The sequence below is a fragment of the Sinomonas soli genome (assembly GCF_054782415.1).
In genome coordinates this window covers 58035-114009 of record NZ_BAAGSN010000003.1, presented here as the reverse complement: position 1 = coordinate 114009, position 55975 = coordinate 58035, and the positions used below count along the sequence as shown (strand labels likewise).

General features: G+C 72.8%; 51 protein-coding genes, 1 tRNA gene, 1 other RNA gene and 1 riboswitch (2 of these 54 only partly in view). Of the genes, 16 read left to right on the top strand and 37 right to left on the bottom strand.

The features are described 5' to 3' along the window. The 5 genes in view from thrC to ACYVKZ_RS01670 are tightly spaced (at most 46 nt apart) and all read right to left on the bottom strand, a layout consistent with a single transcriptional unit that may run on beyond the window. On the bottom strand, nt 1-704 hold the 5' portion of the coding sequence (gene thrC, locus ACYVKZ_RS01690; RefSeq protein ID WP_460990294.1) for a threonine synthase. It extends 409 nt beyond the left edge of the window; the window shows 704 of its 1113 coding nt (coding positions 1-704); its start codon is at nt 702-704; the stop codon falls past the left edge of the window. Beyond that, entirely contained in the window at nt 704-2137 is a 1434-nt protein-coding gene (locus tag ACYVKZ_RS01685; RefSeq protein WP_460990293.1) for a homoserine dehydrogenase, read from the bottom strand. Before ACYVKZ_RS01685 ends, thrC begins: the two co-directional genes overlap by 1 nt. Nucleotides 2138-2183: 46 nt before the next feature. Then, the gene (lysA, locus tag ACYVKZ_RS01680) at nt 2184-3686 is read right to left on the bottom strand and encodes a diaminopimelate decarboxylase (RefSeq protein WP_460990292.1); all 1503 of its coding nucleotides are present in this window, start codon (nt 3684-3686) and stop codon (nt 2184-2186) included. A gap of 4 nt (nt 3687-3690) precedes the next feature. Further along, the gene (gene argS, locus ACYVKZ_RS01675; protein WP_460990291.1) at nt 3691-5349 is read right to left on the bottom strand and encodes an arginine--tRNA ligase; all 1659 of its coding nucleotides are present in this window, start codon (nt 5347-5349) and stop codon (nt 3691-3693) included. A 46-nt stretch (nt 5350-5395) separates the two neighbouring features. Next, the gene (locus ACYVKZ_RS01670) at nt 5396-6715 is read right to left on the bottom strand and encodes an MFS transporter (protein ID WP_460990290.1); all 1320 of its coding nucleotides are present in this window, start codon (nt 6713-6715) and stop codon (nt 5396-5398) included. Nucleotides 6716-6738: 23 nt separating this feature from the next. On the opposite strand from ACYVKZ_RS01670, the gene ACYVKZ_RS01665 reads away from it, so the two are divergent. The 3 genes from ACYVKZ_RS01665 to hrpA all read left to right on the top strand — a co-directional run bounded on the left by ACYVKZ_RS01665 (nt 6739) and on the right by hrpA (nt 11342). Continuing rightward, a complete protein-coding gene (locus tag ACYVKZ_RS01665) occupies nt 6739-6975 on the top strand; it encodes a DUF2630 family protein (RefSeq protein ID WP_307003809.1) in 237 nt (78 codons plus the stop codon). A 77-nt stretch (nt 6976-7052) separates the two neighbouring features. Further along, a tRNA-Arg gene (locus ACYVKZ_RS01660) sits at nt 7053-7125 on the top strand. A gap of 86 nt (nt 7126-7211) precedes the next feature. Further along, entirely contained in the window at nt 7212-11342 is a 4131-nt protein-coding gene (gene hrpA / locus ACYVKZ_RS01655) for an ATP-dependent RNA helicase HrpA (protein ID WP_460990289.1), read from the top strand. 66 nt (nt 11343-11408) lie between these two features. On the opposite strand, the gene ACYVKZ_RS01650 is transcribed toward hrpA, so the two are convergent. The 3 genes from ACYVKZ_RS01650 to ACYVKZ_RS01640 are packed head-to-tail and all read right to left on the bottom strand — an operon-like array spanning nt 11409 to nt 13919. Next, on the bottom strand, nt 11409-11837 hold the full coding sequence (locus tag ACYVKZ_RS01650; RefSeq protein WP_460990288.1) for an HIT family protein: 429 nt from the start codon (nt 11835-11837) through the stop codon (nt 11409-11411). Then, a complete protein-coding gene (locus ACYVKZ_RS01645; RefSeq protein ID WP_460990287.1) occupies nt 11834-13006 on the bottom strand; it encodes an NAD(P)-dependent alcohol dehydrogenase in 1173 nt (390 codons plus the stop codon). Before ACYVKZ_RS01645 ends, ACYVKZ_RS01650 begins: the two co-directional genes overlap by 4 nt. 10 nt (nt 13007-13016) lie before the next feature. Continuing rightward, nucleotides 13017-13919, bottom strand: coding sequence for a sulfurtransferase (locus ACYVKZ_RS01640; protein ID WP_460990286.1), 903 nt, complete (start codon nt 13917-13919; stop codon nt 13017-13019). A gap of 32 nt (nt 13920-13951) precedes the next feature. Here ACYVKZ_RS01640 and ACYVKZ_RS01635 point away from each other — a divergent pair, with 32 nt between their 5' ends. Then, nucleotides 13952-15052 (top strand): PLP-dependent cysteine synthase family protein, encoded by a 1101-nt coding sequence (locus ACYVKZ_RS01635; RefSeq protein ID WP_460990285.1) that lies wholly within the window; start codon nt 13952-13954, stop codon nt 15050-15052. A gap of 7 nt (nt 15053-15059) precedes the next feature. Here ACYVKZ_RS01635 and ACYVKZ_RS01630 read toward each other — a convergent pair whose 3' ends face one another. Next, nucleotides 15060-15734, bottom strand: coding sequence for an MBL fold metallo-hydrolase (locus tag ACYVKZ_RS01630; protein WP_460990284.1), 675 nt, complete (start codon nt 15732-15734; stop codon nt 15060-15062). Nucleotides 15735-15799: 65 nt separating this feature from the next. On the opposite strand from ACYVKZ_RS01630, the gene ACYVKZ_RS01625 reads away from it, so the two are divergent. Further along, nucleotides 15800-16249, top strand: coding sequence for a Fur family transcriptional regulator (locus ACYVKZ_RS01625; RefSeq protein WP_460990283.1), 450 nt, complete (start codon nt 15800-15802; stop codon nt 16247-16249). A 25-nt stretch (nt 16250-16274) separates the two neighbouring features. Here ACYVKZ_RS01625 and ACYVKZ_RS01620 read toward each other — a convergent pair whose 3' ends face one another. From ACYVKZ_RS01620 to ACYVKZ_RS01600, 5 genes are all read right to left on the bottom strand, one after another. Continuing rightward, nucleotides 16275-17189 carry a metal ABC transporter permease gene (locus ACYVKZ_RS01620; RefSeq protein WP_460990282.1) on the bottom strand — a complete coding sequence of 305 codons (915 nt, stop codon included), beginning with the start codon at nt 17187-17189 and terminating at the stop codon, nt 16275-16277. Further along, on the bottom strand, nt 17186-18004 hold the full coding sequence (locus ACYVKZ_RS01615; RefSeq protein WP_460990281.1) for a metal ABC transporter ATP-binding protein: 819 nt from the start codon (nt 18002-18004) through the stop codon (nt 17186-17188). The genes ACYVKZ_RS01620 and ACYVKZ_RS01615 overlap by 4 nt, the downstream gene beginning before the upstream one ends. Next, nucleotides 18001-18942 carry a metal ABC transporter solute-binding protein, Zn/Mn family gene (locus tag ACYVKZ_RS01610; RefSeq protein ID WP_460990280.1) on the bottom strand — a complete coding sequence of 314 codons (942 nt, stop codon included), beginning with the start codon at nt 18940-18942 and terminating at the stop codon, nt 18001-18003. The genes ACYVKZ_RS01615 and ACYVKZ_RS01610 overlap by 4 nt, the downstream gene beginning before the upstream one ends. Before the next feature lie 168 nt (nt 18943-19110). Further along, complete coding sequence (locus ACYVKZ_RS01605; protein WP_460990279.1) at nt 19111-20169, bottom strand: hemolysin family protein; 1059 nt, start codon at nt 20167-20169, stop codon at nt 19111-19113. After that, nucleotides 20169-21527, bottom strand: a complete 1359-nt coding sequence (locus tag ACYVKZ_RS01600; protein WP_460990278.1) for a hemolysin family protein — start codon at nt 21525-21527, stop codon at nt 20169-20171. Before ACYVKZ_RS01600 ends, ACYVKZ_RS01605 begins: the two co-directional genes overlap by 1 nt. A 405-nt stretch (nt 21528-21932) precedes the next feature. Between ACYVKZ_RS01600 and ACYVKZ_RS01595 the strand changes: the two genes are divergently transcribed. From ACYVKZ_RS01595 to ACYVKZ_RS01585, 3 genes are all read left to right on the top strand, one after another. Next, nucleotides 21933-25787, top strand: coding sequence for a multifunctional oxoglutarate decarboxylase/oxoglutarate dehydrogenase thiamine pyrophosphate-binding subunit/dihydrolipoyllysine-residue succinyltransferase subunit (locus ACYVKZ_RS01595; RefSeq protein WP_460990277.1), 3855 nt, complete (start codon nt 21933-21935; stop codon nt 25785-25787). A gap of 232 nt (nt 25788-26019) precedes the next feature. Next, nucleotides 26020-26622: a GDSL-type esterase/lipase family protein gene (locus ACYVKZ_RS01590; protein WP_307003833.1), complete on the top strand. Its 603-nt coding sequence runs from the start codon at nt 26020-26022 to the stop codon at nt 26620-26622. A 167-nt stretch (nt 26623-26789) separates the two neighbouring features. Then, a complete protein-coding gene (locus ACYVKZ_RS01585; RefSeq protein WP_369299106.1) occupies nt 26790-26864 on the top strand; it encodes a 50S ribosomal protein bL37 in 75 nt (24 codons plus the stop codon). A gap of 104 nt (nt 26865-26968) precedes the next feature. Here ACYVKZ_RS01585 and rsrA read toward each other — a convergent pair whose 3' ends face one another. After that, nucleotides 26969-27226 carry a mycothiol system anti-sigma-R factor gene (gene rsrA / locus ACYVKZ_RS01580; protein WP_460990276.1) on the bottom strand — a complete coding sequence of 86 codons (258 nt, stop codon included), beginning with the start codon at nt 27224-27226 and terminating at the stop codon, nt 26969-26971. Further along, nucleotides 27223-27903, bottom strand: coding sequence for a sigma-70 family RNA polymerase sigma factor (locus ACYVKZ_RS01575; RefSeq protein ID WP_460990275.1), 681 nt, complete (start codon nt 27901-27903; stop codon nt 27223-27225). Before ACYVKZ_RS01575 ends, rsrA begins: the two co-directional genes overlap by 4 nt. Before the next feature lie 272 nt (nt 27904-28175). On the opposite strand from ACYVKZ_RS01575, the gene ACYVKZ_RS01570 reads away from it, so the two are divergent. The 8 genes from ACYVKZ_RS01570 to ACYVKZ_RS01535 all read left to right on the top strand — a co-directional run bounded on the left by ACYVKZ_RS01570 (nt 28176) and on the right by ACYVKZ_RS01535 (nt 36703). Next, a complete protein-coding gene (locus tag ACYVKZ_RS01570; protein ID WP_460990274.1) occupies nt 28176-28775 on the top strand; it encodes a DoxX family protein in 600 nt (199 codons plus the stop codon). Next, complete coding sequence (aroA, locus tag ACYVKZ_RS01565; protein WP_460990273.1) at nt 28772-30097, top strand: 3-phosphoshikimate 1-carboxyvinyltransferase; 1326 nt, start codon at nt 28772-28774, stop codon at nt 30095-30097. The genes ACYVKZ_RS01570 and aroA overlap by 4 nt, the downstream gene beginning before the upstream one ends. Nucleotide 30098: 1 nt before the next feature. Continuing rightward, nucleotides 30099-31196, top strand: coding sequence for a ribosome small subunit-dependent GTPase A (rsgA, locus tag ACYVKZ_RS01560; protein ID WP_460990272.1), 1098 nt, complete (start codon nt 30099-30101; stop codon nt 31194-31196). A gap of 63 nt (nt 31197-31259) precedes the next feature. Further along, nucleotides 31260-32081, top strand: coding sequence for a histidinol-phosphatase (gene hisN, locus ACYVKZ_RS01555; RefSeq protein ID WP_460990271.1), 822 nt, complete (start codon nt 31260-31262; stop codon nt 32079-32081). A 107-nt stretch (nt 32082-32188) separates the two neighbouring features. After that, nucleotides 32189-32303, top strand: a riboswitch (SAM riboswitch). A gap of 29 nt (nt 32304-32332) precedes the next feature. After that, nucleotides 32333-33733: an aminotransferase class V-fold PLP-dependent enzyme gene (locus ACYVKZ_RS01550; protein ID WP_460990270.1), complete on the top strand. Its 1401-nt coding sequence runs from the start codon at nt 32333-32335 to the stop codon at nt 33731-33733. A 70-nt stretch (nt 33734-33803) separates the two neighbouring features. Next, a complete protein-coding gene (locus ACYVKZ_RS01545; protein WP_460990269.1) occupies nt 33804-34568 on the top strand; it encodes a class I SAM-dependent methyltransferase in 765 nt (254 codons plus the stop codon). A 133-nt stretch (nt 34569-34701) separates the two neighbouring features. Continuing rightward, nucleotides 34702-35979 carry an Nramp family divalent metal transporter gene (locus tag ACYVKZ_RS01540; protein ID WP_460990268.1) on the top strand — a complete coding sequence of 426 codons (1278 nt, stop codon included), beginning with the start codon at nt 34702-34704 and terminating at the stop codon, nt 35977-35979. Nucleotides 35980-35989: 10 nt separating this feature from the next. After that, the gene (locus tag ACYVKZ_RS01535; protein WP_460990267.1) at nt 35990-36703 is read left to right on the top strand and encodes a metal-dependent transcriptional regulator; all 714 of its coding nucleotides are present in this window, start codon (nt 35990-35992) and stop codon (nt 36701-36703) included. Here ACYVKZ_RS01535 and ACYVKZ_RS01530 read toward each other — a convergent pair. The 21 genes from ACYVKZ_RS01530 to ACYVKZ_RS01430 all read right to left on the bottom strand — a co-directional run. After that, complete coding sequence (locus tag ACYVKZ_RS01530; protein ID WP_460990266.1) at nt 36700-37104, bottom strand: DUF2568 domain-containing protein; 405 nt, start codon at nt 37102-37104, stop codon at nt 36700-36702. The two genes, ACYVKZ_RS01535 and ACYVKZ_RS01530, sit on opposite strands and share 4 nt — an antisense overlap. After that, complete coding sequence (locus ACYVKZ_RS01525) at nt 37094-38506, bottom strand: MFS transporter (RefSeq protein WP_460990265.1); 1413 nt, start codon at nt 38504-38506, stop codon at nt 37094-37096. Before ACYVKZ_RS01525 ends, ACYVKZ_RS01530 begins: the two co-directional genes overlap by 11 nt. A gap of 126 nt (nt 38507-38632) precedes the next feature. Further along, nucleotides 38633-39001: a transfer-messenger RNA gene (ssrA, locus tag ACYVKZ_RS01520) on the bottom strand. A 136-nt stretch (nt 39002-39137) separates the two neighbouring features. After that, complete coding sequence (locus tag ACYVKZ_RS01515; protein WP_460990264.1) at nt 39138-40463, bottom strand: glycoside hydrolase family 3 N-terminal domain-containing protein; 1326 nt, start codon at nt 40461-40463, stop codon at nt 39138-39140. A 23-nt stretch (nt 40464-40486) separates the two neighbouring features. After that, nucleotides 40487-40957, bottom strand: a complete 471-nt coding sequence (gene smpB / locus ACYVKZ_RS01510) for an SsrA-binding protein SmpB (RefSeq protein ID WP_307003855.1) — start codon at nt 40955-40957, stop codon at nt 40487-40489. An 85-nt stretch (nt 40958-41042) separates the two neighbouring features. Next, nucleotides 41043-42497, bottom strand: coding sequence for a peptidoglycan DD-metalloendopeptidase family protein (locus ACYVKZ_RS01505; RefSeq protein ID WP_460990263.1), 1455 nt, complete (start codon nt 42495-42497; stop codon nt 41043-41045). 26 nt (nt 42498-42523) lie between these two features. Beyond that, nucleotides 42524-43438, bottom strand: coding sequence for a permease-like cell division protein FtsX (ftsX, locus tag ACYVKZ_RS01500; RefSeq protein ID WP_460990262.1), 915 nt, complete (start codon nt 43436-43438; stop codon nt 42524-42526). Then, nucleotides 43435-44157, bottom strand: a complete 723-nt coding sequence (gene ftsE / locus ACYVKZ_RS01495; RefSeq protein ID WP_310076935.1) for a cell division ATP-binding protein FtsE — start codon at nt 44155-44157, stop codon at nt 43435-43437. Before ftsE ends, ftsX begins: the two co-directional genes overlap by 4 nt. Before the next feature lie 115 nt (nt 44158-44272). Then, nucleotides 44273-45286, bottom strand: coding sequence for an alpha/beta fold hydrolase (locus ACYVKZ_RS01490; protein ID WP_460990261.1), 1014 nt, complete (start codon nt 45284-45286; stop codon nt 44273-44275). Continuing rightward, the gene (locus ACYVKZ_RS01485) at nt 45279-45935 is read right to left on the bottom strand and encodes a TetR/AcrR family transcriptional regulator (protein WP_460990260.1); all 657 of its coding nucleotides are present in this window, start codon (nt 45933-45935) and stop codon (nt 45279-45281) included. Before ACYVKZ_RS01485 ends, ACYVKZ_RS01490 begins: the two co-directional genes overlap by 8 nt. Beyond that, a complete protein-coding gene (locus ACYVKZ_RS01480) occupies nt 45932-47491 on the bottom strand; it encodes an AMP-binding protein (protein WP_460990259.1) in 1560 nt (519 codons plus the stop codon). Before ACYVKZ_RS01480 ends, ACYVKZ_RS01485 begins: the two co-directional genes overlap by 4 nt. Further along, the gene (locus ACYVKZ_RS01475) at nt 47488-48609 is read right to left on the bottom strand and encodes a branched-chain amino acid ABC transporter permease (protein WP_460990258.1); all 1122 of its coding nucleotides are present in this window, start codon (nt 48607-48609) and stop codon (nt 47488-47490) included. Before ACYVKZ_RS01475 ends, ACYVKZ_RS01480 begins: the two co-directional genes overlap by 4 nt. Next, nucleotides 48606-49478: a branched-chain amino acid ABC transporter permease gene (locus tag ACYVKZ_RS01470; protein ID WP_460990257.1), complete on the bottom strand. Its 873-nt coding sequence runs from the start codon at nt 49476-49478 to the stop codon at nt 48606-48608. The genes ACYVKZ_RS01475 and ACYVKZ_RS01470 overlap by 4 nt, the downstream gene beginning before the upstream one ends. Next, a complete protein-coding gene (locus ACYVKZ_RS01465; protein WP_460990256.1) occupies nt 49475-50200 on the bottom strand; it encodes an ABC transporter ATP-binding protein in 726 nt (241 codons plus the stop codon). The genes ACYVKZ_RS01470 and ACYVKZ_RS01465 overlap by 4 nt, the downstream gene beginning before the upstream one ends. After that, nucleotides 50197-50964 carry an ABC transporter ATP-binding protein gene (locus tag ACYVKZ_RS01460; protein WP_460990255.1) on the bottom strand — a complete coding sequence of 256 codons (768 nt, stop codon included), beginning with the start codon at nt 50962-50964 and terminating at the stop codon, nt 50197-50199. The genes ACYVKZ_RS01465 and ACYVKZ_RS01460 overlap by 4 nt, the downstream gene beginning before the upstream one ends. A 5-nt stretch (nt 50965-50969) precedes the next feature. Then, nucleotides 50970-52166: a substrate-binding domain-containing protein gene (locus ACYVKZ_RS01455; protein WP_460990254.1), complete on the bottom strand. Its 1197-nt coding sequence runs from the start codon at nt 52164-52166 to the stop codon at nt 50970-50972. 210 nt (nt 52167-52376) lie between these two features. Next, the gene (gene prfB, locus ACYVKZ_RS01450; RefSeq protein WP_460990253.1) at nt 52377-53495 is read right to left on the bottom strand and encodes a peptide chain release factor 2; all 1119 of its coding nucleotides are present in this window, start codon (nt 53493-53495) and stop codon (nt 52377-52379) included. 46 nt (nt 53496-53541) lie between these two features. After that, nucleotides 53542-54837 carry a D-alanyl-D-alanine carboxypeptidase family protein gene (locus ACYVKZ_RS01445; protein ID WP_460990252.1) on the bottom strand — a complete coding sequence of 432 codons (1296 nt, stop codon included), beginning with the start codon at nt 54835-54837 and terminating at the stop codon, nt 53542-53544. Between the two features lie 103 nt (nt 54838-54940). Further along, nucleotides 54941-55423 (bottom strand): pilus assembly protein TadG-related protein, encoded by a 483-nt coding sequence (locus ACYVKZ_RS01440; RefSeq protein ID WP_460990251.1) that lies wholly within the window; start codon nt 55421-55423, stop codon nt 54941-54943. Then, the gene (locus tag ACYVKZ_RS01435) at nt 55420-55878 is read right to left on the bottom strand and encodes a hypothetical protein (RefSeq protein WP_460990250.1); all 459 of its coding nucleotides are present in this window, start codon (nt 55876-55878) and stop codon (nt 55420-55422) included. The genes ACYVKZ_RS01440 and ACYVKZ_RS01435 overlap by 4 nt, the downstream gene beginning before the upstream one ends. Continuing rightward, on the bottom strand, nt 55862-55975 hold the end of the coding sequence (locus tag ACYVKZ_RS01430; RefSeq protein WP_460990249.1) for a TadE/TadG family type IV pilus assembly protein. 279 nt of this gene lie beyond the right edge of the window; 114 of the gene's 393 nt are visible here — the last part of the coding sequence; the start codon falls outside the window, past its right edge — the gene reads right to left on this strand; the stop codon is at nt 55862-55864. Before ACYVKZ_RS01430 ends, ACYVKZ_RS01435 begins: the two co-directional genes overlap by 17 nt.

The window sequence follows — 55975 nt, the reverse complement described above, 5'->3', positions numbered from 1 at the left end:
GCGGCCTGGAAGCCCCACATGGCGGGCAGCCTGGTGGAGACGGCCTCGAGCGTGCGCGCGGGCGCGCCGTCGAACGCATACTCCGTGGCCGTGGCGTACTCCTTGTAGCCCTTCCAGTACGCCGAGATGTTGCCCGCGTTGCCCACCGGGAGCACGTGGATGTCCGGGGCGTCGCCGAGCGCGTCGACGATCTCGAACGCCGCGGTCTTCTGGCCCTGGATGCGCGCCGGGTTCACCGAGTTCACGAGGAAGACCGGGTACGCGTCGGCGAGCTTGCGGGCGATCTCGAGGCAGTCGTCGAAGTTGCCGTCGACCTGGAGCAGGGTGGCGCCGTGGGCGATCGCCTGGCTGAGCTTGCCCATCGCGATCTTGCCCTCGGGCACGAGGACCGCGCAGGTGAGCCCCGCGGAGGTGGCGTAGGCCGCGGCGGACGCCGACGTGTTGCCCGTCGACGCGCACACCACGGCCTGGGCCCCGGCCTGGACGGCGGCCGTCATCGCCATGGTCATGCCACGGTCCTTGAACGAGCCGGTCGGGTTCATGCCCTCGACCTTGAGGTAGACCGTCGAGCCGGTCAGCTCCGAGAGCTTCTGGGCGTGCACCAGCGGGGTGCCGCCCTCGCCGAGCGTGATCACGCGCGTAGAGGCGGTGACGGGCAGGCGGTCTGCATACTCGCGGATGACTCCGCGCCACTGGTGGGCCACTAGACTCCTTCGGCTCGCAGGACGCTCGTCACGGATTCGACGACGTCCAGGTTCTTGATGTCGGCGACGGTGGCCGCGAGGGCGGCCTCCGAGGCACGGTGGGTCACGAAGCGCAGTTCGGCGCGGCGGCCCTCGGGCCGGCCGGCGGCGCCCTCCGCGGCGGGCTCTGCCCCGTCGATCCGCTGGCGCATCGTCTCGATGGAGACGCCGTGCTCGGCGAAGACGGCGGCGACGCGGGCCAGGACGCCGGGCTGGTCGGCGACCTCGAGGCCGATGCTGTAGCTGGTCGTCACGGCCTCGGGGCCGACGAGCGGGAGCGTGCGGGTCGCCGTGCCGGTCCGGCCGGGCGAGCCGGCCAGGAGGCGGCGGGCCGTCGTGACGACGTCGCCCATGATTGCGGACGCGGTGGGGGCGCCGCCGGCGCCGGCGCCGTAGAACATGAGCGAGCCGGCGTTCTCGGCCTCGATGAACACCGCGTTGTAGGCCCCGCGGACGGCCGCGAGCGGGTGGGTGCGCGGCAGCAGGGTCGGGTGGACCCGGACGCTCACGCCCTCGCGGGGCGCGGCGGCCGCGCCGTCGCTGGCGCCCTCGGAGCCGCCCGCAGCCTCGAGCGGGACGAGCTCGGCGATCGCGAGGAGCTTGATCGTCAGCCCTGCGTCCTGGGCGGCGGCGATGTCCGCGGCGCTCACGTTCGTGATGCCCTCGCAGCGGACGTCGTCGAGCGAGACGCGCGTGTGGAACGCGAGCGAGGCGAGGATGGCGGCCTTCGCCGCGGCGTCGAGCCCCTCCACGTCGGCGGTGGGGTCCGCCTCGGCGTAGCCGAGCCGCTGGGCCTCGGCCAGGACGTCGGCGAACTGCGCGCCGGTCGTGTCCATCGCGTCGAGGATGAAGTTGGTGGTGCCGTTGACGATCCCGAGCACGCGGGTGATGCGGTCGCCCGAGAGGCTCTCGCGGATCGGCCGGATGATCGGGATGGCCCCGGCCACGGCCGCCTCGAAGTTCAGCTCGGCCGCGTTGGCGTCGGCCTCGTCGAACAGCGTCGCGCCGTCCTGGGCGAGCAGGGCCTTGTTGCCCGTGACCACGGAGGCACCGCGCCGCAGGGCGGCGAGGATGTGGGTGCGCGCCGGCTCCATGCCGCCCATGAGCTCGATCACGAGGTCCGCGGAGTCCACGAGGCCCTCCGCATCGGTCGTGTAGAGCCCGCGCGGGAGCTCGACGTCGCGGGGGGCGTCCACGTTGCGCACGGCGATGCCGACGAGCTGGAGTCTCGCTCCGGCACGGGCGGCGAGCGCCTCGGCGTCGTCCAGGAGGATCCGGGCCACCTGTGAGCCCACGGTGCCGCCGCCCAGCAGCGCCACCTTGATCACGCGTCCCGCCTCGGGCCCGGGCTCAAGGCCGGCCTGGGGCTGGGGGGCCTCGCTGGTCTCCGTCATGGTCGCTCCCATCGTCGTCTGTCCCACGGTCTCTCGCCTCGGGCGGTCATGCGCCCATGTCGCGGGAGAGCAGGTCCTCTTCGGTCTCGCCGCGCACGATCCAGCGGGCCGCGCCGTCGCGGACGGCCAGCACGCCGGGGCGCGCGAGGTAGTTGTAGTTGCTCGACAGCGCCCAGCAGTAGGCCCCGGTCCCAGGCACGGCCAGCAGGTCGCCGGCGCGCACGTCCGCGGGCAGGTAGGCGTCGCGGACCACGATGTCGCCGCTCTCGCAGTGCTTGCCCACCACGCGGACCAGCTGCGGCGCGGCGCCGGAGGTGCGGTTGGCCAGGGCCACGGAGTAGTCGGCGTCGTACAGGACTGGGCGCGCGTTGTCGCTCATGCCGCCGTCCACCGAGATGTACCGGCGCACGGCCGTGCCGCCGCCCTCGGGGAGATCGACGACGACGTCCTTGATGGTCCCCACCTCGTAGAGGGTGAAGGTCGTGGACCCCACGATCGCCCGGCCCGGCTCGATCGAGATCCGCGGGACGGCGATGCCGAGCCGGTCGCACGTGGCGCGCACGACGCCGGCCAGCGCCCGGGCGATCTCGGCCGGCGGACGCGGCGCATCACCGGGGAGGTAGGCGATGCCGTACCCGCCGCCGAGGTCGAGTTCGGGCAGGGCGACGCCGTACGCCGACCGCATCGCGGCGACGAACTCGAGCAGCCGCACGGCCGCGGCCTCGAAGCCGTCGGGCTCGAAGATCTGCGAGCCGATGTGGCAGTGGACGCCGAGGAGCTCGATGCTGTCGTGCCCCGCGGCGGCCGCGACGGCCTCCTCGGCCATGCTCGGGGCCGCGTCGGACCCCGCGCCGGCGAAAGACGCGCTGGCCGTCCCCGGTGCCATGGACAGGCCGAACTTCTGGTCCTCGTGGGCGGTGGCGATGAACTCGTGCGTGTGCGCGTGCACCCCCGGGGTGAGCCGGAGCATGACCTTGGCCCGCGGCGCCTCGCTGCCGGGGGTGTCGGTGCCGCGCGCCGCCGCGATCGCCGCGACGCGCTCGAGCTCGTCGAGGCTGTCCACGATGATGCGCCCCACCCCCAGCTCGAGGGCGCGGGCGATCTCGGCGTCGGACTTGTTGTTGCCGTGCAGCCCGATGAGGCCGCCGGGCGTGCCGGCGCGGGCGGCGACCGCGAGCTCGCCGCCCGAGGCAGTGTCGAGGCGCAGACCCTCCTGGCGCACCCAGGTGGCGACGGCGGTGCAGAGGAAGGACTTGCCCGCGTAGTAGACGTCCACTCCCCCGCAGAGGTCGGCGAACGCCGCATCGAAGGCGGTCTTGAAGGCGCGGGCCCGGGCGCGGAAGTCGGCCTCGCTCAGGACGAAGACCGGGGAGCCGTGGGCGGCCTTGATCTCCGCCACCGGCAGGCCGGCGACGGTGAGCTGGCCGCCCGGGCCGCGCTCGACGTCGTGCGCCCACAGCGCGGGGACGAGCCGGTTGGGCTCCTCGGGGACTCCGAGCCAGGCGGGGGCGAGCGGGGAGGCGGCGCCGGCCGCCGTCATCTCGGCCATGGGCCTACATCCTCTCCGGGGCGGAGACGCCGAGGAGGCCGAGCCCGTTGGCGAGGACCTGGCTCGTCGCGTCGTTGAGCCACAGGCGCGTCCGGTTGAGGTCGGTGACCTTCTCGTCGCCCTGGGGCGCGATCCGGCAGTTGTCGTACCACGAGTGGTAGGCGCTCGCGACGGCCTCGAGGTGGCGTGCCACGCGGTGCGGCTCGCGGAACTCGGCGGCCTTGGCCACGATCGACGGGTACGCCGCGAGGCGCGCCAGGAGGTCGTTCTCGCTCGGGTGCGTCAGCAGGGCCGCGTCGAACACGTCCGCCCCGTCCACGCTGCGGGCCACGCCGGCGGCCTCGGCGTTGCGCGCGGCCCCGCGGGAGCGGGCATGCGCGTACTGGACGTAGAACACGGGGTTCTCGTTCGAGTTCTTCTTCAGCAGCTCGGGGTCGAGCGTGAGGGGCGAGTCCGCGGGGTAGCGGGCGAGGGAGTAGCGCACGGCGTCCTTGCCGAGCCACTCGATGAGGTCCTTGAGCTCGATGATGTTGCCCGCGCGCTTGGAGAGCTTGGCCCCGTTGACGGAGACCAGCTGGCCGATGAGCACCTCGATGGCCGCCTCGGGGTCGTCGCCGGCGCAGGCCGCGATGGCCTTGAGCCTGTTGACGTAGCCGTGGTGGTCGGCGCCGAGGAGGTAGACCTTCTCGTCGAAGCCGCGGTCCTTCTTCGACAGGTAGTAGGCGGCGTCGGCGGCGAAGTAGGTGGGCTCGCCGTTGGCCCGGATGAGCACGCGGTCCTTGTCGTCGCCGAAGTCGGTGGTGCGCAGCCACACGGCGCCGTCGGCGTCGAAGACGTGGCCCTGCTCGCGCAGCCGCTTGACGGCGGTCTCGATCGCGCCGGACTCGTGCAGCCCCTCCCGCTCGGAGAAGTAGACGTCGAACTCGACGTCGAACTCTGCGAGCGTGGCCCTGATGTCCTTCATCTGCGCGGCGTAGGCGGCCTCGCGCACGATCGGCAGCGCGGCCTCGTCGGTCAGCTCGCGCAGGTCGGGGTGGGCGGAGAGCACCTGGTGGCCGAGGTCGACGATGTACTGGCCCGGGTAGCCGCCCTCGGGGACATCGCGGCCGTGCAGCCTGGAGAGCACGGAGTTCGCGAAGACGTTCATCTGGTTGCCCGCGTCGTTGATGTAGTACTCGCGGGTGACGTCCGCGCCCGAGGCCCGCAGCACGCGCGCGATCGAGTCGCCGAGGGCCGCCCAGCGGGTGTGCCCGATGTGCAGGGGCCCGGTCGGGTTGGCGGAGACGAACTCCATGTTGATGACGTGGCCCGAGAGCGCGTCGTTCGTGCCGTAGGCGGTCCCTGCCTCGACGATCGCCTTGGCGAGCGCGCCGGCCGCGGCGGCGTCGAGCGTGACGTTGAGGAAGCCCGGGCCCGCGATGTCCACGGACGCGACGCCTTCCATGGTGGCGAGGCGCCCGGCGATGAGTTCGGCGAGCTGCCGCGGCGCCATGCCTGCCCGCTTGCCGAGCTGGAGGGCGATGTTCGTGGCCCAGTCCCCGTGGTCGCGGTTCTTGGGCCGCTCCACGCGGATCTCCTCCGGCACGTCCACGGAGATCTCGCCGGCGCGCACGGCGTCGGCGAGGCAGGCAGAAATGGCGGAGGAAAGTTCTTCGGGAGTCACCCCCCTAGCCTACCGGCGCGGCGTGTCCGCGCTGAAACCGCGCCCGTCATGGTCCCGGCCGTGCGGCCGGCTCAGCGGGCGCCGTTCCCCGCCGGACGACCACCCCGGGGTGCTCGTCGATGAAGTGCGGGCGGCTGATGACCCAGCCGGAGACGCCGAGGACCGCGAGGGTGAGGCCCAGGAACGCGAACGAGGCCGTCCAGGCCCCGGTCGCGTCGTGGAGGAAGCCCGCGGCAAGCGGCCCCGCGCAGGCCACGACGTAGCCGATTCCCTGGGCGAAGCCCGAGACGGCGCCGGCCGCCTGGTGGGACCTGGTGCGCAGATTCACGAGGACGAGCGCGAGGGGGAAGGTCGCCGGCCCGAGTCCGGCGAGCGTGGACCACAGCCATGTCGCCGTGCCGGGCGCGAGGGCAAGGCCCAGGTAGCCGGCGGCGAACGTCGCCACCCCGAAGGCGACGACCGGGAACGGGTTGCGCAGCTTCGCCGCGAGGACCGGCACCGCGAGGCTGAGCGGCAGGCCCAGACCGGCGAAGAGCGAGAGCTGGAACCCGGCGGCCGCGGCCCCCAGTCCGGCCGCGCCCACGATCGAGGGCAGCCACGCGAACATCGTGTAGGTGTTCAGCGACGTGCAGCCGAACAGCAGGGCGAGCGCCCAGGCGGCGGGCGAATGCCAGCCGCGGACGACGGCGCGGGGCGGCGTCGCGCCGTCGTCCGCGGCCTGCGTCGGGTGCGGCCCTGCGCCGGCCGCGGCGGCGGGGGCCTTCGCGCGGCGCGGGCGGCGGGCGGCCCAGACGGTCAGCCAGGGCACGACCGCGAGGACATTGACGGCCGCCCACCAGCCGAGGGAGGTCCGCCAGCCGGCGGCGTCGGCCACGGGCACGGCGAGCAGCGGCGGCACGGTGGTCCCGACGTTGATGACGGTCACGTAGAGGGCCGTCAGGAGCCCGACGCGGTCGGGGAAGTACTTGCGCACCATGGGCGGCAGGACCACGTTGCCCGCGCCCATGCCGGCGAGCGCGAGGGCGGAGCCCGCGAGGAAGAGTCCGGTCTCCGGCGCCACGGCCCTGACGATCTGGCCGGCGGCAGCGGCCCCCATCGCGGCCACCGCGATGGCCTCGACGCTCCAGGCACGCATGAGGAGGGGCGTGAGCAGGCCGGCGACGCCGAACAGCGCCGTGGGGAGCATGCCGAGGATGCCCATGAGCCAGGACGGCAGGAACATCTCCCCCGCGATCCGGTCGGTGAGCGCCGGAACGCTCGTCACCGCGATGCGGAGGGTGAAGGCCACGGCCAGCAGCCCGACCAGGATGAGGGTGCGGCCGCGCCAGGGCCTGCGCCCGCGGGTCCCCCCATGTTCTTCTGCCACCCCCTGACGCTATCGTGCTGGTCATGGACAACGACATCCAGGACCGTATCCGCCAGCTCATCGACGAGGAGCACTCGCTCCGCGGCACGCCGGGGGCAGGCAGCGCCGAGAAGGGCACGGGGCGCCTCGGCGAGCTGGAGGCGCAGCTCGACCAGTGCTGGGACCTCCTGCGCCAGCGCCGCGCCAAGCGCGAGTTCGGCGAGGACCCCGACGAGGCGAGTGTGCGCCCCGCCGACGTCGTGGAGAACTACAAGGAGTAGCGGCGGCAGGGCCGGTTTGCATGGCGCCGGTCAGCACCTGATAAGCTCGGTGAGTTCCCGCGAGGGAAACACGAGCTGCCCTCGTAGCTCAGTGGATAGAGCGTCTGCCTCCGGAGCAGAAGGCCGTAGGTTCGAATCCTATCGAGGGCACCCCTGCACCCCCGGTCCTATGGACCGGGGGTGCTCTGCTGTCCGCTTCCGGCCCCTATGAGGGGCGGCACTAGACTGGGTCAGCCATGGCCCTGACGATCACGTACCCCGCCGCCCTCCCGGTCTCCGAGCGCCGCGACGAGCTCATGGAGGCCATCGCCGCGAACCAGGTCACGATCATCGCCGGTGAGACGGGCTCGGGGAAGACCACGCAGATCCCCAAGATGTGCCTCGAGCTCGGCCTCGGCGAGAAGGGCCTGATCGGCCACACGCAGCCGCGCCGGCTCGCCGCGCGCACCGTCGCCGAGCGCATCGCCGAGGAGCTGGACGTCGAGCTCGGCGCCGAGGTCGGCTTCCAGGTGCGCTTCACGGGCGAGGTCGGCCCGCAGACCCAGGTCAAGCTCATGACCGACGGCATCCTGCTCGCCGAGATCCAGCGCGACAGGCTCCTGAGGCGCTACTCGGTGATCATCATCGACGAGGCCCACGAGCGCAGCCTCAACATCGACTTCATCCTCGGCTACCTCAAGCGGGTGCTCCCCCAGCGGCCGGACCTGAAGGTCATCATCACCTCGGCGACCATCGACCCCGAGCGCTTCGCCCGGCACTTCGCCCGTGAGGTGGCCGGGGCCGAGCCCGAGCCCGCCCCCATCGTCGAAGTCTCGGGCCGCACCTACCCGGTCGAGATCCGCTACCGCCCCCTCGTCGCCGAACCGGCCGGCTCCGAGGACGAGGACGACTCCGTGGCCGGCAGCGACGACGCCCTCGAGGAGGACCGCGACCCGGTCGACGCCGTGTGCGACGCCGTGGACGAGCTCTCCCGCGAGGCGCCCGGCGACATCCTCATCTTCTTCTCGGGCGAGCGGGAGATCCGCGACGCGGCCGAGGCCCTCGCCGGCTCGATCCAGAAGAACCCCCGCATGGCCGGGGCGGAGATCCTGCCCCTGTTCGCCCGGCTCTCGCTCGCCGAGCAGCACCGCGTCTTCACCCCGGGCGGGAAGCGGAGGATCGTGCTCGCCACGAACGTGGCGGAGACCTCGCTGACCGTCCCCGGCATCAAGTACGTCATCGACACGGGAACGGCGCGCATCTCGCGCTACTCGCACCGCACCAAGGTCCAGCGCCTGCCGATCGAGCGCGTCTCGCAGGCCTCTGCGAACCAGCGCGCGGGCCGCTGCGGGCGCGTCTCGGACGGCATCTGCATCCGGCTGTACTCCGAGGAGGACTTCCTCTCCCGGCCCGAGTTCACCGACCCCGAGATCCTCCGGACCAACCTCGCCGCGGTGATCCTGCAGATGACCGCCATGGGGATCGCCCGCGGGCCCAAGGACGTCGCGGCCTTCCCGTTCGTCGAACCGCCCGAGTCCCGCGCGATCAACGACGGCGTGACCCTCCTGCGCGAACTCGGCGCCCTGGTCGAGCCGGGCCGGGAGCAGCAGCGCGGTGCGGCGCCCGCCGCCGACGCGGAATCCGGCCCCGCGGAATCCGGACCAGCGCACGAGCGCGGCCGCGGCCGCCGGGGGAAGCGCCCCGGCGGGGCCGGCGAGCGGGGCGGGCTGACCGCCGTCGGCCACCAGCTCGCGCAGCTGCCGGTGGACCCCCGGCTGGGCCGCATGATCGTCGAGGCCGCGCGGCGCGACTGCGCCCGCGAGGTCATGGTCCTCGCCGCGGCCCTGACCATCCAGGACCCCCGCGAGCGCCCCTCGCAGGAGACCGGCAAGCGGCAGGCCGCCGACGAGAAGCACGCCCGTTTCAAGGACGAGAACTCGGACTTCACGGGCTACCTGAACCTGTGGAACTACCTCCAGGAGCAGCAGCGCGAGCTGTCCTCCTCCGCGTTCCGGCGCCTGTGCAAGGCCGAGTTCATCAACTACCTGCGGGTGCGGGAGTGGCAGGAGCTGTTCCAGCAGCTGCGCCAGCTCGGCCGCCCGCTCGGGATCTCCCTGGGACAGGGGCGCGACACGGACCCCGTGGGCAAGCACGACGCCGTCCACCAGTCGCTCCTCGCCGGCCTCCTGAGCCACATCGGGTTCCTCGACGAGCGCAGGCGCGAGTACCTCGGTGCGCGCGGCACCCGGTTCGCGATCTTCCCGGGCTCGGCCCTGTTCAAGAAGAGCCCGACGTACGTCATGGCCGCCGAGCTCGTCGAGACGAGCCGGCTGTGGGCCCGGACCGCGGCGAAGATGGACCCGGCTTGGGCCGAGCTCGTCGCCCCGCACCTCGTCAAGCGCACGTACTCCGAGCCGCACTGGTCCAAGCGCTCCGGCTCGGTCATGGCGTACGAGAAGGTCACGCTCTACGGCGTCACCCTCGTCGCGCAGCGCCGCGTCAACTACGCCCGGATCGACCCGGCGCTCGCGCGCGAGCTGTTCATCCGGCATGCGCTCGTCGAGGGCGACTGGCACACGCGCCATCACTTCTTCAAGCGCAACCAGGCACTCCTGGAGGAGGTCGAGGAGCTCGAGACGCGCATGCGCCGCCCCGGCCTGCGCGCGGACGACGAGGCACTGTTCGAGTTCTACGACGCGCGGGTGCCTGCCTCCGTGGTCTCCGAGCGGCACTTCGACGCCTGGTGGAAGACGGCGCGGCTCGAGGACGAGCACCTCCTCGACTTCGACCGCGCCCTGCTGCTGGGCGAGGACGCCGAAGGGTCGGCCCAGGCCGCCGACGCCGACTACCCCACGGTGTGGCGCCAGGGCGGCTTCGACCTGCCGCTCGCCTACGAGTTCCACCCCGTGGCCCCCGGCGGGACCCCGGACCCGACCGACGGCGTGACCGCCGAGGTGCCCGTGCTGTTCCTCAACCAGCTCGACCCCGGGCCCTTCCGGTGGCAGATCCCCGGGCTGCGCACCGAGCTCGTCACCGCGCTCATCAGGTCCCTGCCCAAGCAGGTGCGCAAGGGCTTCGTGCCCGCCCCCGACGTCGCGCGCCAGGCCGTCGCGGCCCTCGGCGCCGACTTCGACCCCGCCACAGACGCGCTCGAGGAGTCGCTCGAGCTCGTCCTGCGCCGGCTCAAGGGGCAGATCATCCCTCCGGGCTCGTGGAACTGGGACGCTGTCCCACCCCACCTGCTCATGTCCTTCAGCGTCGTGGACCCCAAGGGCACGGTGCTCGGCGTCGGGAAGGACCTCGCGGCCCTGCAGGAGCAGCTCGCCCCGGCCACGCGGCGCGCGATCGCCGAGTCCCTCGGCGCCACTCCCGCCACCACCTCGCCGAGATCACCCCGTGGAGGCACGAAGTCGCCCCGTGGGGGTGCGACGTCACCCCGTGGAGGCACGACGCCGGAGGCGGGCCCAGGCGTCTCGCCCGCCTCCGGCTCCGGGCTGGCCGAGCGCACCGGGCTGACGGAGTGGAGTGTCGGGACGATCCCGCGGACGGCGAGCACCGTCGTCGCGGGCCACACCGTGACCGGCTATCCCGCACTCGTCGACGAGGGCCGGACCAAGGCGGCGCCGCGCGGCACGGCCGGGCTGCGCGTGTTCCAGACCGAGGAGGACCAGCTGCGCGCGCACCGCAGCGGCGTCATCCGCCTGCTGGCGCTGCGGATCCCGCCGCCGGACCGGTACGTGCTCGAGCACCTGAACAACCGCGAGAAGCTCACGTTCAGCCAGAACCCGCACGGCTCGGTAGCGGACCTGATCGCGGACTGCTCGATCGCCGCCATCGACAGGCTCGTGCCCGCGGCGCTGCCCTGGGACCGCGCGGCCTTCGACGCGCTCTACGACGAGGTCCGTGCCGAGCTCATCGACACGGTCTTCAAGGTCACGGCCATCGTCGAGCAGGTCCTGGCGTCCTCGCTGAGGATCGGCAAGGCGCTCAGGGGCTCCACGAGCCTCGCACTGGTGGGCGCGCTCAATGACGTCAAGGCGCAGCTCGAGCAGCTCGTCTACCCGGGCTTCGTCGGCAGGACCGGCTACGCGCAGCTCGAGCATCTCCCCCGCTACCTCCGGGCGATCGAGCGCCGTCTCGAGAAGCTCCCGACCAACGTCCAGCGCGATGCGGTCGCCATGGCGACCGTCCAGGGGCTCGAGGACGACTACGACGACGCGGTGGCCGCGCTGGCCCCGACCGGCCGGAACCAGGCCAGGCTGGCCACGGTGCGGTGGATGATCGAGGAGCTGCGGGTGAGCCTCTTCGCCGTCGAACTCGGCACCGCCGGCAAGGTGTCCGAGAAGCGGGTGCGGCAGGCGCTCAACGAGGCCCTCGCGCCCGCATAGCCCACCCTGCGGGTGACCTCACCCGTCCACGGGGTGACCTCGGGGACCCACGGGGTGACCTCGGGGTCAGGCGGCGGGGACGTGCTCGCCGTGGCCGGCCGCGCGGAGTGCCTCGCGGATGCGCTCGGCTGCGGCGTCGAGCACGGCGGGGTCCGGGTTCTGCTGTGCGCGCTTGAAGTCGTACTCGGCCTCGCTGCGGGAGGGCCACACGTGCAGGTGCAGGTGGTCGATCTCGAAGCCGGCGATGATCATGCCGGCGCGCGGTGCGCCGAAGGCCTCCACCTGCGCCTGCCCGATCGTCTGGGCCACGAGCGTGAGCTTGGCCATGAGTTCCGGCGAGGCGTCCGTCCACCGGTCCACCTCCTCGCGGGGCACCACGAGCGTGTGGCCCTCGGCGAGGGGGCCGATGCTCAGGAACGCGACGACCTCGTCGTCCTTCCACACGAAGCGGCCGGGCAGCTCGCCCTCGATGATGCGCGTGAACAGCGTGCTCATTGTTCTCTCCTCGATGGGGCCCCCGTGCCGCGCAGGCTCGCGGTGTCGAGGACGAACCGGTACTTGACGTCGGAGGCGACCATGCGGTCGTAGGCCTCGTTCAGCGACTCTGCCGTGACCACCTCGATCTGCGGGGCCACACCGTGCTCGGCGCAGAAGTCGAGGACCTCCTGGGTCTCGGCCACGCCGCCGATGAGCGAGCCCGTGTAGGCCAGGCGCCGCCGGATGAGCGCCCCGGGCTGCACGGGCGGCAGGTTCCCCGAGGGCAGGCTGAGGGCCACGAGGACGCCGTCGAAGCGCAGCACTGAGAGGTAGACGTTCACATCGTGCGGCGCGGCGACGGTGTCGAGGACGACGTCGAGCGTCCCCTCCGCTGCCTCGAGCTGGGCCGGGTCGGTGGTCACCACAACCTGGTGGGCGCCCAGCTGGGCGGCGTCGGCGGCCTTGGCCGCGGTGCGCGTGAAGACGGTGACCTCCGCCCCCAGCGCGGCGGCGAGCTTGACGGCCAGGTGCCCGAGGCCGCCGAGGCCCACGACGCCCACCCGGCGTCCGGGCCCCACGCCGAAGCGCCGCAGGGGCGAGTAGGTCGTGATGCCGGCGCACAGGATCGGGGCGGCCGCGGCGGGGTCGAGGGCGTCGGGGATCCGCAGCACGTACGCCGCGTCGACCACGATCCGCTCGGAGTAGCCGCCCTGGGTGAGCTCGCCGCCGTGGCGGGGGTCCGGGGCGCCGTAGGTGCCGACCATGCCGCGTTCGCAGTACTGCTCGAGCCCGGCCCGGCAGTGCGCGCACTCCCGGCACGAGTCGACCATGCAGCCGACGCCCACCCGGTCCCCGACGGCGAAACCGTGCACCGCGGAGCCGGTGCGGCGCACCCGCCCCACGATCTCGTGGCCGGGGACGAGCGGCCAGGGCCGCTCACCCCACTCGCCGCGCGTCGCGTGCACGTCCGAGTGGCACAGGCCGCAGAAGTCGATGTCGATCTCGACATCGCGGGCCCCCGGCTCGCGCCGGGCGATGGTCAGGGGCACGAGGCCGCTCGAGGCCGAGGTGGCACCGTAGGCGCGCACGTCGGATCCGTCGGAGCCCGGAGCGCCGCGGCCCAGCGCGTCGGCGAGGTTCTCGCGGATCGTGTCCGCACTGGGCATGACGGGGCGTCCGGGGGTCATGCCACCGACGCTATCGCATGCCGGCCGGGCCCGGCTCGCTGCCCACGGCGACGGGGCGCGCCGGGTCGCGGGACCACTGCGAGAACGATTCCGGGTACAGGGCCGCGTCGATGCCGGCGACGGCGAGCGCGAGGACGTCGTGGGCTGCCGTGACGCCGGACCCGCAGTAGACGGCCACCGGGCGGCGGCCGTCGGCGCCGAGCGCGGCGAAGCGCTCGCGCAGGGCGGCCGCGGGCTGGAAGGTCCCGTCCGGGGCGAGGTTCTCGGCGGTGGGTGCGCTCAGGGCTCCGGGGATGTGGCCGGCGCGCGGGTCCACGGGCTCCACCTCGCCGCGGTACCGCTCGCCCGCCCGGGCATCCAGCAGGACGCCGCCGGCAGGCGCGCCCGGGCGGGGCTGGGTGAACGAGGCGGCCTCGTCCGCGTCGATGCGCGGCAGGCGTCCCTCCCCCAGCGTGACGTTCCCGCGGTCCGGCGTGCGGGCGCCCTGCTCGAGGGGCCCTCCGGCCGCCGTCCAGGCGCCGAGGCCGCCGTCGAGGAGGCGCACCGACTCCAGGCCGGCGTCGCGGAGCATCCACCAGGCCCGGGCGGCGGCCTGGCCCGAGGTCGCGTCGTAGACGACCACCGCGTCGCCGTCGGAGATCCCCCAGGACCGCGCCGCCTGCTCGAATGCTTCTCGGGACGGGAGGGGATGGCGGCCGCCGGCGGCCTCCTCGGCGCTGCCGGGCGCGACGGGGACGGCGAGCTCGCCCTCGAGGTCGGCGAACACGGCGCCGGGCAGGTGCCCCTTCGCGTACTCCTCCCGGCCGTCAGGTCCGCCGAGGGACCAGCGGACGTCGAGCAGGACGGGGTGCTCGCCCCGGGCAAGGCGCTCGGCGAGCTCCGCCGCCGTGATGAGGACCTGATCAGCGTTCATGGCCACACCTTAGCGGCGCGTACTCTGTCCGGATGGACGCACGCACCACTGAGGCCGCGCCCGGGCGCGGCGCCGGGTCCCGGGCCTGGGCAGACGAGGCCATCCGCCGGCTGGAGTCGGACGCCCACCGCAGCGCGGACACCCATCTGCACCGCGTTCCCCTCCCCGAGGAGTGGGGCGTCGACGTGTACCTCAAGGACGAGTCGACGCACCGCACGGGCAGCCTCAAGCACCGGCTCGCGCGGTCGCTGTTCCTCTTCGCCCTGGTCAACGGCTGGATCCGCGAGGGGACCCGCGTTGTCGAGGCCTCGAGCGGGAGCACGGCCGTGTCCGAGGCCTACTTCGCGCGGCTCATCGGGGTCCCGTTCACCGCCGTGATGACCCGCGGGACGAGCCGGGAGAAGATCGCCCTCATCGAGCAGTACGGCGGCGCGTGCCACTTCGTCGACTCGCCCGGGGAGGTGTACGGCGAGGCCGCGCGGCTTGCGGAGTCGTGCGGCGGCCACTACCTGGACCAGTTCACGTTCGCCGAGCGCGCCACGGACTGGCGCGGGAACAACAACATCGCCGAGACGATCTTCGACCAGCTCGAGCTCGAGCCGCACCCGGTGCCCCGGTGGATCGTGGTCGGCGCCGGGACCGGGGGGACGAGCACCACGATCGGCCGCTTCGTGAGGTACCGGCGGCTCGCGACCCAGCTCGCGGTCGTCGACCCCGAGAACTCGGCGTTCTACCCGAGCTGGGCGGGCGGCGCCCCCGCCGAGGGCGGGGCGTCGCGGATCGAGGGCATCGGCCGGCCGCGGCTCGAGCCGAGCTTCAATCCCCGGATCGTGGACCGCATGTTCCGCGTGCCCGACGCCGCCTCGGTCGCCGCGATGCGCGACCTCACCGCGCGCTTCGGCTTCGACGCGGGCCCGTCGACCGGGACCAACCTGTGGGGCGTCTGGCAGCTCGTGGCGGAGATGGCCGCCGCCGGGGAGCGCGGCAGCATCGTCACGCTCATGTGCGACGCCGGCTCGCGCTACCGCGGGTCCTACGGCGACGAGGGGTGGCTCGCCGGGCAGGGTCTGGACCCCGCGCCGCACGCCCGGGTGCTCGAACGGTTCTTCGCGACCGGGAGCTGGGACGGGTAAGACGGCCTCAGAGGTCCACCGCGGCGCCGGGCTCGAGGTGCTCGTAGCGGGTGCCGTAGAGGTCGCCGACGCGCCGGGCGTGCTTCTCCACGATCCCCGTGCCCCACTCGTTCAGGAGGGCGTTGTGGATCGGATAGGCCCGATCGGCTCCGACGGCGATGATGAAGTCGAGGACCTCGCCGACCTTGCTCCACGGCGCGTGGATCGGGACCAGGAGCGTCGGCACCTCCGCTCCGGGCGGGACGGTGAACGAGTCGCCGGGGTGGAACACCTCCCCGTCGACGAGGTAGCCGATGTTGGCGACCATCGGGACGCTGGGGTGGATGAGGGCGTGCTGGCTCCCGAAGGTGCGGATGCGGAACCCCGCGGCGTCGAACTCGGTGCCGGTCTCGGCGGCGTGGATCCGCCCCGCGGCAGACGGCGCGGCCTCCGCGAGCGCGGCGGCCACGGACGAGGGGGCCCAGGCTTCGAGCCCCGGGCTGGCCTCGAGGACCGCGGCGGCGCGGGGGAGGTCGATGTGGTCCGGGTGCTCGTGGGTGACGAGGAACGCCTCGGCGCCGTCCAGGGCCTGCTCGACTTCGGAGAAGTTGCCCGGGTCGATGGTCAGGACGCGCTGCCCCGTCCCGGAGTCGGCGGGCTTCTCGAGGCGGACGCAGGCGTGCGTGAACTTGGTCAGGCGCATGGCGCCAGTCTAGGACCGCCTCTTGCTAGGCTAGAAGACCCGATAGGCAGGTGCAGGAGGAGTCGTTGGCCGAGAAGCCGCGCGAGCAGCGCGTGACGAAGCAGCGGGTCGCTGTCTCGGCAGCCCTGGACAGCCTCGAGGACTTCGTGAGCACCCAGGAGCTGCACCGCCTCCTGCAGGGCGAGGGCGCGTCCGTCTCGCTCGCCACGACGTACCGGATCCTGCAGTCCATGGCCGAGGACGGGCTCGTGGACGTGCTGCGCAGCGACGACGGCGAGGCCGTGTACCGGCGCTGCGAGGCCACCGGCCACCACCACCATCTCGTGTGCCGCCGGTGCGGCAAGGCCGTGGACATCGAGGCGCCCGCGGTGGAGACGTGGGCCAGCCGGGTGGCCAGGGAGCACGGCTACACGGCCGTCGAGCACACCGTCGAGGTCTTCGGGCTGTGCCCCGAGTGCACCGCCCTCGGCGCGGGGACAGCGGAGGCGGACGGCGGGTCCGCCGAGGACGGCTGAGCCCTCCCCCGGCGAGGGCCGCGCCTCAGGCGGCGGCCGACGTCGTGCGCCGGCTGCCCTGCGCGGACGCGGCCGGGAGCACGCGCCCGTTGGCCCCGCGGCGACGCCGGATCCAGCCGATGGTCGCGCACACCGCGTAGATGAGGAACGAGAGCGTGGTGATGTAGGGGCTGATCGGCAGCCGCCCCCCGAGCGCGAGCATGATCCCGCCCACCGTGGCCGCCATGGCGAAGAGCACGCTGAGCAGGAGCACGAGGCGCGGCGCGGAGGTCACCTTCAGCGCGGCGGCCGCCGGCGTGATGAGCAGGGCGAGGACCAGGAGGGCGCCCACCACCTGCAGCGACAGGGCCACGCTGACCCCGAGCACCACCATGAACACGATGGAGAGCGCCCGGACCGGCACGCCCCGGGCGTGCGCCATCTCGGGGTCGACGCTCGCGAACGTGAGGGGCCGCCACACAGCGACCAGGACGGCGATCACCGCCGCCGCGGTGACGCCGAGGACCTGGAGCTGGACCGTGTCGACCGCGACGATCTGCCCGGTGAGCAGGCCGAACTTGTTCGCCGCCCGGCCCTGGTACAGCGCGAGGAACAGGATGCCGAGCCCCAGGCCGAAGGGCATGAGGACACCGATCACCGAGTTCTTCTCTCGCGCGCGCCCGCCCATGAGGCCGATCAGGAGCGCCGCGGCGACCGAGCCGACGAGCGAGCCGGTGACGATGTCCGCGCCGACGAGCAGGGCGAACGCGGCCCCTGCGAAGGACAGCTCCGAGATGCCGTGGACGGCGAAGGCGAGGTCGCGCTTCATGACGAAGGTGCCGACCACGCCGCCGAGCAGGCCCAGCACGGCGCCGGCCCACACGGAGTTCTGGACGAGCGCGAGGATCTCCCCGTAGTCCTGGAACGAGAAGACCGTGCCCCAGAAGTCATCGATGGTCACGGGGTGTCCTCCTCGTGGTGGTGCGCGCCGCGGTGGGCGTGCGTGGTGGCGTCGGGGAGGCCGACGACGACGATCCGGCCATGGACCTGGGAGACCTCCACGGGCGAGCCGTACAGCTCGGAGAGCACGGACGTGGTCATGACCTCCTCGGGGCTGCCGACGCGGAACCGGCCGTCGGCGAGGTAGAGGACCCTGTCGACGTAGTCGAGGATCGGGTTGATCTCGTGCGTGACGAAGACGACGGCGGTCCCCTCCTCGCGCCGCTGCCGGTCGATGAGCCCGCTGACGGCCTGCTGGTGGCCCAGGTCGAGCGAGAGCAGGGGCTCGTCGCACAGGAGGACCTTCGGGTGGCCGGCGATCGCCTGGGCGACACGGAGGCGCTGCTGCTCCCCGCCCGAGAGCTGCCCCACGGGGACCTTGGCATAGTCCGTGGCACCGACGGTCGCCAGGAGGTCGTCGACCCGGGCGTCGACCGCCCGCCGGTGCAGGCGCACGCCCCACCGGTGCCCGTCGACGCCGAGGGAGACGAGGTCCCGCGCGCGCAGGGGCGTCTCCGGGGAGAACGACTTCTGCTGCGGGATGTAGCCGATGCCCTCGCCGGCCCGGCCCGGCGGCCGCCCCGCGACCTCCGCCGTCCCCCCGCTCAAGGGGACGAGGCCGAGCAGGGCCTTGAGGAAGGAGGTCTTGCCGCTTCCGTTGGGGCCGAGCACGGCGAAGAACTCGCCGGGGCGGATGTCGAGGTCGAGCCCGGACCAGAGGGTCCGGGGGCCGAACGCGAGCGCCGCCGAGCGGAGCCGCACAGCGGGCGGGGTCATGCGAGGGCCTCCTTCAGTGCGGCGACGTTCTCCTGCATCCAGCCGAGGTAGTCCTTGCCCTCGGGGACCGTCTCCGTGAAGTCGACGACCGGCACCTTCGCCGCCTCGGCGGCGGCCCGCAGCTGCCGGGTCTGAGGGCTCTCGGTCTGCGGGTTGTAGGCCAGGAGCGCGACCGACCGCGAGGAAAGGAGGCCGAGGGTCGCCCTGAGTGCCGCGGGGGGCACATCCTGCTCCTCCTCGACGGCGGACGAGTAGGCCGTGGGAGTGGCATCCCGGAGCCCGGCGGCCTCGAGGAGGTAGAGCGGCACCGGCTCGGTCATGACGGCCGCCTTCCCCGCCGACGTGGACCTCAGGGCCGCGAGCGTGGACTCGAGCCCGGCCAGGCGGCCGTCGACGTCCCGGGCGCGCCCCGCGTAGCCGTCCTTGCCGGCCGGGTCCAGGGCACCGAGCCGGGCTGCGAGCGCATCGGTGACCTTCTTCATGGCGCTGATGTTGTACCAGACGTGCTCGTTGGACGTCGGGCGGCCGGCGGACGCGAGTCCGGCGGCCTCGACCGCGGTGATGACGCTGTCCGCCCCGAGGCTGGCCTCGCGCACGAGGGGGTCCATGTACGGGTCGTAGCCGCCGCCGTTCTCGATGACGAGGCTGGCCTTGGAGACGGCGAGCCGGTCGTGCGTCGTCGCCTCGTAGGAGTGCGGGTCCTGGCTCGTGGCGGAGACGATCGACGTCACCGTGACGCGGTCCCCGCCCACGGCCCTGGCGAGGTCGCCGTAGACGTTCGTGGAGGCGACGATGCGGACGGCCCCTCCCTGCCCCGGCGACGCGGGGGACCCTTGGCCGCCGGGCGAGCAGGCGGTCAGGGCGACCGCCGCCGCCACGGCGACGGCGCCCCGGACCGCGGTCCGCGCCCACGTGGGGCGGAGGGGGATCGAGCGCAAGGGGGCCTCAGTTCTTCGGGTGGGTCATCACGGGCGTCCAGTGAGAACCGGTCGCAATAGGACCACTGTAGCGCCTCTTGCGAACAATTCCCATCAGGGCCGCGCGCAGGGCGGACTCACCCACCGCGCCCGTGGCCCGCCCTCCCTAGCTGTCCTCAGTCACTGCACCTAGCCCCGCTGGCGGCGGAACGCCTGGCTCTGGGTCGCGTCCCGGATCTCACCCACGAGCTTCTCGATGACGTCCTCGAGGAACACCACCCCGCGCGTGGACCCCTCGGGCCCGATCACGCGGGCCAGGTGGAAACCGGACTTCTGCATCGCGGAGAGGGCGTCCTCGATCTCGTCGTCGAGCCCGAGGTTCGCCAGCGAGCGCACGCGACTCTCGCCGATCGGCTTCCCGCGCCCGTCCGGCCCGATGGCCAGGACGTCCTTGAGGTGGAGGTACCCCACGAGCTCGCCCTCGTCGTCGACCATGGGGAAGCGGGAGAAGCCCGTGTGCGAGACCGCCTTCTCGAAGTCCGCCGGCGTGGCGCTGGTCGGGAGCGAGACGAGCTCCTCGACCGGGACCATGATCGACTCCGCGGTCTGGTCGGAGAACTCGAGCGCTCCGGAGAGCAGGCCCGACTCGTCGTCGAGGAGCCCGCTGCGGGTCGACTCCTCGACGATCGAGGCGACTTCCTCGAGGGTGAAGCTCGAGGTCACCTCGTCCTTGGGCTCGACCCGCAGCAGGTGCAGCACGGCGTTGGCGCTGCCGTTGAGGAAGAAGATCACGGGCCGGACGAGGCGGGCCATGCCCAGCAGCACCGGGGCCAGGAGCACGGCGGCCCGGTCGGCCGCGGAGACCGAGATGTTCTTCGGCACCATCTCGCCGATTGTGACGTGCAGGAAGGTCACCGCGGCGAGCGCGACCACGAACCCGACGGTGTCCGCGAGCTCGACGGGCAGGCCCACCGAGTGCAGCGGGCCGCCGATCAGGTGGTGGATCGCGGGCTCGGCGACCTGGAGGATCAGCAGCGAGCACACGGTGATGCCCAGCTGTGCGGCGGCGAGCATGAGCGAGACGTTCTCCATCGCGTGGAGGGTGGTCCTCGCTCTCCCCGACCCGGCGTCCGCGAGCGGCTCGATCTGGCTGCGCCGCGCACTCATGATCGCGAACTCGCTCGCGACGAAGAAGGCGTTGCCGAGCAGCAGCACCGCCAGCCAGAGGATGCCGGCCCAGTCCCCCATCAGGCGGCCCTCCCCGAGCCGCGGCCGGCGGCGTGCCGGGTGCCGGCCTCCTCGGCGTCGCCCGCCTCGGGCGGCGGCGGGGTGAACCGGAGTCGGTCCACCCTGCGGCCGTCCATGCGCACGACCGTGAGCGTCCCGCCCCCGACCTCGAGGGCGTCGCCGGTCTGGGCGACGCGGCCCAGCGCGCTCATGACGTAGCCGCCGACGGTCTCGTAGGCGGGGCTGTCGACGACCCGGAGGCCGGGGACCTGCTCCGAGACCTCGTCGGGCCGCATGAGCCCGGGGAAGTACCAGTCCCCCGCGGAGCTCTGCAGGACACCGGGCGCGCGCCGGTCATGCTCGTCGGCGACCTCGCCGACAATCTCCTCCACGAGGTCCTCGAGCGTGACGATGCCCGCGGTGCCGCCGTACTCGTCGAGCACGGCGGCGAGCTGGAGGTTCCCGTCCCGCAGCTGGGAGATGAGCGCATCGAGGTGGATCGTCTCGGGCACCTGGAGGATGTCCGTCATGATGGCCGCGGCCGGGACCCCGCGGCGCTTCCTGGCCGGCACCGCGACGGCCTTCTTCACATGGACCACCCCGCGCACGTCGTCCGGCGACTCGCCGATCACGGGGAAGCGCGAGTGCCCGGTCGCCCGGGCCGCCTCGACGATGGCATCGACGGGCTCGTCCGCGTCAATGGTCGTCACCCGGATGCGGGGGGTCATGACGTCGGCGGCCGTCTTCTCGGAGAAGCGCAGCGTCCGAGAGACGAACCGCGCCGTTCCGGCGTCGAGCGTGCCGAGCTCGGCGGAGCGCCGCACCAGGGAGGAGAGCTCGGCCGGCGAACGCGCGCCGGAGATCTCCTCCTTCGCCTCGATCCCCATGAGCCCGAGCACCCGGTTGGCGAAGCCGTTGAAGAGGATCACCGCCGGCTTGAAGGCCGCGGTGAAGACCAGCTGGGGGCGGGCGACTGCGCGGCCCACCGCGAGCGCCCGGGCGATCGCGAGGTTCTTGGGCACGAGCTCGCCGATGAGCATCGACAGCAGGGTCGCGAAGACCATCGCGACCGTGAGGGAGACCGCCGTGGCCCCCGGCACCCCGAGCGCGCGCAGGGGCCCTTCGAGGAGCCTGCCCACCGAGGGCTCCATGACGTAGCCCGTCAGGAGCGTGGTGAGGGTGATGCCGAGCTGGCAGCTCGAGAGCTGGGTCGAGAGGGTCTTGAGGCAGCGCAGGAGCGCCTCCGCGCCCGGCTCGCCCGCGTCGACGCTGCGCTGGACGGTGGCGCGGTCGAGCGCCACGAGGGAGAATTCGACGGCCACGAAGAAGCCCGTGCCGAGGATGAGGAGCAGGCCGGCGGCCAGCAGGAGCCATTCCACGTCAGTGCTCGAGCTCCTGGCGCCATGACATGGCCGCTCGCGCGGAAACCGGGTGGGCAAGTACACGGTGCATGCCGGCTCTGGGGCGGCGGGTGCCCGTGGGGCCCCCGCGACCAGGCCGGCATCTAGAGGTGCCGTCCATAGTGAATCCAGCCTATCAGCGCGGCGCGAGCGCACCGAGGGGCGCGACCCGCGTGTGACGGCGGACTCACAATCGCCCCATTCGCTCCGGTCTTCACTAGACTGGACCCTTGAGTGTGGGCTCCTGACGGCGCCCACGGCGGTCGGCGGATACGGCCAGCCCCCGAATATCGCCCGGTGGAGCACGCGGGCGCGCGGTACGGGGCCGAGGCGCGGAGCCGCTGACACGCGGGCCTAAGTATCGATGGAAGAGGCGTATCTCCAGTGCCAGAACTGCCAACCCACCGCCTGCCCGAGGAATTCGGAGGCAACGAGTGGCTTGTGGACGAGCTCTACGAGCAGTACCAGCAGAACAAGAATTCCGTGGACGCCAAGTGGTGGCCGCTGTTCGAGTCCTTCGACTCGGACAGCGGCCACACGTCCAACGGCACGGCGAAGGGGCCTGCCGTTGACACGCTGACCCGGCAGATTCCGGCCGTCCAGGCTCCCGCGGCGCCCGCGCAGGCTCCTGCCCCGGCGACCCAGGCCCCGGCAGCGCCGGCTGCCCAGAGCGCGCCGGCAGTCCAGAGCGCGCCGGCTGCCCAGGCCGCGCCGAAGCCCGCCGCTGCAGCCGCCCCGAAGCAGCCGGAATCGGCGCCGAAGAAGGGCGCCGCCGCCGTCGTGCGCGACGGTGCCCGCCCGTCCACCACCGGCCTGATCCCCGCCCAGCTGCCCAAGACGGCCAAGGACGAGACGATCGAGGAAGACGTCGTCTCGACGCTGCGCGGCCCGGCCAAGGCCATCGCCACCAACATGGTCCAGAGCCTCGAGGTCCCCACCGCGACCACCGTGCGCGCCGTGCCCGCGAAGCTGCTCATGGACCAGCGCATCGTCATCAACAACCACCTCACCCGGGTGCGCGGCGGCAAGGTCTCCTTCACGCACCTCATCGGCTACGCCGTGATCCGCGCGCTCAAGCTCATGCCGTCGATGAACGTCTCCTACGACGTCGTGGACGGCAAGCCCGTCGCGATCCAGCACGCGCACGTGAACTTCGGCATCGCGATCGACCTGCCCAAGCCGGACGGCAGCCGCCTGCTCGTCGTGCCGAACATCAAGAAGGCCGAGACGTTGAACTTCTCGGACTTCTGGCACACCTACGAGGACCTCATCAAGCGCGCCCGCGACGGCAAGCTCACCGCCGACGACTACGCCGGCACGACCGTCTCGCTGACCAACCCGGGCGGCATCGGCACGGTCCACTCGGTTCCGCGCCTCTCCAAGGGCCAGGCCGCCATCATCGGCGTGGGCGCCCTCGAATACCCGGCCGAGTTCCAGGGGGCGTCCGAGAAGATCCTCGCGCTCCAGGCCGTCGGCAAGATCATCACGCTGACCTCCACCTACGACCACCGCGTCATCCAGGGCGCGGGCTCGGGCGAGTTCCTCCGGATCGTGCACCAGCTCCTCCTGGGCGAGCAGGGCTTCTACGACGAGATCTTCGAGTCGCTGCGCATCCCCTACGAGCCGGTGCGCTGGAGCCCCGACCTCCAGGTCAACCCCGAGGACGCCATCAACAAGGTGGCGCGCATCCAGCAGCTCATCCACGCGTTCCGCGTGCGCGGGCACCTCATGGCGGACACGAACCCGCTCGAGTACGTCCAGCGCCGCCACCCGGACCTGGACGTGCTGACCTACGGCCTGACGCTGTGGGACCTCGACCGCGAGTGGCCCACGGGCGGCTTCGGCGGCAAGCCGAAGATGAAGTTCCGCGACATCCTCGGCGTGCTGCGCGACGCGTACTGCCGCACCACGGGCATCGAGTACATGCACCTGCAGGAGCCGGCCGAGCGCAAGTGGTTCCAGGACGAGCTCGAGCACCCGTACAAGAAGCCCAGCCGCGAGGAGCAGCTGCGCATCGTGTCCCGCCTCAACGCCGCCGAGGCGTTCGAGACCTTCCTGCAGACCAAGTTCGTCGGCCAGAAGCGCTTCTCCCTCGAGGGCGGCGAGTCCCTCATCCCGATGCTCGACGCGACGCTGTCCGAGGCGGCGGAGGACGGGCTCGACGAGGTCGCGATCGGCATGGCCCACCGCGGCCGCCTCAACGTGCTGACGAACATCGCCGGCAAGACCTACGCGCAGGTGTTCCGCGAGTTCGAGGGCACCCAGGACCCCAGGAGCGTGCAGGGCTCCGGCGACGTGAAGTACCACCTCGGCACCGAGGGGACCTTCACCGCGGAGAACGGCAAGCAGACCAAGGTCTACCTCGCCGCGAACCCGTCGCACCTCGAGGCCGTGGACCCCGTCCTCGAGGGCATCGTCCGCGCCAAGCAGGACCGCCTCGACCGGGGCGAGGCGTTCCCGGTCCTGCCGATCCTCGTCCACGGTGACGCGGCCTTCGCCGGCCAGGGCGTCGTGGCGGAGACGCTCAACCTCTCCCAGCTGCGCGGCTACCGCACGGGCGGCACGATCCACATCGTGGTCAACAACCAGGTCGGCTTCACGACCTCGCCCTCGGCCTCCCGCTCGTCGGTGTACTCCACCGACGTGGCGAAGATGGTCCAGGCGCCGGTGTTCCACGTCAACGGCGACGACCCCGAGGCCGTGGTCCGCGTGGCGCAGATGGCCTACCGGTTCCGGCAGCGCTTCCACAAGGACGTCGTCATCGACCTCGTGTGCTACCGCCGCCGCGGCCACAACGAGGGCGACGACCCGTCGATGACCCAGCCGATGATGTACAACCTCATCGAGGCGAAGCGCTCGGTCCGCAAGCTCTACACCGAGAGCCTGATCGGCCGCGGCGACATCACGCAGGAGGAAGCCGAGCAGCTCCTGCGCGACTACCAGGAGCGCCTCGAGCGCGTCTTCGCCGAGACGCACGCGGCGCAGACCTCGCCGATCCCGATCGTCACCGGCGACGCGAAGGCCGTCTCGGACCTCGAGCGCCCCCTCGCCCAGCAGGAGGACGACGCCGCGGGCGCATCGCAGCGCTCGACAGCGATCAGCGCCGAGATGCTGGCCCGGATCGGCCAGGCCCACGTCGCGATCCCCGAGGGCTTCGCCGTCCACCCCAAGCTCAAGCAGCTCCTCGAGCGGCGCGAGCAGATGTCCCGCGAGGGCGGCATCGACTGGGGCTTCGGCGAGATCGCCGCGTTCGGCTCGCTCATCGCCGAGGGCGTCCCGGTCCGCCTCGCGGGCCAGGACTCCCGCCGCGGCACGTTCGTGCAGCGCCACGCGGTGTTCCACGACCGCAGCAACGGCGACGAGTGGACCCCGCTCGCCCACCTCTCCGACGAGCAGGCCAGGCTCGCGATCTACGACTCCTCCCTGTCGGAGTACGCGGCCCTCGGCTTCGAGTACGGGTACTCGGTGGAGCGCCCCGACACGCTCGTGGCCTGGGAGGCGCAGTTCGGCGACTTCGTCAACGGCGCCCAGACGATCATCGACGAGTTCATCTCCTCGGCCGAGCAGAAGTGGGGCCAGCGCAGCTCGCTCGTCATGCTCCTGCCCCACGGCTACGAGGGCCAGGGACCGGACCACTCCTCCGCGCGCATCGAGCGCTTCCTGCAGCTGTGCGCCGAGCAGAACATGATCGTCGCCCAGCCGAGCACCCCGGCGTCGCACTTCCACCTGCTGCGCCGCCAGGCCTTCAGCCGCCCGCGCAAGCCGCTGATCGTCTTCACGCCGAAGCAGCTGCTGCGCCTCAAGGCCGCGGCCTCGACCGTCGAGGACTTCACCTCGGGCACGTTCCGCCCCGTCATCGGCGAGCACGAGCAGCTGGACGCGAGCGCCGTGGACCGCGTGGTCCTCGTCTCCGGCCGCCTGTACTACGACCTGCTGTCCGCCCGGACCAAGGCCAAGGACACGCGGACGGCGATCATCCGGGTCGAACAGCTCTACCCGCTGCCCGAGGAGGAGATCAAGGCGCAGCTCGAGAAGTACCCGAACGCCGAGCTCATCTGGGCGCAGGACGAGCCGGCCAACCAGGGCCCGTGGATGTACATGGCCGTGCGCCTCATCCCGTCGCTCCGGCGCGAGCTGCGCCTCGTCTCGCGTGCGGCCTCGGCCGCGACGAGCGCAGGCTCCATGAAGCGGCACTCGGCCGAGGGCGACGTCCTCGTCCGCGAGGTGTTCGCACGCTGAACTGAGCGCTGAGCCCAGGTGGCCACGGCGGCGGGCGGCTCCCCAGCGGGGGGCCGGCCGCCGCCGTCGTTCGCGCCACTCCCGCGATGGTCGCGCCCCGCTGCGACGGAGGCGGCTCCCCAACACGACGGAGGCAGGCCCGCGACGCAGCGGAGGTGGCTCCCCGACGGCGGCTAGACTCGGAAGCCGAGGACAGGGGCCGCTCGGTCCCCGACGTGAGATGGGAGTGTGGATGGCCCACGAGAGGAAGCTTCGGATTGCCGCGGTCGGGGACGAGCTCCTGGCCGGCAACGGAGACCCGCGGGCGCTGGGCTGGTTCGGCCGGGTGCTCGCGCGGACGCCCCGCGAGGAGGTGACCCTCGAGTCGTACGTGCTCGCCACGCCCGAGGAGGGCACCGAGGGGCTCGCGGCCCGCTGGGAGGTCGAGACGATGCGGCGGTTCGCCGCCGGCTACGAGAACCGCCTCGTGATCGGGCTCTCGGGGCGGGACATCGCCTTCGGCGTCTCCCCCGCGCGCAGCCGCCTGAACGTCGCGAACATCCTCGACACCGCGCAGCAGAACAGCGCCGAAGTCTTCGTGGTCGGGCCGCCGCCCACCCTCGATCCCGCCCAGAACCGCCGGCTCGCGGAGCTCAACACGGCCTTCGCCGACGTCACGACGCGGCGCAACTACTACTACGTCGACACCTTCTCGCCGCTGCTGAACCACGAGCAGTGGCGCACCGACCTCGCCGGCAACGCCGGTGCGCCCGGGCAGGCCGGCTACGGCCTCATCGCGTGGCTCGTGCTGCACCGCGGGTGGTTCCCCTGGCTGCGGCTCCCGCAGCCGCAGTAGGGCGCCCCGCAGCCGATTCCCGACGCCGGGCGCGCACCGTCCGGGACGACGCGGCCGCGGCCGGGCGGCACAGCGGGCCCCGATCGGCTAGACTGGACGATGGCCTTCTGGGCCACCGGTGCCGGCAACGGCGCCAACCCCTGTAGTCGAAAGAAGGAGGCCAGCCCATGAGCAAGCGTGCACGCAAGCGTCGTGACCGTAAGCGCGGAGGCGCGAACCACGGCAAGCGCCCCAACACCTGAGCGCAGCCACGGTCCGCGACGCGGACACAGATGATGCCCCGGACCGATGGTCCGGGGCATCATCTGTATGAGCTGTCTGTCTGTGCTCGCCCGCGCCGGCCGGCTCAGGCCTCCGCGCGCAGGGAGTGGATCTTGGTCAGGATCGAGTCCTTGAGCGCAGCGGGCGCCTGCTCGTGGCAGCTGCGCTTCATGGCAGACCGGATCATGCACTCCAGATCATGCTCCTCGAGGCACTCGGGGCACGTCTCGAGGTGGTTGCGGATCTCGGCGACCTCGTGGGCCGGCAGTGCTCCGTCGAGGTACTCGTACAGCCGATGGAGGCGGCTGTCGTCACAGTCGCCCAGGCCTTGGCAATCGCTCATTGTTCCTTCTCCTGGGATGCCGCCACGGCCCGGGCTCCAGCGAACCCGCGCTCGGCGGCGTAGTCCGCGAGACGGTCCCTGAGCATCTTGCGGCCGCGGTGCAGGCGGCTCATGACCGTGCCGATGGGGGTGTTCATGATGTCCGAGATCTCCTTGTACGCGAAGCCCTCGACGTCCGCGAAGTAGACCGCGAGGCGGAACTCCTCCGGGATCGACTGCAGCGCCTCCTTGACATCGGAGTCCGGCAGGTGGTCCAGCGCCTCCGCCTCGGCCGAGCGCAGCCCAGTCGAGGTATGCGACTCGGCCCGCGCGAGCTGCCAGTCCTCGACGTTGTCCGTCTGGGCCTGCTGGGGCTCGCGCTGCCGCTTGCGGTACAGGTTGATGTACGTGTTCGTGAGGATCCTGTACAGCCAGGCCTTCAGGTTGGTGCCCGGCTTGTACTGGTGGAAGGCGGCGAACGCCTTCGCGTACGCCTCCTGCACCAGGTCCTCGGCGTCGGCAGGGTTGCGTGCCATGCGCATCGCAGCCGAGTAGAGCTGGTCGACGTACTGCATGGCGTCGCGCTCGAAGCGCTCGCGGCGCTGGTCGTCGGTCTCCGCGGCGTCGGCGCGTGCGGCCGGCCCGCCACCCGGACCGTGGACGGGGGGCTCAGGCTCGTGGGACTCGGGGGCACTCATCGCCGCCCAGTCTACTGTCGGTGCCGCACGGACTGCTCTGCGCACATCAGGGCGATCGAGGACCAGCACTGCGCTCCTTCCTTCCAGCGGCGCCTCGCGGCGCGTCGTCACGGTGCCCGACGGCGCCGCGGAGGCGGGCTCCGCGGGGCTGCTGCGGGGGCGCTGTGGCCGCCGGACACGAGGGAGAACGCGGCGGGAGAAGGAAAATATTCCCCAAAGGTGCCAGACTGGGTCGCGTCGGAACACGCCCGAACCCAGCCTCAGGAGGCCCGATGTCCGCAGTCCGATTCCTCGCCCGACCGCTTCTTGGCTCGTCATTCATCGTCGCCGGCGCGGGAAAGCTGAAGAACGCGGATGACACGGCCGAGCAGCTCTCGCCCGTGCTGCGCCAGGCGGCAGACGCACTCCCGATCCGGGTGGACGAGAAGGTCCTCGCCCGGGCTGTGGGAGCGAGCCAGCTCGGTGCCGGCATCCTGTTCGCCCTCGGCAAGGCCCCGCGGCTGTCCGCCTCCGTGCTCGCGATCACGAGCGCGCTGAACACCTTCGTCGAGTGGCGCAGCGCCGACATCAGCACTCCGGCGGGCCGTGAGGCGCGCCGGAGCGGCCTGCTGAAGAACCTGTCCCTCCTGGGCGGTGTGCTGCTCGCGAGCGTCGACACCAACGGGCGCCCCTCCCTCGCCTGGCGCACGCAGCACCTCGCCGCGGACGCCGGCAAGGCCGGCCGGCGCCAGCTCGCCGCCGCCGAGCAGCGCACGGGCAAGGCGGTCCAGCGCGCCGCGCGCCGGGCCGAGCACACGGCCCGGCGGGCGCAGCACACCGTGCGCTCCGCGGCGAAGGAAGCGGCCAGCGCCGCCTCGGACGTCCTCTCGTGAGCCACTGGCCGGCGCCCTTCGCCGACGGGCCGGTCGACGCCACCGTCACCGTGCCCGGCTCGAAGTCGCTGACCAACCGCTACCTGGTGCTGGCGGCCCTCGCCGACGGCCCCTCGCGCCTGCGGGCGCCGCTCCATTCGCGCGACTCCGCCCTCATGGTCGGGGCCCTGCGCGCGCTCGGCGCCACCGTGACGGAGGCCGAGGGCGACGGCGAGTACGGACCCGACCTCGAGATCACCCCGGCCCCCCACGGCCCCGCCGCCGATCTCGGCCGCACGTCCGTGGACTGCGGGCTGGCCGGCACAGTGATGCGCTTCGTGCCGCCGCTCGCGGCGCTCGCCCGCGGGGACATCGCGTTCGACGGCGATCCGCATGCGCGGGTCCGCCCCATGGGACCCGTCATCGATGCCCTCCGTGCGCTCGGCGTCGAGCTCACGTCGCCCGACGGCGGCACGCCCCGCTCGCTGCCGTTCACGGTGCACGGCACCGGCGCGGTGCGCGGGGGCCACGTCGCCGTCGATGCGGGCGGCTCTAGCCAGTTCGTCTCCGCCCTGCTGCTCGCGGGCGCGCGCTTCGCCGACGGGCTCCACCTCGAGCACGTCGGCGGCCCGGTGCCGAGCCTGGACCACATCTCGATGACCGTCGAGGTCCTCCGGGGCGTGGGCGTGGAGGTCGACGACACGGTCCCCCACCACTGGGTCGTCGCGCCCGGGCCGATCCGGGCCTTCGACGTCCGGATCGAGCAGGACCTCTCCAACGCCGGCCCGTTCCTCGCCGCGGCGCTCGCCACCCGTGGCACCGTCCGCGTGCCCAACTGGCCCGAGCACACGACCCAGGTCGGCGACGCCTGGCGCGAGATCCTCCCGCGCCTCGGCGCCCGCGTGAGCCTCGACGCCGGCACCCTCACCGTCTGCGGCGGCGATCGCATCACAGGTGCGGACCTCGCCGACACGAGCGAGCTCGCCCCGACCGTCGCGGCGCTGTGCGCCCTCGCGGACTCGCCCTCACGCCTCACCGGCATCGCGCACCTGCGGGGCCACGAGACCGACCGGCTCGCGGCCCTCGTGGCCGAGATCACGAGGCTGGGCGGGGACGCCGAGGAGACCGAGGACGGACTGGTCATCAGGCCTGCGCCGCTGCACGGCGGCGTCGTGCACTCGTACGCGGACCACCGCATGGCCACGGCAGGGGCCATCCTGGGCCTCGCCGTGCCCGGCGTCGAGGTCGAGGACATCGCCACGACCGCCAAGACCATGCCGGAATTCCCCGAGATGTGGGCGCGCATGCTGGGCCAGCACGCGCAGGCGGGGGCCACCTCGTAGCATGGGGCAGCGCGAGTGGGACGAGAGCGATGTCCGCGTCCGCCCGAACAAGCGCGGGAGCCGGCCGCGCACCAAGGACCGGCCGAGCCACGACGACGCGGTCGTGGGCCGCATCGTCACGGTCGACCGTGGGCGCTACACGGCGGTCCTCGACGAGGACACGCCCCAGGAGCGGGTGGTGATCGCCGCGCGTGCCCGGGAGCTGCGCCGCACGCCGGTGGTGCCCGGCGACTTCGTCGGCCTCGTCGGCGACGTGAGCGGCCGCCCCGATACGCTCGCACGGCTCGTCCGGATCGAGGAGCGCTCGACCGTCCTGCGGCGCAGCGCCGATGACACCGACCCCATCGAGCGCGTCGTCGTGGCGAACGCGGACCAGCTCGTGATCGTGGTCGCCGCCGCCAATCCGGAGCCCCGCACCGGATTCATCGACCGCGCCCTCGTCGCGGCCTATGACGCGGGGATCGAGCCGCTCCTGCTCGTGACGAAGGCGGACCTGAAGGATCCCGCCGCGCTCCTGGCCAACTACCGGCTCCTGCCCCTCACCGTCGTGGTGAGCCGCACCGCCGAGGAGACCGCAGCGGGCATGCAGCCCGAGGAGGGCCGCTCGGCCACGCTCGACAAGGAGGCCGTCGACCGGCTCCGCGCGCAGCTCGAGGGCCATGTCACCGTGCTCCTGGGCCACTCGGGCGTGGGCAAGTCGACCATGGTCAACGCGCTCACCGGCGCAGACCGCGCCACGGGCGGCGTCAACGCGGTGACCGGGCGCGGCCGGCACACCTCCTCCTCGGCGCTCGCGCTGCGCCTCGCGGACGCCCCGCCCGGCAGCTGGATCATCGACACGCCCGGCATCCGCTCCTTCGGGCTCGCGCACGTGGACCCGGACCGGATCCTGCACGCCTTCGGCGACCTCGAGCCGGGGATCGAGGCGTGCGAGCGCGGCTGCCGGCATGACGCGGCGGCGGTGCACTGCGGCCTCGACGCGTGGGTGGCGCGCGGCCACGCGGGCGACGCCGGCCCGGCCCGCCTCGCGTCGCTGCGCCGCCTCCTCGGGGCAGGACCGCGCGAGGAGGCGGCGGAGGAGAAGGAGCTCGGGGTCTAGGCGCTGCCCCGCCTACGCTGCGCCTCGCGGCTGTGGCGCGCCCCACGGGATAGCGTGGGGTCCATGACCTCAGCGACCGAGACCTCCTACAACGACGACCTCCGCCTCGCCCATGTCCTGGCGGACTCGGTCGACGCCCAGACGATGGAGCGGTTCAAGGCCCTCGACCTGAAGGTGGAGACGAAGCCGGACCTCACCCCGGTCACCGATGCCGACCGCGCCGCCGAGGAGTCGATCCGCGGCCAGCTCTCCCGCTCGCGGCCGCGCGACGCGGTGGTGGGCGAGGAGTTCGGCACCACGGGGCACGGGTCGCGGCGCTGGATCATCGACCCGATCGACGGCACCAAGAACTTCGTCCGGGGCGTACCCGTGTGGGCCACCCTGATTGCCCTGGCCGACGGCGACGAGATCGTGGTCGGCGTGGTCAGCGCCCCGGCCCTCGGGCGGCGGTGGTGGGCGGCCAGGGGCACCGGCGCCTACACCGGGCGGTCCCTCGCCTCGGCGACGCGGCTGAAGGTCTCCGACGTGTCGAAGCTGCAGGACGCCTCCCTGTCCTACTCCTCGCTCTCCGGCTGGAGGGAGCGCGGCAGCCTCGAGGACTTCATCGGCCTGACCGACGAGGTCTGGCGCACCCGGGCCTACGGGGACTTCTGGTCCTACTGCCTCGTCGCCGAGGGCGCCGTCGACATCGCCACCGAGCCCGAGCTCGCGCTCTACGACATGGCAGCGCTCGTGCCGATCGTCACCGAGGCCGGCGGGCGCTTCACCTCGCTCGACGGGCAGGACGGCCCGTGGGGCGGCAACGCGCTCGCGACGAACGGCATCCTGCACTCCGAGGTGCTCGAGAAGCTCAGCCCGGGCCGCGACGACCTGCTGCAGAGATGACGCGGGCCGACGCCCCCGGCGCGCGCCGGTCACCGTTCGTCACACTGGCCTGCCCCGGCCCGGTCGGCGTGCGCGCCCCGGCGGCGGTGCCCTAGGGTCTTTCCCAAGGTCACGAGTGCCAGCGCGAAACCCCGGTTTGCTGGCCGGCAACCCTCCCTGACGCGGCGGGGTGCCCCGGGTGACGACCGGGCCGGTCCGGAGCGGACACGGCAAGCGCGGACCCGAGGGTCCCTCGTTCGTGAGGAACGCCGATGAGCACTGTCCTGTCCCCCACCGCCGCCGCTTCCGGGCTGAGCGCCCGGTACCCGGACGCGCTCGAGCCGCTCGCCGCCGTCGTCGGCGCCGATCTCGCCGCGCCCCTCGTGGGCGGCGGGAGCGTCCGGTACGCGAACCTCGACTACGCGGCGTCGGCCCCTGCCCTGGCCGAGGTCGCCGACTACCTCACCGAAGTGCTGCCCTTCTACGCCAGCGTGCACCGCGGCGCCGGCTACGCGTCGCAGATCAGCACGAGCGTCTACGAGAACGCCCGCGGGATCGTGCGCGGCTTCGTCGGGGCGAGGCCCGACGACGCGGTCGTGTTCACGCGCAACACCACCGACTCCCTCAACCTCCTCGCCGGCTGCGTCCCGCCCGGCCTCGACGTCCTCTACCTCGACATCGAGCACCACGCGAACCTCCTGCCCTGGCAGGGGCGCCCGCACCGCAGCGTCGTCGCCGCGGACACGGTCGCCGAGACGCTCGGGCGCCTCGGTGCCGAGCTCGCCCGGGGCGGGGTGGGCCTGCTCGCCGTCACGGGCGCCTCCAACGTCACCGGCGAGGTCCTGCCCCTCGCCGAGCTCGCCTCCCTCGCCCACCGCCACGGCGCGAGGATCCTCGTCGACGCCGCGCAGCTCGCCCCGCACCGCCGGATCCGCATGGCCGGCGGCCCCGCCTCCGGGACGGACATCGACTACCTCGCATTCTCGGGCCACAAGCTCTACGCCCCCTTCGGCAGCGGCGTGCTCGTGGGCCGCCCCGACTGGCTCGACGCCGGCCGCCCGCACCTCGCCGGCGGGGGCGCGGTCAGCGAGGTGCGGCTCGAATCCGTGGCCTGGGCGGCCGGCCCCGCCCGCCACGAGGCCGGTTCCCCCAACGTCCTCGGCGCCGCGACGCTCGCCCGCGCCGCCCAGGCACTCGGCTCCCTTGACCCCGCTGCGTGGGCGCGGCACGAGGAGCAGCTGCGCGCCGCGCTCGTGGAGGGGCTGGAGACGGTCGACGGCGTCGGCGTCCACCGGCTCTTCGCCGACGCACCGTCGGCGATCGGCGTGGTGAACTTCTCGGTCGCCGGCTACGACGCGGGCCTCGCGGCCGCCTACCTCTCTGCCGAGCACGGCATCGGCGTGCGCGACGGGAGGTTCTGCGCCCACCCTGCCCTGACCCGGCTGGGCCTGCCCGCGGGGTCGCTGCGGGCCAGCTTCGGCGTCGGGTCGAGGCTCGAGGACGTCGAGCGGCTCGTCGCGGCGGTCCGGCAGCTCGTGGAGGTGGGGCTGGGCATCGACTACGCGATCGACGCCGGGCGCTGGGTGCCGGCCCGGGACACCCGCCCGTTCCCCGACTGGGCGCCGAACACGCCGGGCACCGCGGGGGCCGCGCCGTGCACCCCCGGCGACTGAACGGCGTCGTCCGCGCACCGTAGAGTGGTGAGCCGGAATCCTCTGGGAGGACTAGGGCTCGGGAGGGACTATGGGACGGGGCGGGCCGAAGTTCGACGATGCCCGGCGGCGTGAGCTCGCCGGGGCCTTCGCCGCAGGCGGCGAGCACTACGAGCGGGTCCGCCCGGGCTATCCGGTGCAGGCGGCCGACTGGATCGTGCCGGACGGGGCGCGCACCGCGGTGGACCTCGGCGCCGGGACCGGCAAGTTCACCGAGCTGCTCGTCGCCCGGGGCCTCGCCGTGACGGCCGTGGACCCGTCCGCGGACATGCTGGCCCAGCTCGCCGCCAGGCTGCCCTCCGTCACGTGCGTCGCCGCGCCCGCCGAGAGGACGGGACTGCCGCCCGCCTCGACAGACGTGGTGGTCGCTGCGCAGGCCTGGCACTGGTTCGATACGGCTGCCGCGACCCGCGAGGCGGCCCGGCTGCTCCGTCCGGGCGGCCGGGCCGGGCTCGTATGGAACCAGCTCGACACGCGCATCCCCTGGGTCCACCGGCTCTCCCGGATCATGCATGCCGGCGACGTCCACAAGCCCGACTACCAGCCGCCGTCCGGTCCCGAGCTGCACGGCTGGGAGCCGCTCGTGATCGCGTGGGAGGATCCGATCACCCCCGAGGGCATCGTGGAGCTGACCAAGTCCCGCAGCTACTACCTGCGGGCCTCGGAGAAGCACCGGCGCAGGGTCGAGGACAATCTGGCGTGGTACCTCTTCGAGCACCTCGGCCACTCCCCCGGCGAGACCCTTGCCCTGCCGTACATCACCCAGGCATGGCGGGCCACGGAGGCGCCCGGCTGAGGCGCCTCGCAGCGCGCCTCCCCGGGGGCAGCCTTGCGGGGCGCAGCTCCGCTCCCTAGTATTTAGGTGTACCGAACAATTATGTTTGGCGCGTCTAAGCGCCAGCACGTGCTGGCGAGGAGGCCGGTCGACGGTGGACAGGACGCTGAGGGCCGCGGAGCGCACGGGCGCGGGCCGCTCCCGCTGGCCCCTGCTCCTGGGGACTCTCGGGCCCGCCTTCGTCGCCTCGGTGGCGTACGTGGATCCGGGCAACGTCGCGGCGAACCTGACCGCCGGCGCACGCTACGGCTACCTGCTCATGTGGGTCCTCGTCCTGGCCAACCTCATGGCGATGCTCGTCCAGTACCTCTCCGCGAAGCTCGGGGTCGTCACGGGCCGCACGCTCCCAGAACTCCTCGGCAGCCGCCTCCGGCCCGGCCCCCGCCGGCTGTACTGGGCGCAGGCCGAGATCGTCGCGCTCGCCACGGACCTCGCCGAGGTCGTAGGCGGGGCGCTCGCGCTGCAGCTCCTGTTCAGGATCCCGCTCCCCGTGGGCGCCGTGATCGTCGGCGTCGTCTCGATGGGTATCCTCGCGATCCAGGACTTCCGCACCCAGCAGCGGTTCGAGCTGGCGATCGTCGCGCTCCTCGCCGTCATCGCGCTCGGCTTCCTCGCCGGACTCGCCCTCAGGCCTCCTTCGCCGGCCGGCATGGCCGGCGGGCTCGTGCCCCGGTTCGACGGCCCCGACTCGGTCCTGCTCGCCGCCTCGATGCTGGGCGCCACCGTGATGCCCCACGCGATCTACGTCCACTCCGCGCTCTCGCGCGACCGCCACCGCGGCGACGCCGACGGCCACCCCGGCGCCCCCGCCATCCGGCGCCTCCTGCACGGAACCCGGGTGGACGTGGTCGCCGCCCTCGGTGTGGCCGGCGTCGTGAACATCGGCATGCTCCTCCTCGCCGCCGCCACCCTCGGCGGCACCGAGGGCACGGACTCGATCGAGGGAGCGCACGCGGCGATCGAGAGGGCGCTCGGCCCTGCGGTGGGCATCGTCTTCGCCGTGGGGCTCCTCGCCAGCGGCCTCGCGTCCACCGCCGTGGGCTCCTACGCCGGTGCGACGATCATGCAGGGCCTGCTCCAGCGGCGCATCCCGCTCGTGCTCCGCCGGGCCATCACCCTCGTCCCCTCGGTCCTGGTCCTCGCCCTCGGCGTGGACCCCACCTGGGCCCTTGTCGTGAGCCAGGCGGTGCTGAGCTTCGGCATCCCCTTCGCCCTCGTCCCGCTCATCCGGCTCAGCACCTCGGCCGCCGTCGTCGGGGACCACACCCTGCGGCCGCCGCTCGTGGTCGCCGCCTGGCTCAGCGCGGCACTGGTCATCGTGCTCAACCTCGCCCTGCTCTGGCTCACGGTCGGGCCCCTGCTCGGACGGTAGGGTGGGTGGCGTGAAAAGCCAGCTCTCCTCCTCCACAGAGGACTACGTGAAGACGATCTATGCCTTCACCGAGTGGCAGGACGCTCCCATCACGTCCTCGCAGCTCGCGGCACGGCTCGGCGTGGCGAACTCGTCGGTGTCGGAGATGGTCCGCAAGCTCAAGGACCTCGGGCTCGTGGACCACCGCCCGTACGGCGCCGTGCGGCTCACGGAGGAAGGGCGCCGCGTGGCGCTCACCATGGTCCGCAGGCACCGCCTGCTCGAGACCTTCCTGGTCAACGAGCTCGGGTACAGCTGGGACGAGGTGCACGTCGAGGCGGAGCTGCTCGAGCACGCGGTCTCCGACCTCTTCGTCGAGCGGCTCGCGGACAAGCTCGGGAACCCCGCCCGCGACCCGCACGGAGACCCGATCCCGACGGCGGAGGGAACCGTCCCCCACATCGACGCCCACCGCCTGCGCGAGCTGGATCCCGGGCACGCGGGACGCATCACGCGCATCAGCGACGAGAACCCCGATCTGCTCCGCTACCTGGCACAGGAGAGGATCTCCCTCGACACGGACGTGACCGTGGTGCGGCGCAAGCCGTTCGGCGGCCCGCTCGTGGTGCGCATCGACGACGGCGGCGCCTCGCGCGACTTCGACGTCGCGGACGAGGTGGCCGACGCCGTGTGGGTCCGCAGCGGCCATCCGCACCCGGGCTGCACGCTCGAGCCCGGCGCCTAGTACTTCGGCTGGAGCCAGAAGGCGAGCACCGTGTCGGCCAGGGCGAGGACTGCCAGCGCGAGGCCCAGCGGCTGCCCGGCGGCCGCAGCGGCGAGCCCAGCCGCTCCGAACGCGCCCAGAGCCATGAGGGGGCGCCAGGGCCAGGGGATCCTCCTGGCTGCCCGGGGCGCCATGAACACGCCCCAGGCGACGGCGAACGCGGCGGCCAGGACCAGGCCCGCGACCGCGCCGCCCGCCCCGGGCGCGAGCCTGCTGCCCAGATACCAGGAGGCCCCGAGGGCGGCCACCTCGAGGAGGAACGCGAGCGCGGCATGCAGAATGTTCCACGGGCCGCCCGGGGCCTCGCGCCCCCGTGGGGCGGGCCGGCGGCCGGCCCTGCGTCGCGTGGCGTCAGAGGTCATGGCGGTCCCTCCCAGAACTCGTGCGGTGCCCCCGTGCCCTGATCCTGGCGGCCGGGATGCCCACGGCGGAGGTTGCCGCGGCGGCGGCGAGCAGGAGCGCCGTCGCCGCCGTCCCGCGCCGGAAGCCGACGTCGTCGAGCATCCCGCCGACGATCGCCCCCGAGGCTGCGATCGCCACGAGGGACGCGATGCGCGCGGCGGCATTGTTCACCGCCGAGCCCACGCCCTCTGACCCGGCCGGCACCGCCCCGAGGACCGTCGAGGTCAGCGGTGCCACCATGACGGCGAGGCCCAGGCCCAGCAGCACCATGGGGCCGAAGACGTCCCGCCAGTACCCCAGCGGCGGAGCGGACAGGGCGAGCCAGGCGAAGCCGGCGGCGGCGATGGCCGGGCCGGCGGCCATCGGCAGCCGCGGTCCCGTGCGGGCCGTGAGCCGCGCCACCGTGCCGGAGAGGAAGAGCATCGGCAGGGTGGCGGGAAGCATCCCCACGCCGGCGGCGAATGCTGTCAGCCCCATCCGCTGCTGGAGGTACAGGCCCACGAGGAAGGCTCCGAGCCCGAGGGCGCCGTAGGCCCAGACCGTGGCCACGTTGCCGGCCGCGAAGGTGCGGTTGCGGAAGAGTGCCAGCGGGAGCTGCGGCGAGGCGGCACGGCGCTGCCGCGCGGCATAGGCCGCCACCGCCGCGGCCCCGACAGCGAGCGGGCCGAGGACCCAGGCACTGGCCCACCCCAGCGTGGTCTGCCAGATGAGCCCCAGCACGATCCCGCCGAGGCCCACGACTCCCAGCCCCGCGCTCGCCAGGTCGAACGGCTCTGTCTGCGGCGGCCGCGGGGCCGCGCCGCGCCGCAGCACCGCGAGCGGGCGGGCCAGGACGGCCGCGGGGACGAGATTGACCAGGAACACGAGCCTCCAGCTGCCGAGCGTCACCAGGGCACCCCCGATGAACGGGGCAGCAACGGAGGCCGCGGCCGTCCACGCCGTCCACCGGGCGATCAGCCGGAGTCGGACCGGCCCCTCCGCGGAGGCCGTGATGAGGGCTAGGGCGCTGGGCGTGATGAGCGCTCCCGCCGCGCCCTGAAGGACCCGGGCCCCGACGAGGACCCAGCCGGCCGGTGCGAGGCCGCAGGCCACTGACGTGAGCGTGAACGCTGCCGTGCCCACGGCGAGCATCCGCTCGGTGCCCCAGCGGTCCGCGACTGCGCCGGCCGCCAGGAGCAGCGAGCCGAGGGTGAGGAGGTAGCCGTCCACCACCCACTGCTGGAGGAGGAGGCCGCCGCCCAGTTCGCGCTGGATCGCGGGGAGCGCGAGGCCCACCCCTGAGGAGTCGATGATCACGAGGCAGCTCGAGGTGACGGCAGCGAGCAGTACGCGGCGCAGGGCGGCCGCATCCGGAGCGTTCACAGGGCCATCCTCCCCGCTATCCCCTGCCGGTACGAGATCTGGGGCGCAACACCCTCCTGAGCACGGATGCGTGGGCGTTAAAGCACTGCAGCGGTCCCTCCTGTACGGAGGGACCGCTGCGGTCCAGGGTGGAGATGGGGGGAATTGAACCCCCGTCCGGTGCGGTTTTGCCAGGTATTCTCCGGGCGCAGTGTGCGTCGGGATTTCTCGGCCCCAGCCATCATGCACACCAGTGGCTGACCCGGGCCCAGTCGTCTAAAAGTCCCAGCAGCTCCGACGACGAGAGCTGCCAGCAGTGGCTATCTAATCGACGCCAGGATCCGGGACGATAGCAATCCCGGGCTGACGGACTTGCTCGCTACTTAGGCAGCGAGGGCGAAGTCAGTGCGCTTAGAGTTGGCACTTATTGGTTTACAGAGAGCGTTGACGAGATGACTCTGCATCCTCGGCCCGCTTCCCCTGTCTCGACCTACACCGTCGAAACCGATCATCCCCGTATGTGGTTGTCAAACCGCCCCGGCCTGAACCGGGGCTCCGCCGGCGAACCGTCGGAACAGCCAGTATAGCGCGTGGGGCGGCGCAGATATTCCCGCCCGCACCGCGGGCCGGCAGCGCGCCCCGGGCGGCGGCGTCACCGCGGAAGGAGGCCTGCCCGGTCCTTCGCGCCGAGGACGGCCAGCGCGGCGGCGTCCACCGTGGAGGCGAACGCCGGGTCTGCCTTCGCGCGGGCCACGATCCCGGCCCAGATCCGCGGAGCCAGCTGCTGGTCCGTGCACAGCGCCAGCGTGCCGCCGGCGGCGAGGAAGTCCGCCCCGCGCTGCTCGGGGGCGACGCCGGAGAGCTGGACCGCGTCGCAGAGGTCGTCCGAGACGACGACGCCGCGGAAGCCGAGGTCGCCGCGCAGCATGCCCCCGATCACGGTCGGCGAGAAGACTGCGTCGTGCCGCGCGTCGATGGCCGGGTAGGAGGCGTTGGAGAGCATCATCCACGGCGCCCCGGCCTTCACCGCGTCCGCGAAGGGCGCGACGAAGGGGTCATGCCGGCCGGTCACGGTGTCCGTGACGCCCGAGGCCGTGTCGGTGTTCGCAGTGACGCGCCCGAGGCCGGGGAAGTGCTTGGGCACCGCGACGAGGCCGGCGTCGGCCATCCCCTGGGCGAAGGCGATGCCGTGGGCGGAGACCGCCGCCGGGGTGTAGCCGAACTCGCGCTGGAAGTGCCCGATGGGCGTGTTCTGCGGTGCGAACGCCGCGGACGGCACGGTGTCCATGACGGGGGCGAAGTTCACATTGACGCCCGCGGCGGCCAGCTCGCGGCCCCACCCCGCAGCGGCGGCCCGCAGGGCTGCGGGCCCCATGCTCCCCTGCGCGAGGGCCGTGGGCATGTCGGAGAACCCCGGGCCGCGCAGGACCTGGACCTGGCCGCCCTCCTGGTCGGTGGCGATGAACTGTCCCACCCGCCGGGTCGCGGCGTCCGTGGCCTCGGCCCTGATGCCGCGGACGACGGCGGCCACGGCCCCCACCCCGGCGGTCGAGCGGCCCTTGAGGAAGACGTTGCCGATGTGGAGCCGGCGCATGGCGTCGAGGGCCGCGGCGTCGGGGCCGGCCGCCGGGGAGCTGACCATGATGATCTGCCCCACGCGCTGCTCGAGGCTCATCGAGGCCAGGATCTGGGCCGCGCGGCTTGTGCCGGGGCTCGCCGTGGTGCTCGGACGCGGCGTGGGGGCGGACGACGTCGGCGGCGCACCGGCGGCGCTCGGGGTGGCGGTCGGCGTCGGCCGGGTGCTGGCCCCCGAGGGCGAGGCGGGACCCGGACTGGCGGCCGCCGCGGACGGGGTCGGTCCCTGCGCGGCCGTGGGGCCTGCGAACAGGCGCGGCAGGACCAGGGCGCCCGCCACCGCGAGCACGGCAACGATGCCGACCGCGACCGCAGCCCAGACCTTCCAGTTCCTGTGGGGCATGTCCTGTCTCCGGCGCTGTTCCGTCAGCGGCGGTTCCGGGCCCGCATGGCGCGCAGGGCCTCGCGCTTGTCCTGCGCCTCGCGGAGGGCGTGGCGCTTGTCGTAGTCCTTCTTGCCGCGCGCGAGCGCGATCTCGACCTTGGCGCGGCCGTCGCTGAAGTACACCTGCAGCGGCACCACTGTCAGCCCCGACTCGTTGACCTTGTGCTCGATCTTCGCGAGCTCCTCCCGGTGCAGCAGGAGCTTGCGCTTCCGCTTGGACGGGTGGTTGGTCCAGGACCCCTGGGTGTACTCGGGGATGTTGACCGCCTCGAGCCACAGCTCGCCCCGGTCGAAGTGGCAGAAGCCCTCGGCGAGGGAGATGTGGCCCTCGCGGAGCGACTTCACCTCGGTGCCCATGAGGACGAGCCCGGCCTCCCAGGTGTCCAGGACCTCGTAGTCGTGCCGGGCCTTGCGGTTGGTGGCCACGACCTTCCGGCCACTCTCTCTGGGCACGGCGGCACTCCTTGCGGATTCGGTGATCGGTCTGCGATCAGGGGGGACATTCGCTGCCGCGTGGCGCGGCACGGGACCTACCAGTCTACAGCAGCCCCATGGGATTGACGGGCTGGCCGTTGAGCCAGGTCTCGAAGTGGGCGTGGCAGCCGGTCGAGTTGCCGGTGTTGCCCGAGTAGGCGATCAGCTGCCCCTGGCTCACCTGCTGGCCCGGCGAGACCACGACGTTCGTGTTGTGGTAGTAGACGGTGGTCAGAGAGTTCCCGTTCACCACGCCGTGGGAGATCATCACCGTCCACCCGCCGCCGCCGGTGGTCCATCCGCCGACGGTCACGGTGCCCGCCGCGGCGGCATGGACCGGGGTGCCGCAGGCGGCGCCGAAGTCGATGCCGGTGTGCATGTAGCCGCCGGTCCCGTAGAAGTCGATCGTGCCCGGCGGCGTCGCGCGCCAGCCGAAGCCCGAGGTGATGGGGATGTTGCCGTCAAACGGGTGGATGAGCCCGAACGCGGAGGGCGTCACCGCCGCCGACTGCGCCTGGCGCGTCTCCTCCGCGGCCTGGTTGGCGGCGGCCTGGGCCGCAGCCTCGGCGGCCGCCCGGGCCTGGCCGGCGCGGATGGCGGCCTGCCGGGCCTCCTCGGCCCGCTGGGCGGCGATGCGCCGCTGCTCGGCCTCCCACGCCTCGCGGAGCCTGCGGTCGCGGTCCTGGATCTGGGCGGCGACCTGGTCCTGCTGGGCCTTGACGTCGGCGATCTGCTTCTGGATGGCGGGCTTCTGCGCCTCGAGCTCCTTGCTCAGCCGGCCCGTGTCGTCCACCAGCTTGTCCACGGCGGCCTTCTTCGCCGCGGCGTCGTCGCGGGCGGCCTGCTCCTTCTTGAGCGCCTCGTCCGCCTTGCCCTTGAGGTCCTCGATCTCGGCCTCCACGGCCGCGAGGCGCGCCTGCGAGTTCACGTTCGCGGCGTTCTGCTGCGCGAGCTGGTCCAGCGCCGTGTTCTGGCTCTCCATCACGGTGTCCGCGAGGTCGAGCGAGCCGCTCAGCGAGCCCGTCTCCCCCGACCCGAGCATGAGCCCGACGTTCGAGGGCACTCCGCCGGACATGTAGGACTCGCTCGCGATCTCGCCGATGAGCTTCTTGGTGCTGTCCATCTTGCCGCGGTCGCTCTGGAGCTGGGCCGTGATCTTGGCCTTGCTCTGCTGCGCGGCGTCGACACGGACGGCCAGCGCGTCGACCTCGTTGCTCGCGGCGGCGACGCGGCCCTGGGCGTCGAGCAGCGCCTGCTGGGCCCCGGGGAGGCGGGCCTGGTACGTCGCCAGGTCGGCGGCGGTCTGCTGGATCTTCCCGTCGAGGAACTCGAGGGAATCCTTCACCTCCTGGGCGCGCTGGTCCAGCTGGGCCTTCTGGTCGTCGAGGTTGTCCGCCCTCGCCCCGGAGCCGGACAGCGCGAGGGCGACCACGAGCATCGCCGCCGCCGTGAGCCCGGTGGCCCGGCGGAACGCCGTACGGCCTCCCCCGGGCACGAAGCCGGCTCGAGTGGGGACCACCTGCATCCGTCTGCGCTCCTGTCCGTCTAAACCTTGAGATACCGACGCAGGGTCAGCATCGATGAGACGCCCGCGAGGACCACGCCCGTTCCGACGAGCAGCGGCGCGAGCATGAGGGTCTGGGAGGGCGAGATGAACGCCGTCCCGGGGTACTGGGACGTCAGGACGTCACCGAGGAAGAACTTCGCCACGGCCCAGAGGGTGCCCGAGGCGAGCACCGCGCCGACCACGGCCGCGATGGTCCCCTCCAGCACGAACGGGAGCTGGATCATGAGCTTGGACGCCCCGACGAGGCGCATGATCCCGGTCTCGCGGCGCCGGCTGAAGGCCGAGAGCCTGATCGTCGTGGCGATGAGGAGGATCGCACAGACGATCATGACCCCCGCGATGACGATCGCGACGAGCGAGGCGGCGTTCATGACCGAGAAGAGCCGTTCGAGGACCTCCCGCTGGTCGCTCACGAGCCGGACACCCGGCCGCGAGGAGAAGGTCTCGGAGATGATCTGGTACTTCTGGGGGTCCTTGAGGTTGACCCTGAAGGAGGCCGGGAGCTGGTCCGGCGTCACGGAGTCCACGATCGGGGAGTTCGCGAACTGCTCGCGGTAGTGCTGGTAGGCCTCGTTCTGGGACTCGAAGTGGTAGTCGGACACGTACTGGGCGACGGCCGGGGACGAGAGCAGGGCCTCGAGCGACTTGCGCTGGTCGTCGGTCACGGCGCCGGAGACGCAGCCGGGGGCCTTCGAGGTGCCGTTGCACAGGAAGATGGCCACCTGCACGCGGTCGTACCAGTAGCCCTTCATCTGGTTGATCTGCAGCTGCAGCATGCCGGCAGCGCCCACGAAGGTCAGCGACACGAAGGTCACGAGCACCACCGAGACCACCATGGTCAGGTTCCGGCGCAGGCCGCTCGCGATCTCGCCGAGGATGAAGGCGGCCCTCATGCGCGCTCTCCCCCGGCCGGGGCCACCGCGGGGATCATCGAGGTGTACAGCGCCTTGGCCTCGTCGCGGATCACGCGCCCGTCCACGAGCTCGATCACGCGCTTGCGCATCGAGTTGACGATGTCGGTGTCATGGGTGGCCATCACCACGGTGGTGCCGTTCTGGTTGATGCGGTCGAGGACGGACATGATCCCCTGGGACGTGGTCGGGTCGAGGTTTCCGGTGGGCTCGTCCGCGAGGAGGATCCCGGGGCGGTTCACGACCGCACGGGCGATCGCCACGCGCTGCTGCTCGCCGCCGGAGAGCTCGTGCGGCATGCGGTGGCCCTTGCCCTCCAGGCCCACCGTCTTGAGGACCTCGGGGACGGCGTCGCGGATGATCGCGCGGCTGCGCCCGATCACCTGCATGGCGAAGGCGACGTTGGCAAACACGGTCTTCTGCGGCAGGAGCCGGAAGTCCTGGAACACGACGCCGATGCCGCGCCTCAGGCGGGGCACGCGCCAGCTCGGCAGCGAGGCCACGTTCTGCCCGGCCACCAGCACCGCGCCGCTCGTTGCCCGTTCCTCGCGCATGACGAGGCGGAGGAAGGTGGACTTGCCGGATCCCGAGGCGCCGACGAGGAAGGCGAACTCCCCCCGCTCGATCTCGAGACTGACGGAGTCGAGCGCCGGGCGGGCCTTCCGGTCGTAGACCTTCGTGACATTGTCGAAGCGGATCATTGCTCTCAAACCCGTCGGGACGCACGCGTCCTGAGCCCGGCGCTCGGGCGAGGCTCGGAGGCAGGGGGCGCCGGCTGCTCGACTATAAGCACAAGGGCAGGACGTCCCGGGGTTCTCACCCCGGCGTGTCGGAGTCCCGGAGCGCGGACGCGTCTGCGGCGAGCGGTGCCCCGGCCAGCACGGCCCCTGCCACGGTGGCCGCGCCGTCCGGCGTCATGACGATCGTGTAGTGGTTCGTCCCCGGCACGTCGCGCACGTCGATCGCGGGGTGCTCCTGCCGCACGCGGTCCATCACCTCGGCCGGGTAGAGGGGCGGAAGCTTGCCGAGCAGGCCGCGCTCGGCCCGCAGCAGGAGCGTGGGCACCCGGAGCCGGTCGAGGGCGCCCAGGAGCGACTCCCCGCCGTACAGATCGGCGTTGTCGTCGGCGAGGGCGGCCAGGGCGGTGGCGGGGCGCAGGCGGGGCGCGGCGCCGTCGAGGTCGTAGCGGATGTAGTCCTCGAACTCAGGCGTCCAGGCCCCCGTGAACGCCGGATGCGGCCCCCAGTAGTCGAGGTAGGACTCGGGGCTCGCGAACTCCATCCGCAGGCGCTCGGCGGCGGGTCCGAGCAGGGCCTGGAGCGCCTCTTCCGGGCTCATGCCGGGCGGCGGCGCGAGCGGGATGCCGCCGTCCACGAGCACGAGCCGCTCGACGAGCTCGGCGTGCCGGTCCGCGAGGACGAGGGACGCGAACGCGCCCATCGAGTGGCCCACGACGACGGCGGGGCGGTCCGCGTCCGCTCCCGCCGCGCGCAGCACGGCGGCGAGGTCGTCGGCGTGCTGCGCCATGCCGTAGGGGCCCGGCAGCGCGTTGCTGCGGCCCCGTCCGCGCAGGTCCGGGGCCACCACCCGGGCGACGCCGAGGGCGGAACCCGGGCCGCCGGCGTCGTCCGCGGAGCCCCCCGGCCACTCCGCCGGGGGTGCGAGCAGCGTGCGGGCCACGAACGGCCAGGCGAGGTGGGAGGAGGTGACCCCGTGGACGGCGAGGACCGTCTGTCCCCCCTCGCGGCCCCTCCGGGACCACTCTCCGGCGCGCAGCGCACCGCCGCGCACCTCCACGTCGAAGGTGCGGTAGTCCAGGGTCTCACTCATGCGAGCCGTCCTCTCTCGGTCTGTCTGCTGGTGCCGGCGCGGGGGCCAGTCCGCGCTGGATGATGCCCATGAGCTCGTCGAGCACCCGGTCCGGGATCTCCACGCGGGAACCGTCGGCCCCGCGGTCCTCGGCCTCCCACAAGATGTAGCGCATCCCGAAGAGCTCGCCCATACCCATGAGGGCCCAGGCCGCCACCTCGGGGTCCATGGGCCGGACCTCGCCCGCCTCCTGGGCGGCGGCGAGGCCGTGGACGTAGCTGCGAACGATCTTCTCGTAGTGGCGCCGCTGGGCCGCGGGCGAGACGAACTCGGCCTGCCGGATGATTCGGTACAGGGCCGGATGCTCCGCCGTGAAGCGGAAGAACGCCCGGAACCCGGCCCGTTCCGCCTCCAGGCGCGTCCCGGCCGCGCGGGCCGCCTCGGTCATCGCGTGCCGGACGCGGGCGTTGAGGTCGTCCACGACTTCGTCGAAGATCTCCTGCTTGCCCGCGAAGTAGAGGTAGAAGGTCCCGAGGCCGATCCCCGCCTGCTCGGTGATCTTCACGATCGAGGCGTCGTGGTAGCCGGCGGAGGCGAAGACGTCCTCGGCGGCGGCGAGCAGCCTGGTCCTGGTCCTCGTGCCGCGGGCGGTGCGGGGCTGGGCGCTCATGCCCGCTCCCCCGTCGCGGACCCGGCGCAGCGCTCGGCCCCGGCCCGCAGCCTGGCCCTCGCGACCTTGTGCAGGCCCGTGCGCGGCACCTCGTCGACGAATTCGATGGTGCGGGGAACCTTGAAGTGCGCGAGGACGCCGCGGAGGTGCTCCGTGAGCTCCTGGGCGTCGGTGGCCGCGCCGTGGCGGGCGACGACGAAGGCCAGGCCCGTCTCTCCCCAGCGTTCGTCCGGGGTGCCGACGACCGCGGCGTCCGCCACCGCGGGGTGCGCGAGCAGGGCCTGTTCGACCTCGGAGGGCGAGACGTTCTCCCCGCCCGAGATGTAGATGTCCTTGAGCCGGTCGACGACGCGGAGGAACCCGTCGGCGTCCCGCTCGACGACGTCTCCGGTGCGCAGCCAGCCGTCCACGAGGACCTCGGCGGTCGCGGCGGGGTCGTCGAGGTAGCCGGCGAACACGCCGGGGCCGCGGACCCACAGCTCGCCGCGTCCCTCGCCCTCGAGCTCCTGGCCGGTGGCGGGGTCCGCGACCGCGATCTCGACGTGCGGGTACGGGGTCCCCGCGGACCCGACGCGGCGCAGCGCCTCCTCGGGAGCCAGGCACAGCACGTTGGGGCCTGCCTCGGTGAGCCCGTAGCCCTGCGTGAGGGCGACGCCGCGGGCGTGCCACGTGCGCAGCAGCGGCGCCGGCATGGGTGCGCCGCCGACCACGGCGCGGTCCAGGCTCGTCAGGTCGGTGCGGGCGAAGCCGGGGTGCTGGGACAGCATGAGGTAGTGGGCCGGGACGCCCATCATGGTGGTGACCCTGCGCTGGGCGATGAGCTGCAGGACGCGGCCGGCATCGAAGCCGCGCTCGAGGACCACCGTCGCCCCGGTCCACCAGGCCAGGAGGGCGTGGATGTTCCAGCCGCCCACGTGGAACTGCGGCATGATGCACAGCACCACGTCGTCGCGGCCGACCTCCACCGTGCGCGAGAACGAGAGGTTGGTCCAGAAGCAGTTCGCGTGGGTCAGGACGGCGGCCTTGGCGCGCCCCCCGGAGGTCCCGGAGGTGAACACCGCGAGCAGCGGGTCGTCGTCGTCCACTCCGCGCCGCGGCACCGGGTCCCCCGCCCGCGGCAGACCGCGCTCGATCCCCTCGCGGCCGGGCCGCGCGGTCCGCGGCGGCTCGGCCAGGAGCGCGGTCGCGGCGGCGCCGAGTGCCGCATGCTCCGCCTCGATGACCAGGAGCGCGGGTGCGCACACGGCGAGCTGCTCGGCGAGCTCGGCCGGGGCGAGCCGCCAGGACAGCGGGACGAGCGTGAGCCCCGCCTTCGCGCAGGCGAAGAAGACCACGACATGGTCGGCGCTGTTGCCCGTGAGGGTAGCGATCCGCTGCCCCGGGGCGTACCCGGCGTCTGCGAGGGCCTCGGCGAGCGCGGCGGCGCGCTGCTCGAGCTCGCGGTACGTGAGGGTCACGCCGCGGTCGTCGACCGCGATGCGCTCCGGGGTGCTCCGTGCGCGGTCGGCCGTCCACCGTCCGAGGGTGTGCAGCCCGTCGGCGCCCTGTGCTCTCATGCGTCCTCCAGTACTCGGTCGAGCCGTTCCTCCGGCTCGGGCGCGCGTGCGGCACCGCGGCGGCGCGGCCGCAGCCTCGCGGCAGCGCCGGCGAGGCCGCCCGGAAGGAACACCACCACGAGGATGAACAGCGTACCGAGGATGAACAGGGGCTCGGACAGCGGGATCCGCAGCACGGGGGGCAGCTCCTTGATGGCCGGCGACGCCGCGAGCGCGGCGAGCCGCTGGTCGAGCAGCGTGTAGAGCACGCCCCCGACCACCGCGCCCCAGCGCGACCCGACGCCGCCGAGCACCACCATGACCAGGAGGGTGATGGTGAAGTCCGAGGAGACCGAGCTCGGCACGGCACCCGACTGCAGGAGCAGGAAGACCATGCCGGCCACCGCGGCCAGCGCCCCGCCGACGGTGAAGACGATCAGCTTCGGAGCGAAGGGGGCCAGCCCCAGCACCCGTGCCCTGAGCTCGTTCTCCCGGACGGCCTCGGCCACATGGCCGGCCCGGCTGGACTGGATCCAGAGCACGACCGCGTAGACCGCCACGAGCGCCGCGAGCGCGAGCCAGTAGAGGTTGCGCGTGTTGACCACGCCCACGAGGGCGTCCGGCAGGTGCTCAGCGGACAGGCTCAGCCCCTCGTCGCCGCCGGTGGCCCCGCCCGGATTGCGGCGCACGAGCACCGAGCCCGCCTGGGCGAAGGCGAGCGTCACCATCGCGAACGGGATGCCCCCGACCCGCAGGCTGATGCTCCCCACAGCGAGGGCGAGGGCGGTGGCCAGCACGAGGGCCAGCAGCGCCGCGGGGACCAGGGGCAGCCCGAGGTGGCCGAGGATGACGGCGAGGCCGTACACCCCGGCGCCGAAGGAGAGGGCGTGGCCGAACGAGAGCAGCCCCGCCGCGCCCAGCAGGAGGTGGTAGCTCAAGGCCGCCGCCATCGCGAAGCACAGGGCGAGCAGCTGCAGCGACCCCGGGGTGTAGGTGGGGCCCGGCAGGACGCCCGGGAGGTCGATCGCGAAGAGCGGCAGCAGGGCCAGGACCGCGACCGTGGCGGCGCCGCCGGCGACCCGTCCCCAGGGCGCGGCGCCGCGGCGGACACGGTGCCGATGTTCCGCCCGGGCCGTCATGCCGCCGCCCCGAGGAGGCCGCGGGGGCGGACGAGCAGCACCACGGCGAGAGCGAGGACGACCACGAAATCACCGATCCCGAAGTAGAAGTTGGCGAACTGCTGGAGCACAGCGACCCCGACCGAGGCAATCGCGGCGCCGGTGAGGGAACCCAGCCCCCCGATCACGGTGACGATGAACGCGAAGATGAGCAGCGAACCGCCCAGCAGGGGCGAGACGTAGCCGAAGTAGTGGCTCGCGAGCACGCCGCCCAGGCCCGCGGCGGCGCCGCCGATCGCGAAGACGAGCGTGAACGCCTTCCGCACGTCGATGCCGAGCGCCGTCACCATGGCCCGGTTCTCCACGCCGGCGCGGATGATGAGGCCGTACCGGGTGCGCCGGAGGAAGACCGCGAGGCCCGCGAGGACGAGCGCGGCACAGGCGATCGCCACGAACCTGTCGTTGGGGACCTTGGCGCCGAGGATGTCGGTCGTGTCCTTGAACCAGGCCGGGCCGCCGATGTAGACGGCGTCGGTGCCCCAGATCCCGTCGAACAGCGCCACCGTTGCCAACGAGAGCCCCACGGTGACGAGCACCTGCTCGATATGCCGCAGGTACAGCGGGCGGATGAGCGCGAGCTCGGTGACCGCGGCGACGGCCGCCCCCGCGGCCGCGCCCACCACGAGCGAGAGCAGGAAGGACCCCCACGAGTCCGCGCCGAGCCGGCGCGCGGCCTCCCAGCCGAGGAAGGCCCCGAGCGTGAGGAAGGACCCGTGCGCGAAGTTCAGCACGCCCATGAGCCCGTAGATGAGGGACAGGCCCGAGGCCACGAGGAAGTAGAGGGCCCCCAGGCCCAGGCCGGTGACGAGCAGGAGGATGACGGTGCTCATCGGGCGGTCTCCTTGGCATCCCCGCCGACGCCGAGCAGGCGGCGCGTGAGCGGTTCGTCGTCGAGCAGGTCCCGGGCATCGTCGCTGCGGTGCACGACGCGCCCTCCCGAGAGCACGATGGCGCCGGCGGCGAGCCTGCGGACCACCGCGAGGTTCTGCTCGACGAGCAGGATCGGGACCTCCCGGGCGGCGGCCTCGAGCGCCACGGCCACCTCCTGGACGACCTTCGGCGCGAGGCCCTTGGTCGGCTCGTCCACGAGCAGGATCCGGTTCTCGTTCAGCAGCGCCCGAGCGAGGGAGACCATCTGCTGCTGGCCGCCCGAGAGCGTCCCGGCCGCCTGGTGGGCCCGGCGGACGAGGTCGGGGAACAGGTCCGCGACCAGATCCCGGCGCTCCTTCGAGCCGCGCCCGCGGACCGAGAGCTGCAGGTTCTCCTGGACGGTGAGCTTGGAGAAGACCTCGCGGTCCTCCGGCACGTAGCCCACGCCCCGCTGGACGATCCGGTGGGTCGGCTCCCCGTCGATCCGCTCGCCGGCCAGGGTGACCCGTCCGCGGCGCCCGATCAGGCCGAGGACCGCCTTGATGGTGCTCGTCTTGCCCACGCCGTTGCGGCCGAGCAGTGCCGTCACGCCGCGGTCGGGCACGTCGAACCCGACGTCCTCGACCACCTGCTGGCCGCCCACATGGGCCGAGAGCCCCTCGATCGCCAGGACCGCGGTCATACGGGCTCCCCCAGGTACGCGGCCTGCACGGTGTCGTCGGCCATGACGGCCTCCGGGGTGCCGATGGCCAGGAGCCGCCCGTGGTGCATGACGGCGACACGGTCCACGAGCCCGAGGACTACCTCCATGTGGTGCTCGACCATGAGCACCGTGGTCCCGCGGTCCCGGTGGAGGCCGCGGATCACCTCGGTCAGCGCGCCCACGTCGCCCGAGCCGACGCCCGCCATGGGCTCGTCGAGCAGGACCACGCTCGGGTCGGTCGCGAGCATCATCGCGATCTCCACCTTCCTCTTGTCTCCATGGGAGAGGTCCTGCGCCCGCAGCCCCTCCTTGTCGGCGAGCCCCACCTCAGCGAGCCGCTCGCGCGCGCGGCGGGTGGCGGCGTCGTGCGTCCGCGGGAAGGCGAGGACCGAGAGCGAGCCGCCGAGCCGCGCCTGGGCGGCGAGGCGGACGTTCTCGAGCACGGTGAGCGCCCCGAACAGGCTGGAGGTCTGGAACGTCCGTCCCAGCCCCGCCTTGGCCCGCCGGTGCACCGTCAGGCCGGTGACGTCCCGGCCGTCCAGGAGCACGCGGCCCGCGGTGGGCCTGGCCAGGCCCGAGAGGACGTTGAAGAGGGTGGTCTTGCCCGCGCCGTTGGGGCCGATCACCCCGAGCATCTCTCCCCGGGCGACGGCGAAGCCGACCTCGGCGAGGATGCTCGCGCCGCCGATCGCGAGCCCGAGGCCCTCCACCGCGAGGGCGGGACGCCCCGGGCCCGCTGCCACGCCGGTCAGCCCTTCTTCTCGGCCGGGGCCACGGCGTCGGCCGGGACCGCCTTGACCAGCTGCGGGGCCCAGGCGCCGTCCTTCTGGACGAGCTTGGCCTGGTACATCGGCTGGACGAGCACGTGGTCCGAGGCCCGCACGCTCTCCTTGCCCTTGGGCCCGTCGAACGAGTAGCCCTCGAGGCCCTTGACCATGTCGTCCACCGACGCGCCGGACTTCACGGCCTGGACGATCATCTGGCCGGCCACGAAGCCGTCCGGGGTGAACAGGTCCGGCTTGGCACCGGCGGCCTCGACGTCCTTGACCATCTCCTGCTCGACGGCGTTGTTGCCGCCAGCGCCCGGGAAGTAGTGGCTGAGGAAGCTGATCTTGCCGCTCGCGGCGCCATAGGCCGAGAAGGTCGAGGCGTCGCCCAGACCGGTGACCACGGGGGCGGCGTCGAACACGCCCTGCTGCGTGAGCGACTGCCACATCGCCCCGCTCGTGGCGCCGGCCCACGCGACGAACGTCATGGCGGGCTTGGCGTCGATGATCTGGCGCGCGAACGGGGTGAACTCGGTGGCGTCCTCGGGGACCAGGACCTGCTGCACGGTGGCTCCCTTGGCGCCCAGGACGGCCTTGACGGCCGCGACGTTGCCCTGCCCGAAGGCGTTGTTCTGGGCGAACACCACGATCTTCTTGCCCTGGAGGTTGTCCACGAAGGTGCCGGCCGTGGCGACGTCCTGGAGCGACTGCCGCCCGGAGCGGAACGTGTACTTGTTGACGCCCTGGAGCGCGTCGGTGGCGGCCGGCCCCGAGATGTAGAGGACCTTGTTCTGCTCGGCCTGCTGGGCCAGCTTGAGGGCGACGCCCGAGACGACTGTGCCGGCGAGGATCTTGTAGTCCTTGCCGATGAGGTCCTTGGCCTCGGCGACGGCCTTGTCCGGATCGCCCCCGTCGTCCTGATAGGTCAGGTTCAGGGTCGCATTGCCGACCTTGCCGGTGCCGCCGGTCGCGTACTTGATCCCGGCCTGGAGGCCCTGGTAGTAGGCCGCGCCGTAGGCGGCGAGCGGGCCCGTCTTGGAGTAGACGATGCCGACGTTGACCGTGCGGGCCGAGTCCGAGCCGCCCCCGGCGGCGCTGGAGCTGCTCGGGGCGCAGCCGGTCGCGGCGAGGCCTGTGGCCAGGGAGGCGGTGAGGAGGAACTTCGTCGTTGCCTTCACGCGGGTGCCTTTCGTGCGGGTGGTTCGGAGGGTTCCGGCGGACTGGCCGGTTCAACATGAAAGGTGATTCAGGTTACGGAAAACGTACGACGGCGAGGGGGCGCCGTCAAGGGCCCCTCCCCTTCCGCCGAGGTCACCCCCGCGGGAGCGCACCAAAAAGGCCCGGAGCCTCCGTGAGGAGGCTCCGGGCCCGGGGAGCTCGGCGTCGCTCTAGCTCTCGGCGTGCTGCCGCTGCCCGGCGCGCCAGCGGATGCCGGCATCGATGAAGTCGTCGATGTCGCCGTCGAGGACTGCGGCCGTGTTCCCGACCTCGTGGTCGGTGCGCAGGTCCTTGACCATCTGGTACGGATTGAGCACGTAGGAGCGCATCTGGTCGCCCCAGGACGCCTTGACATCGCCCGCGAGCGCCTTCTTCTCGGCGTCCTCCTGCTCCTTCTTCAGCAGCAGGAGCCGAGACTGCAGGACGCGCATGGCGGCGGCACGGTTCTGGATCTGGGACTTCTCGTTCTGCATCGAGACGACCAGACCGCTCGGGATGTGCGTGAGGCGCACGGCGGAGTCAGTGGTGTTGACCGACTGGCCGCCCGGACCCGAGGACCTGAAGACGTCGACGCGGATCTCGTTGTCGGGGATGTCGATGTGGTCGGTCTGCTCGATGAGCGGGATCACCTCGACGGCCGCGAAGGACGTCTGGCGGCGCCCCTGGTTGTCGAACGGGCTGATCCTCACGAGACGGTGCGTGCCGGCCTCGACGGAGAGCGTGCCGTAGGCGTACGGGGCGTTGACCTCGAAGGTCGCGGATTTCAGGCCCGCCTCCTCCGCGTAGGAGGTGTCCATGACCTTGGTCGAGTAGCCGCGCCGCTCCGCCCAGCGGAGGTACATGCGCATGAGCATCTCGGCGAAGTCGGCGGCGTCGACGCCGCCGGCTCCGGCGCGGATCGTCACGACGGCCTCGCGCTCGTCATACTCGCCGTTGAGGAGCGTGACGACCTCGAGTTCCTCGAGGGCCTTGGTGATCGAGCCGAGTTCCTTCGACGCCTCGGCGAGCGCGTCGTCGTCGCCCTCTTCCTTGGCGAGCTCCACGAGGACCTCGAGGTCGTCGATCCGCTCCCCGAGCTTCTCGACCCGCTCGAGCTCCGACTGCCGGTGGGACAGCCGGGACGTGACCTGCTGGGCCTTCGAGGGGTCGTCCCACAGGTCGGGGGCGCCGGCGGCCTCGCTCAGCTCGGCGATCTCGGCCCGCAGCGAGGCGACGTCCGTGACCTGCTCGATGGAGGAGTGGGTGGCGCGGAGGGCGCGGATCTCTGCGGGGAAGTCGATGTCAGCCATATCCATCCAAGATTACGCCATGGCCGCGGCGCGGCCGCGCGCCCGCTCAGTAGCCGGGGGCGGCGGGCATCAGGAAGTACTGCTCGAGGGTCGGCACGCCCCAGGAGCGCATCTGGGCGGCGGCGTTGGTTCCCACGTACCTCAGGTGCCAGGGCTCGAAGGTGTACCCGGTGATCCCCTGGAAGCCGTCGGGATAGCGCACGATGAACCCGTACTTCCAGGCGTTGGCCGCCGCGAACCTCCCGGCGGGGGTGTCACGGAAGCACGCCTGGAGGCCGCAGGGGGCGCCCGGGTTCCCGATGTCCATGGCGAGCCCGGTCTGGTGCTCGCTGAACCCGGGGCGGGCGGAGATCGTGTCGGCGTAGGCCTGACCGTAGCGGGCCACGTAGGAGGCGTAGAGCGCCGCCTGGTCGCTGTAGGAGCGGTACCCGCTGACGGTGGTGATGGAAACCCCTGCTGCGGCTGCGTCGCCGATCATCCGGCGGAGCGCGCCTGCCGCGTCTGCGCGCATCTGCTGGGTGCCGACCCAGACCAGGGAGGGCGGGGCGTACGCGAGCGGGCTCAGCGGCCGCCTCTTGTTCACGGCGACGAGCGGATTCCAGTCCCAGAGGCGGTAGGACATCGGCGCCGTGGGATTCCACGTGATCTGGCCGCCCCAGAAGCTCTGCGTGCACGTGCCCGCGCAGGCCTCGGCCGAGGTCGGATAGCCGAAGGGCCCGTTCTCCCACCCGTACGACGCCCAGTACGCCCCGATCGCACCCCACACCGGGTTGGTTCCGGAGGCCGGCGACCAGTACACCTTGCCGCCCTGGAAGTCCTGGTAGCAGCCGCCCCCGCGCAGGCCGCAGTGCTCGCCCCCGAGGGCATAGCCGAGGCGCCCGGTCTCCCACCCCAGCGACGCATAGCGCTGCAGGATCGCGCCCCACACAGGGTTGGCCCCCGACGCGGGAGACCAGTAGACCTTTCCGCCCTGGAAGTCCTGGTAGCAGCCCCCGCCCCGCAGGCCGCAGTGCTCCTCGCCCAGCGGGTACCCGAGCTGGCCGGCCTCCCAGCCCAGCCCCGCCCATCTGGCCTCGATGCCTCCCCAGGTCGCGTGGGCTCCGCTCGGGCGCGAGTAGTGGATGCTGCCGCCCTGGTAGTGCCGGACGCACCCGTCGTCCCTGAGCACACAGCGTCCGGCGTCGGTGGGGCTGCCCAGGCGCCCTGCGCTCCCGCCGAGCCGCTGGTAGGCGGCGTTGATCGCTCCGCCGTCGTCGAGTGCGCTCGCCGGCGAGGCCCCCATCCCACCGGCGAGGAGCACCGCGGCGAGGATCGCCGCGCATCTGCGGAGCAAGGTTGTCATGACGTCCCCTGATCTCGGGCCGGCTGGCGCGGTCCGCTCGTCATCTTTCCGCATCGTAGGGCTGGCCCTGGTGGCCTACAAGGGGCCAGCGGCCCGATCGGCGTCACCTCAGGAGCTTCGCCCTCGCGCTGGAGGTCGCCTCGATGGGCACGCCGTCCGGAAGGATGAAGTTGACCACCGGGATCCGGGCGACGGCGGTCAGGGTCACGGTGGCGGTGCGTCCGTCCGGGCTGCCCGTCGCGGCCGCCACGGACAGGGCTTCAAACCGGGCCGCGGAGCCGTCGCGGGCGAGGTACGTCGCCACGACGCCCCGCACGCGCTCCGGCGCGAGGACCGCGGCGGGGGGCCCGTCGCCGGTGGCGGCCTCGTCCAGGGTGAAGCTGTCAGCGGCGGCCACCGCGGCGCCGTCGGCCGCGGAGAGCAGCTTCTTGAACTCGATGTGCACCGCGGAGACGGCCATCACGGTGGTCGCCACGAGGAGGCACAGCACGGTGAACCCGATCGCCAGCACCGTCAGCTGGCCGGATTCGTCCGCGGCACGGCCGTGCCGTACAGGGCGCATGACGGCGCCCGCCCAGCCGGTCATCGGAACCTCCCCACGATCTGCGTGGCCGAGGCATCGATCCGCCCGACGGTCAGTCCGAACGCCGAGGTCACCGGGCTGAACGGCAGGGGGACCTCGACGTGCACGGACGCGCGGACCACGGCACCGGCCTGAAGGCACGGCTCCCGGTCGCAGGCGACCTCGAGGCGGCTGGTCTGCTCGGCGAGCCCGAAGTCCGCCAGAGCCACCCGCACCGACACCGCAGCCGCTGCGTGGGCCGATGACTCATCCGCTGCCCGGGCGAAGGTCTTGGCGGCGTGGTCCGCCGCCGCGGCCGCCGCGAACGAGGCCCCCTGGAGCGCCGCGACGGTGAGGACGAAGTAGACCACCGGGACGAGCAGGAGCACACCGAGGAAGACGAACTCGACGACGGCGCTCCCGCCCTCCCCGCGGGCGTCTCCCCGAATCCGCCGGACCCAGTCACTGCAGCGGCGCATGGCCCGCGACCTCCATCGTCCCGGCGGGCCCCATGAGGCCGACGACGGGGATCGGGGCGACCACGCGCACCTCGAGGGTCCCCACGCCGGAGGTCTC

Coding starts and splice junctions, on each gene's coding strand:
- ACYVKZ_RS01665 (WP_307003809.1), top strand. CDS start 6,739: ATGGACAACGACATCCAGGACCGTATCCGCCAGCTCATCGACGAGGAG.
- ACYVKZ_RS01515 (WP_460990264.1), bottom strand. CDS start 40,463: ATGCCCCACAGGAACTGGAAGGTCTGGGCTGCGGTCGCGGTCGGCATC.
- ACYVKZ_RS01475 (WP_460990258.1), bottom strand. CDS start 48,609: ATGACGGCCCGGGCGGAACATCGGCACCGTGTCCGCCGCGGCGCCGCG.
- ACYVKZ_RS01575 (WP_460990275.1), bottom strand. CDS start 27,903: ATGAGTGCCCCCGAGTCCCACGAGCCTGAGCCCCCCGTCCACGGTCCG.
- ftsX (WP_460990262.1), bottom strand. CDS start 43,438: ATGAGGGCCGCCTTCATCCTCGGCGAGATCGCGAGCGGCCTGCGCCGG.
- ACYVKZ_RS01440 (WP_460990251.1), bottom strand. CDS start 55,423: ATGACCGGCTGGGCGGGCGCCGTCATGCGCCCTGTACGGCACGGCCGT.
- ACYVKZ_RS01470 (WP_460990257.1), bottom strand. CDS start 49,478: ATGAGCACCGTCATCCTCCTGCTCGTCACCGGCCTGGGCCTGGGGGCC.
- ACYVKZ_RS01590 (WP_307003833.1), top strand. CDS start 26,020: ATGGCCCACGAGAGGAAGCTTCGGATTGCCGCGGTCGGGGACGAGCTC.
- ACYVKZ_RS01650 (WP_460990288.1), bottom strand. CDS start 11,837: ATGAGCACGCTGTTCACGCGCATCATCGAGGGCGAGCTGCCCGGCCGC.
- ACYVKZ_RS01550 (WP_460990270.1), top strand. CDS start 32,333: ATGAGCACTGTCCTGTCCCCCACCGCCGCCGCTTCCGGGCTGAGCGCC.
- ACYVKZ_RS01570 (WP_460990274.1), top strand. CDS start 28,176: ATGTCCGCAGTCCGATTCCTCGCCCGACCGCTTCTTGGCTCGTCATTC.
- ACYVKZ_RS01645 (WP_460990287.1), bottom strand. CDS start 13,006: ATGACCCCCGGACGCCCCGTCATGCCCAGTGCGGACACGATCCGCGAG.
- ACYVKZ_RS01530 (WP_460990266.1), bottom strand. CDS start 37,104: ATGACCTCTGACGCCACGCGACGCAGGGCCGGCCGCCGGCCCGCCCCA.
- ACYVKZ_RS01635 (WP_460990285.1), top strand. CDS start 13,952: ATGGACGCACGCACCACTGAGGCCGCGCCCGGGCGCGGCGCCGGGTCC.
- ACYVKZ_RS01545 (WP_460990269.1), top strand. CDS start 33,804: ATGGGACGGGGCGGGCCGAAGTTCGACGATGCCCGGCGGCGTGAGCTC.
- ACYVKZ_RS01465 (WP_460990256.1), bottom strand. CDS start 50,200: ATGACCGCGGTCCTGGCGATCGAGGGGCTCTCGGCCCATGTGGGCGGC.
- ACYVKZ_RS01435 (WP_460990250.1), bottom strand. CDS start 55,878: ATGCGCCGCTGCAGTGACTGGGTCCGGCGGATTCGGGGAGACGCCCGC.
- ACYVKZ_RS01630 (WP_460990284.1), bottom strand. CDS start 15,734: ATGCGCCTGACCAAGTTCACGCACGCCTGCGTCCGCCTCGAGAAGCCC.
- ACYVKZ_RS01640 (WP_460990286.1), bottom strand. CDS start 13,919: ATGAACGCTGATCAGGTCCTCATCACGGCGGCGGAGCTCGCCGAGCGC.
- ACYVKZ_RS01685 (WP_460990293.1), bottom strand. CDS start 2,137: ATGACGGAGACCAGCGAGGCCCCCCAGCCCCAGGCCGGCCTTGAGCCC.
- hisN (WP_460990271.1), top strand. CDS start 31,260: ATGACCTCAGCGACCGAGACCTCCTACAACGACGACCTCCGCCTCGCC.
- prfB (WP_460990253.1), bottom strand. CDS start 53,495: ATGGCTGACATCGACTTCCCCGCAGAGATCCGCGCCCTCCGCGCCACC.
- ACYVKZ_RS01605 (WP_460990279.1), bottom strand. CDS start 20,169: ATGGGGGACTGGGCCGGCATCCTCTGGCTGGCGGTGCTGCTGCTCGGC.
- ftsE (WP_310076935.1), bottom strand. CDS start 44,157: ATGATCCGCTTCGACAATGTCACGAAGGTCTACGACCGGAAGGCCCGC.
- rsgA (WP_460990272.1), top strand. CDS start 30,099: ATGGGGCAGCGCGAGTGGGACGAGAGCGATGTCCGCGTCCGCCCGAAC.
- lysA (WP_460990292.1), bottom strand. CDS start 3,686: ATGGCCGAGATGACGGCGGCCGGCGCCGCCTCCCCGCTCGCCCCCGCC.
- ACYVKZ_RS01480 (WP_460990259.1), bottom strand. CDS start 47,491: ATGAGAGCACAGGGCGCCGACGGGCTGCACACCCTCGGACGGTGGACG.
- rsrA (WP_460990276.1), bottom strand. CDS start 27,226: ATGAGCGATTGCCAAGGCCTGGGCGACTGTGACGACAGCCGCCTCCAT.
- hrpA (WP_460990289.1), top strand. CDS start 7,212: ATGGCCCTGACGATCACGTACCCCGCCGCCCTCCCGGTCTCCGAGCGC.
- ACYVKZ_RS01445 (WP_460990252.1), bottom strand. CDS start 54,837: ATGACAACCTTGCTCCGCAGATGCGCGGCGATCCTCGCCGCGGTGCTC.
- ACYVKZ_RS01490 (WP_460990261.1), bottom strand. CDS start 45,286: ATGAGTGAGACCCTGGACTACCGCACCTTCGACGTGGAGGTGCGCGGC.
- ACYVKZ_RS01615 (WP_460990281.1), bottom strand. CDS start 18,004: ATGACCCCGCCCGCTGTGCGGCTCCGCTCGGCGGCGCTCGCGTTCGGC.
- ACYVKZ_RS01485 (WP_460990260.1), bottom strand. CDS start 45,935: ATGAGCGCCCAGCCCCGCACCGCCCGCGGCACGAGGACCAGGACCAGG.